A 57,671-nucleotide genomic window follows, 5' to 3' on the forward strand; every position below is an offset into this window, starting at 1 on the left:
ATGCTCATGAAGTGGCTTGATTGCTCTGTTGGGCTAACCGCAGCATGACCTTGGCTTGTTTGCCAAAACCTTGACTAAAAGCATTTTGGATTTCTGTGTTGTCAAAAATTTCTTTGAGTCTTGCTCTGAGGCTAGGAATATCTCTAATTTCAATAGAAATATTGACAAACTTCGGTGTAGTTTCGACATGAAATAATCCGGCATTGTTGCTCAAAAAATCACCAGTTAACATTGAACAGTGAGCCAAGGATTCTTTCCATTGGGATGCATATTTATTCTGAAAATAGGAATTCCCTAATTTTTTGATGAACGTAGGTGATGTGTGAGGTTGTGTTTGTGGAGAGGAGATTTGATTGGATGTCTTCGAGGGTGGTTCAGGAGACGCCCCTTTGAGCAACGAGGAGCTAGTTTGATTCTTTAACTTTCGTTGTTCAATAAAAGAGAGAGCGAGTATGCGATTTTTATGTCTATCTAAACCTTCAATGTATAATTCCCAGGCTTTTTTCGTAACCAGAGGTAATGAAGGCTCAATCATTTTGACAATCTCGCGCCAATCTCCCAAAGTAAATTCAGCAATTGTTTCAATGAAGGTCATGAAAATAGCTTTGTAGATTTTAGCAGGAGGGGAATGTTTTAAGTGTTGTTTGTAAAGGAGGTCGTCAACCATTTCTAGCTTCTGCCCAGACACAGACAAGTCAATTTCAGTGATGTCAAGACTGAGACTGTGTTTGAGCCGAATTCTTGTAAGGCTTGGGTTTTGCGCTCTTGTTTCTTTAGTCGTAAACTCAATACAATCACCACAGCTAGGACAAGTGCAGGAGTGATGTTGAATTAGTAAACCATCTTCGCCAATTTCTGCATAAATAATCGCAAGTTCATCTCGCAGCGGTTGAAAAACATGGGTGCAACTAGAACATTGGATTAAACCAAAAGTTGGGGATTCAATTCGGCTTTGTGGTTCTAAGCTCCATTGACGTGGTTCATCAGGAAGTCCGTGTTTCTTCCAGTTATCGGTAACATCAATGATTACCGCAGTTGGTTTGAGGGGGTGAGTCCTAAGAACACGTCCAGTCATTTGAAGCCAGAGGGTAGAACTTTCAGTAGGGCGTACACAGTAGATACACTCGATGTTAGGACAGTCATAACCTTCAGTAATGATTTCATAATTAGTGATGACTTGAGTAGTTCCGCTACGGAAGCGTTGGAGAATTTGAAACCTAGTTTCACTTGGTGTAGAACCATCTAAATGTTCAGCATTAACGCCCTGACGACAAAATTCTTTTGCCAAGGCACGAGAGTGTTCAAGGCTAGAAGCAAAGATGACTGTGCGGAGATTAGAAGCATACTTGAGAAAGTTTTGAAAGATTTGGCTAACACCAATCTGGCTAGTAACAGCAACAGCTAATTGTGAAGCTTTAAAATCGCCGCCGTATTTCTCAACTCCAACAGTAGAAATAGTTTGATTAGTCGCAAATAAGCGAAATTTACTTAAATAACCAGCTTTAATTAATTGGGCGGTAGTTTCACCAATGACTAAATCATCAAATAAATCAATAAAGCCTTGACCATCAATTCTTTGGGGAGTAGCAGTAACACCTAATATTTGTGCAGTTTCATAATGCTCAATCAACCGTCTATATGAAGAGGCACTCGCATGATGTGCTTCATCAAAGATCACGACGCCAACATTTAAAGGAAACTCTAATACTTTTCGTCTAGCTAAGGTTTGAACGCTAGCAACTTGAATTCTACGTTCTGGGTGAGATGGGATACCTGATTTAATAATCCCCACGCTTTCACCAACAATTTGTGAGAGCTTTTCGGCAGCTTGAGAAATTAACTCTTGGCGGTGAGCGACGACTAAGACTTGTTGCTGCTCTTGAAAGAATTTATGACAGATATGAGCAAAACAGACTGTTTTCCCTGCACCTGTAGGGAGTTGGGCAAGTACCCGCCTATTACCATTAGCCCAAGAATGACGAATATCTTTTATCCATTTATGCTGATAATCTCTAAGTTCATAGGTAAGAGACATTTGGGCCATAACTTCAGAAATTAGTTATTATTACTGTTATGGGCATTATATAATTACTTGGTATCTATTAATAGTAATGAATAAAAATATTTTGCAATTATCAATAGTAATAAGTCTGGGCTAGATAGCAACTTGATATAAGCCAATGTTGTCCTTAAGAATATCTATCTCGACAGGAGAAAGGACTTTAGCTTTCATTTCTTGTAGCTCATGTAGGGCAGCGTTAGCATCGGCAGCACCAAATTTGAAGTACTCGGTTAAACTGCCGATGCGATAATTGAAATTCTGATAACGATGCTTAAAATATAATTCAACATTACCCCTGTGTGACCAAGTTCCAAGTAGTTGAATAGTAATAGTTTTATAATGTGCAAGTAAATCCGTTTCTATTTCTGCCAATCGCTGTTGTATGGGTCTAGCGGTAACGCCTATTTTGTGCAGAGTACGTTTAGGCGTTTGAATCTCTAAAAAATACAGTTTACAAGATAAAATGCGCTGAAGTTGAGCGCGGTAAAGTGTTAAGTCAGTGAGGCGATATGACTTATCTGGCGTATTTTTGTATAAGGCGTGAGCTCAGTCTTGCCACTACCAACATCTTCAACACAGACTAATTTTCCATCTGAGGCTATACCAAATTTGAGCCACATTGTCACGCTTACTCATTAACAGAAAACCAATCGAAGCAGATAGCCGAAAGTTAAAGCAAGCTTTAAATAATTTGCAGAGGGAGCAGAATTTAGCTCAAACTAGTGCTAGTGTACTATAAGATTTCTAGTTTAGGATTTAATTTGCTTGGAAATGGCGTGAAAAGCGAGACTGCTTGTGGTGGAGCTACCTTTGGGACAAGAACCTGTCGCTACAACTAGAAAGATAGTTCACGTTGATATGGACGCCTTCTACGCATCAGTGGAACAGCGGGACAACCCTAGCTACCGAGGTAAACCGTTAGTAGTTGGTGGCAGTCCGAATCAACGAGGCGTAGTTGCAGCAGCTAGTTATGAAGCTCGGAAGTTTGGTATTCACTCAGCAATGCCTTCTCCTGTCGGAGACCAAGGCGAACAATAACTGCGATAAGCAAAGCTTAAGCCTTCTCCAAAGGAGACGCTAGCGCGAACGGCTATCGCTAAATGTCCTGGACTAATCCTTGTAAGGTCGAAATTCGATGTCTAAGGTCGCAAAATTTTCTCCCACCAGTCTAGCATTGCTTGTTATCTTTAGCACCCGATTTCAATTACTGTACTGTATTTGCTGTGCTGCTTCTTAAACCCTTTGCAGCAAGTCTTTCAAGGCTTAACGGTAAAAGTCAGAATCAGGTAGAATTTCCATGTATTACTACATGAAATTGTGATTATTCTCAAAAATCAGACAAATTTTCAGCTTATCTTGGAATGAAAATCTGATTCCGGATTGTGGCTCATAAAGTTGAGCAGACTTGACCAACTATCAAAATAAAGATAACGAGTTGAAGCTCATTTATCAAGTAAAAATTCAGAGCCAAAATTGCCATAAATACCTCTGAGGATTCATGAAAATTGTAATAAGCTTGCCATAAATTGAGGGATAAATTCTCCTCTAGACTTGTGGTATAAATTTTAAACGGATAAAATCATTATGAATAATGTAATTAACTACAATAATGATAAAGGACTCCTCGCCTACATAGAATTTTTAACTGCTAGTAGCCTAAAACCCATAAATGGTAATACTGATCTAGTATTTGAGTTTGAGGATGCTCTTGATCAAACAGAAATGGCACAGTTAGCAGTTGATGAACTAAAAAAAATTCCAGAAGTAAACGCTTTATTTCAAGAACGCTGGCTGCCTGCACCTTTGAATTTAGATGATTTAGCCAAACTCCCAGAAGGAACTTTAGGGCAGATTTACGCCACAGAGATGAAAGCTAGAGGTTTCGATCCTTATTTTTACAAACAAGTTCCGGTAGTTGATGATATTTCCTATCTCAAAATGCTGTGGCGTTCTACCCATGATATTTATCATGTAGTCACTGGATTAGATACTGATGGTATTGGAGAAATTGGACTACAAGCATTTGTCTTAGCTCAGACTCGAATTCCAATTAGTGTGATGTTAGTAAGTTTTAGTATGGTCAAAATCAGTCTCTATCAACCAACAAAGTTCAATGATTTAATGATAGAAATAGCTCGTGGCTATAAGCTTGGTTCTCAGACTCCTGGTAAACTAATAGCCCAAAAGTGGGATCAATTTTGGAATGTACAGATGAGCGAAGTTCGTGCGAGTTTAGGAATGAGAGCCATAGACCATGATTTAGCTGCAATTGCCTAGCAAATACTTCACCACAGCGAAAATGCTGTTTGAGTCAGTTGGGCTATGAAAATCGTAGTATCAGGTTGTAAGGAATTGCCCAGATTTAATAATGCAAAACAAGCGAGGCGCTTCTCTACGAGACGCTTCTCTACGAGACGCTTCTCTACGAGACGCTTCGCGAACGCGAACGCGAACGCGAACGCGAACGCGAATGCGAATGCGAATGGCATCGCGCTGTCTAGGCAGTGAAAGCATATTTCTGTTTTTAGTAATTATTTATACTATATTAAGTATAAATAATTACTAAAAATTTAAGGCGCACCTTCATTGGAACTTACTACATTTTTGCTACAGAAAACCGCCAGTAAGGTTGCAGTATATACATAAAAACTTACTACAGATTTTTATTCTACATAAGAATAATAAAAATCATAGCTCTACTGTTTGTTAGAGCTAATTACCTTATTTAAAGGTATAACTTAATTCTAGCTTACCCACAGAAGTCATCCACGCGTATATCACGCCACACATCAGACACTTGCCAGCCAGAGTTGCCCACGGAGCGCAGAGGACGATATTCGGGGATGTATGCAGCAGATTCAGGTATTTCGATGTATGCGGGTAGTGTGGGTTCTTCAACTACTGGTTCTGACTCAACTAGGGGTTGAGGAAATTGGATCTCAAGTTGAACAATTTCGTCTCCTGCTGGTGGGGTTGGTTCTGTTCTCTTACGAACTGGCTTTTCAATTTTTTTGATGAGTCGGCGCATTTCTATAGGATTCATTCGGGTTACACAGAGTAGGGTAAGATATCCCAGAATACAGTAAGTTAGAACCAAATAAAGAGCACATCTTGCCGTTTGTTGTATGGGTGCAGATTGCTGGAAAACGTGTAGGTGTAGCCTCGCTGCTGCTATAAAATGTGTTTTCCTTGCTGGATTGTTATCGATTGTGTTAGGTACAATCAACTTTGATCAACCAACGATGTAAAATTACCATTACAACTACTAAAGGAATCATCAAAACTGGAATAATTTCCAAACCCGTATGATTTGCAACAGCACCAATGACTGCTGGAATGAAGGCAGCCCCCAAACTTGCAACGCAAGTCATAAAACCAATTCCGACTGGCACGAGTGCAATAGGTATTCGCTGCGGCATTAACCAGATTGTTAGCGGGAAGATGGGAGCCAAAGCAAAGCCGATTATCGGTAAATTGAGTAATTGTGTTGGTAGCAACCACCAAGCAATTAAACTGACTGCTAACAAAGTTAAAGCACTATCTAATGTACGAGTTGCACCAAGATATTTAACTACACGTCCGGTAACTAAACGTCCTAAAGTTAGTCCCAACCAATAAGCACTGATACTATAGCCTGCAAGAACTTCTGGCGTACCTCGGCTGACTGTCTGGACACTATAAGCCCAATTACCTATTGAAGCTTCCGTACCTACGTAAACTAGCAATAATAAGCCTGCTATTAATACCGCAGGTGTTTTTAAAACTACAGGTAGATTTGATGTTGCATTTGAATTTTGAGACTTAGTAGGCTTAGTAAGTGGTCTGTAGTTAGATAGAACTGCCCAAAGCATCCCTAGCACTGTTAAAGCAACAATAGAAGCGAACACCAAGTAAACAGCTCGCCAATTGAGGTTCATTGCTAATAGCGTTGTGGCAAGCGTCGGGCCTAAAAACGCACCAAGTCCGTAAAAAGCGTGGAGTAAACCGATTAAATCAGCATTACCTTGGTGGTTAGCAATATAACTGTTGATGCCAGCATCAATTAAGCCAATTCCTAAACCAAGGAATGTACCTGCAACAATCATTAATAACCAGTAAGGAGAAACAGCGTAAGTCACAAGAGCGCAGGTAAGGCTAATAGATGCTAGCAATAACATCCGTGCTAATCCAATATGGTTGCCCAGAGAACCACTAGCCAATGCAGCGAACATATAACCAGAAACCTGTCCTAGGAAAAGTAAAGTAATAGTTGCATTATTCAAGTTAAATGTTGCTTGAATCGAGGGGATTAAAACACCTAAGCCGCCCTCAGCAATGCCAATTGCAATAAAAGCATAAAAAGATAGAGCGATACCAATCCAGGCTTGATTGTTTAAGCATCCCCGCTGGAATAAATTGAACAAACCTTCGATACCTCACGAGTAATAGTGTTGACTTCACAGATACCCCAAAAAAGTTTGTTCAATTTATTTTTGCTCAACTCCTAAAGGTGAGCGTGAAGATGACATAATTATTACTCCTATAGCCAACCATAGCAAAAGTTTCATGTTTAAAAGCGTGCCATTCCCTTTCACAGCCTAAGATTGCCAACTTGGGATAAAATGGCGCAGCGTTGAAGGAGCGAAGGGCAAACACTGGGCAAAGACTCATTAATGGAGGTCAAAAGCTCGTTCACGAGTATTAAAAGCTCATTTACAAGTCAACAATGTCGTGTGAGCGCTAAATTTTCCTGTAAAAGGCTTGAGCCACCTTGATTTACAATACACTCATGATAATAAGCTGCCTTTTATAACAAACCAAGCTGTTGATGGTAAGCGTAGCCATGCCGTCAGGCTTATCGCCTCTGTTCACTCTTGCACTGTGTATCTAATTTGCATATCCTTGGGCAGGTGAGAGATATATCTCCTTAGATTCCCTGCTTTACTCCTGACGTTAAAATCTATGCGCGATCGCAAACTTAGTTTAACCGCATTGATCACTCTCATCTTAACTATTTCACAACCCATCGCAAATTTGCCTCCACTATTCCAGGTGTCGCAGGTATTGGCGCAAACCCCAGCAGACCGCAAAGCTGAGGCAGACCGACTGTTTCAGCAAGGTATTGAGCAGTTTCAAATTAGTCAATTTGGAGCGGCATTACAATCTTGGCAACAAGCGCTGATTATTTATCGAGAAATTAAAGACCGTTTAGGCGAGGGTCAATCTCTGGGCAATCTGGGAGTTGCTTACAAGAACCTGGGAGACTACGCTAAAGCAATTGAGTACCAGCAGCAAAGATTAGCGATCACCAGGGAAATCAAAGACCGCCAAGGGGAGGGTACTACTCTCGGTAATCTGGGAATTGCTTACAAAAACCTGGGAGATTACGCCAAAGCCATTGAGTACCAGCAGCAGAGATTGGCGATCACCAAGGAAATCAAAGACCGTTTAGGCGAAGGACAATCTCTAGCCAATCTGGGAATTGCTTACTCTGCTCTAGGAGACTACGCCAAAGCGATTGAGTATGAGCAGCAAGGTTTGACGATCATCAGGGAAATCAAAAACCGTTTAGGGGAGGAACAATCTCTGGGCAATCTCGGAGCAGATTACTTTGCTCTAGGAGACTACAGCAAAGCCATTGAGTACCAGCAGCAGAGATTGGTGATCGCTCGTGAAATCGAAGACCGTCAAGGAGAGGGTGCTGCTCTAGGCAATCTGGGAACAGTTTACTTTGCTCTAGGAGACTACGCCAAAGCGATTGAGTACGAGCAGCAAAGTTTGGCGATCGCTCGTAAAATTAAAGCCCGTTTAGGTGAGGGTCAATCTCTGAGTAATTTGGGAAATGCTTACTATGCTCTGGGAGACTACGCTAAAGCGATTGAGTACGAGCAGCAGAGTTTGGTGATCGCCCGAGAGATCAAAGACCTTGATGGAGAAGGAACAAATCTGAATAATTTGGGATTAACTTTCTACAAATCTGGCAATCTCAAAGAAGCAGAAAAAATACTCCGTGCTGGCATTGAAGTACTAGAATCTCTCAGGGGAAGATTGGGTAAGAATGATAGCTACAAAGTCTCAATTTTTGAAGAACAAGCTCGCACTTACCTCATATTACAAGAAGTTCTAATTGCTCAGAATAAAACCAAAGAAGCGTTAGAAATTTCTGAACGAGGACGTTCTAGGGCATTTGTAGAGTTATTAACTTCACGGTCGTCTAGCAAAAGTGCAGGTCAAACCTCAGAACGTCCTGTTGATAAACCGAAAATATCGCTGTTGCAACAAATTGCCAAACAACAAAATTCCACTCTCGTTGAATATTCTATTATTTATGATGACTTCAATATTCAGGGTAAACAAGAAACTCATGAATCAGAACTCTATATTTGGGTAATTAAACCCACAGGTGAAGTCACCTTTTTTCGCAATGTTGACCTGAAACCCCTGTGGCAAAAAGAAAACACAACTTTTGCAAAACTCGTTACTACCAGCCGTAACTCCATTGGTGCAAGAGGTACAGCTTTTCGTGGCATCAATGTCAGTTACAACCCCAATGCACCTAAAGCCAAAAACAATTTAAAACGTCTACACGAATTATTAATCAACCCTATCGCTGACTTATTACCCAAAAATTCTAATGACAGAGTTATTTTTATTCCTCAAAGTTCTCTATTCCTCGTCCCCTTCGCCGCATTACAAGACGCAGACGGTAAATACCTGATTGAAAAACACACTATTCTCACATCACCATCAATTCAAGTTTTAGACTTAACCCACAAACAGAAACAACGGATTGGCACAAAACCCATAGAAGGGAAAGATACGCTGATTGTTGGTAATCCAACAATGCCTTTTATCGCACCAAAAATCGGCGAAACTCCGCAACAATTAATTCCTTTACCTGGTGCAGAACTTGAAGCGATCGCTATTAGCAAATTACTCAAAACTCAACCTCTCGTTGGCAACAAAGCAACAGTTTCAACTGTAGTGCAGCGTTTACCCCAAGCGCGATTTGTTCATTTAGCAACCCACGGTTTATTTGATGATATCCAAGGATTAAATAGCGGTATTGCTTTGACTCCATCCGGTAAAGATGATGGTTTATTAACAGCCTCAGAAATCCTTGACCTGAAGCTAAATGCCGAGTTAGTTGTTTTAAGCGCTTGCGACACCGGACGCGGACGCCTAACTGGGGATGGAGTAATTGGTTTATCTCGTTCCTTAATTAGTGCTGGTGTACCCAGTGTCTTAGTATCGCTTTGGTCGGTTCCAGATGCGCCCACAGCACTATTAATGACGGAATTTTATCAAAATCTTCAAAAAAATCCTGATAAAGCGCAAGCACTGCGGCAGGCAATGTTGACGACGATGAAAAAGAGTCCAAATCCTGTTAATTGGGCGGCTTTTACTCTTATTGGGGAAGCAGAATAAGTTTAACTAATTCGTAATTGTTAGAGATTCCTAAAAGATAAATTACATAACGCTAATATGACCAAACTACATCCTCTAAGATTAATCCTGTTGCTGTGCCTATCCTTGTGTTCAGAAACAGTCAGCGCCTATCCCAAACCAATACCCTCAACCTCTCAACTAATAACCCAAACCAACACCCCAGATAGCAATCGTGCTGCGGCCCAAAAAGCAGAAGCAGAAGCCTATCAATTAGGCAAACAGAAAGCACCCTTCTTAACCCAAGTCATTCCTAAATTTGAAGAAGCCCTAAAATATTGGCGTTTAGCAAAAGACCGCAAAAAAGAAGCCACAACTCTTGATCAAATTGCTAAATTCTACTGGGTTCGAGGTGAATATCCCAAAGCTTTGGAATATGCTCAGAAAGCCCTACTTATTTGTCAAGCTTTAGGGGATAAGGAATGTGAGGGTGGAGCCACTACTTCACTTAGCTTGATCTACGACCAAATGGGAGAATATCAAAAAGCGATTGATATCCGTCTGCAAATTCCATTACTCTCTCCTAAGAATGTTGATTTACCATCTATCGTTTACACCACGGTTGGACAGATTTACAGTGACAAATTAGGCGAAAAAAAGAAAGCACTTGAGTATTACAACAAAGCTTTGGAATACTGGAAAGAAAAAGGTGATGTCCTCAAACAAGCTGAAATACTCGATTATATTGCTTTTTTTTACATCAGTTTAGGTGAAACAAACAAAGGCTTTGATTCCCTAAATCAGGCTAATAATCTCGATCCAGAATTGAAGAGAGATACAGGCAATTACGATGTAATATACCTCGTGTTAAATGGCTCAATTTGTGCCGATAAATTAGCATCAATAAAAAAGACTCCCAATATTGAGAAATTAGAGAATTCGTCGAAGCAATCAGCAACTCCAAATTCTGACGCAGCTACCAATAATAGTATCGAATACTACAAACAACTAGTTCAAAAATATCACACACAAGAACTTCTTAGGGCTGAAGCGGAGTTTCTATCAAATCTTGGTAATTTGGTATATACAAGAATTGGAGAATATCAAAAAGCCCTAGAAGTTCATCGACAAGCACTAAAACTGAGGCAAATAATGGGCGGTAAGCCAGAAGAAGCAGAGACACTTAAGCATATTGCTAATATTTTAAATAAGCAAGGTAAAAAACAAGAAGCGATTGATAAACTCAATCAAGCCTTAGAGATTCAACGTCAGATAAAAAATCGTCCAGAAGAAGCTAAGACTTTAGAGACTCTTGGTGATCTTTATTTGTCTTTAGGCGCATATCCTGAGAGTTTAAATGTTTATGAAAAAGCATTATCCCTAGATCAAATTATCGGGGATCATAGCGATGAAAGCCGTACTCTGAGCAACATTGGAGATGTCTATCGCAAGTCGCAAAATTACCCACGAGCTCTGAATTATTATCAGAAATCATTAGAAATATCCAAAAAAGCTGGAGATTGTAACTATGAAGCCCAATCACTAGAGCGTATTGGTCGAACTTACCTTGCTGCGGGCAATTCTCAACAAGCAATTAATTTTGCTAACCAGACTCTAAATTTATCTCGTAATTTAGGGGTTAATGAGTATAAATCAGCCACAGAAGCAGCTACATTTAATATCCGCGCTCAAGTTGAGCTTAAACAAGGAAATTATTCCCAGGCTCTAGAATCCTCTCAAAAAGCCAGAAAAGCAGCACGAGAATCTCGCTATAGGGACTTAGAGGCAAGAGCGATCGCCCCAACTGCTGAAGCTTACGTAGCCCTTAAACAACCAGATAAAGCTATACAAGCCTATCAAGAACAACTTGCTCTGTATAAGGAAATAGGCTTTAGTGCTGAACAAGCCCAAAGTCTCTACAATATCGCCAAACTTCAACGCCAAAACAACCAATTACCAGAATCCTTCACAGAAATAGATAAAGCAATCAAAATCATCGAAAACATTCGCAAAGAAGTCGTTAGTGAAGATTTAAAAACTTCCTTTTTTGCCACAGTACAAGATTATTATCAACTGAAAATCGACATTTTGATGGAACTGCACAAACAAGACCCATCAAAAGGATACAACGCTCTTGCTCTCAACACCAGCGAACGCTCCCGCGCCCGCAGTCTGCTAGAACTTCTGACAGAAGCCCATGCAGATATCCGTAAAGGAGTAGATCCAAAACTCTTAGAAGAGGAACGTAGTTTACAACAACAAATTGATGCCAGAAGGAAAATCCGGATTGAACTCTTATCAAGTAAAAAACCCCCAGAACAAGTAGATGAATTAAATAAAGAAATTGAGGAACTTTCAGAGAAATATCAGCAAATCCTAGCTTCTATCCGCGCTAAAAGTCCGGGTTATGCAGCAATTACTCAACCCCAACCCCTGACACTCGCAGAAATTCAATCCTTAGTTCTTGATGACAACACAATTCTTTTACAATATTCCCTCGGACAGGAACACAGTTATCTTTGGTTAGTGACAAAGACAGAAATAAAAAGTTATGAATTACCCAAAGGTGAAGATATTGAAACGGCAGCTAAGAAGTTTGCTCAAAATATCAAAGGCGGTGGGGAATTATATTCACGAGGTGGAATTACAGTTCAACCTGGAAAAAATGCTGAAAATCCTGAAAAAGTTGCTACTAAATTAAGTCAAATGTTGCTTCAGCCTGTGGCGGAGGAATTAGGAAATAAGCGATTGTTGATTGTGGGTGATGGAATTTTACAATATATACCCTTTGCAGCGTTGCCAAATCCAACACCAACAAAATTACAACCGTTGTTAGTAGAACATGAAATTGTGAATGCGCCTTCGGCTTCTACAATTGCGGTGGTGAGGAATGAAATTAAAAACCGCAATATTGCTGTAAAAAAATTAGCTGTGTTGGCAGATCCAGTATTTAGTAAAGATGATAATCGCTTAAAGCCAAACGTAGCTCCAGGTGGTCAAAATAGAGGTAAAAATCCCAACTCTACTGAGTTAAATGCTTCAGCACTGAAGCGTTATAGCTGTGATTCAAATCTTAGCTTTCCTCGCCTTGAAGGCACATACACAGAAGCCACAAATATTTTGAGTTTAGTTCCCAAATCATCAAGCAAATCAGCTTTTGATTTTGATGCTAATCGCACTACCGTAACGAATCCAGAAATGAGTCAATACCAAATTGTACACTTTGCAACTCACGGATTTTTCGATACTAACAATCCTAAGTGTTCTAGTGTAGTGCTATCTTTGGTAGATTCAAAAGGAAATGCTGAAGATGGTTTTCTTCAACTTCAAGATATTTTTAACCTCAACCTTCCAGCAGAATTAGTGGTGCTAAGCGCTTGTGAAACCGGACTTGGAGAACAAGTAAAAGGTGAAGGTTTGGTAGGATTGACAAGAGGATTTATGTATGCCGGTAGTCCACGAGTTGCTGTCAGTTTGTGGAGTGTAGACGATAAAGGAACAGCAGAATTAATGACAAAATTTTACACAAAAATGCTCAAAGATAATTTACGACCTGTAGCAGCGCTGAGAGCTGCACAATTAGAAATGTGGCGCAGTCCCAATCCCAATTATTCTCGGACTAATGTCTGGGCGGCTTTTACTTTACAAGGTGAGTGGCGATGATATGAGGTGATACTGCGAAAATTTTGAGCCGGGAAATAAATTTATAGCACCAACGCACTGTTAATAATTCAAGGTGCAATTTTGCCCTTTGGTGGTGCAACGCTTGACTGGCGAATAGAAAGCAACGGCTAACAAAATATAACTGATGTTATCTAGTTACGCTGCTTGGGACTGGTTCAACTGTTGCAGCCAAAGAATAATTCTCTCCCTCTGGCTAGCATCAACCTTAGTACTAGAACACCGATTCAGTAATCGGGGAACAGAAGAGAAATCAACTGAGAGTGAAGTAAATAATGGAGGATAAAATAGAGTAAACGGTTGCCAGCCAATGCTTACAACGGCAATGAAGGCTTGAGCGATATTTAACAAAGTCTCAAGGAGAGGTGAGGACTGAATTAGGGTAAATTCGTGTAATAAATGTGCAATGAGCAACCACGAATATACGTATGCGACCAGGAAATTGGCATCCACCGATAGAGTTATCAGTATCAGAGCAAAATATCGTTAAGCGCATTAAACGAGCAAAGCTGTTTACATTTTTACGGCAATATCGCCATCAATTATTTGATGAGGAATTCCAAAAAGAACTGAGCAAGCTGTATGCAGATTCTCCAAAAGGGCATCCACCAGTACCACCAGCACAGTTAGCATTAGTAACCATTTTGCAAGCGTATACAGGTGCTTCAGATGCCGAAGCAATTGAAGCATTGAGCATGGACAGGCGTTGGCAGTTAGTACTTGATTGCATAGATTGTGAAAATGCCCCTTTTTCTCAAGCAACACTGGTCAGATTTCGTATGGCGCTGATTATCCAGGGTCTTGACCGTAGACTCATTGAAAAAACAGTCGAACTAGCGGAGCAAACCAAGGGTTTTGGCTCAAAACAGTTACGCGCAGCGCTGGATTCCAGCCCTTTGTGGGGAGCATCAAAGGTCGAAGACACATATAATTTACTGGGTCACGCGCTCAAAAAAGCGATTGGCGTGATATCTCGTCAACAGGGGAGGAAGTTGGCGGAAGTGGCTCAGGATATTGGGGCAGAGATCGTTGTTGGTTCAAGCTTAAAAGCTGCTTTAGACTTAAATTGGGATGACCCAGACCAAAAAAATTTAGCCTTGGGGATTGTACTGGACGTTCTAGAACGATTTGACGCTTTTGTACAAGCACAGCCTGAAAATATTGAACACCCTCAAGTTCGTTCGGCAATTGATTCCGCAAGGCTTATTGAAGCTCAAGATGTAGAAGTCGATGAACATGGTGAAGTCAAACTACTAAATGGTGTTGCCAAAGAACGACGTATCACAATTGAAGATGAAGAAATGAGACATGGACGTAAAACTAAAAGTCAACGATTTGATGGTTATAAGCGTCATGTCTTACGAGATTTAGACAACGGGCTGGTTAGAGCCGTTGGAATTCCCTTGAGCAAATATCCCTGAAGCATCTGTTACTGATGCAATTGCAACCGACTTAAAATGCCAGAAAGTGAATTTGGTTGAGTTACATATCGACCGTGCTTACTTGAGCAGTTCTTTAGTCCAAAACAGAACTGATGAACTGACTGTTTACTGTAAAGCTTGGCAAGTAAGACAGGGCAGGGGCAAGCAGTTTACTAAAACTGCTTTTATTTTGGATTGGGAGAATGAAACTATACGTTGTCCCAATCAGATCATCCTACCTTTTAAAGTTGGCGGTAAAGTCCAGTTTCCCAAGGATATTTGTGCAACTTGTCCGCTTCGTGAGCGTTGTACTACTTCCAAAACTGGCCGTAGCGTTTCTATTCATCCTGATGAGCCTTTATTTAGGGAATTACAACAACGTCAATTAACTCCTGCTGGTCGTGCCAAGCTCCGAGAACGCGTTGCTGTCGAGCATTCCTTATCTCACATCGGTCGATGGCAAGGAGATCAAGCTCGTTATGTTGGTTCTCGCAAAAATCTCTTTGACCTTCGCCGTACAGCTGTCGTTCATAATCTTCATATTCTTGCCAAAATTTTTACCTATCCTACTGACCAGCCTGCTACTTAATTCTGATTACTGAATCGGTGTTCTAGCAACCTTCAGCGTCTGCCTGGGAAATATCTCTCGCAAATCCGCCAGCATCTCGAAGCTTTCACACGCCTCCAGGCACTCAGCGATGTAATCGATTGAGTCAAGGGCTAACCATTCTTTTGTCGCTTCTTGGTCACAGATATAGTACTGCATAGCTTCGCATTAGCTCTGCCCATTATTTTAATACAGTACTCATTCACCTGGAGGGTTTGAGCCATTGCCACCTTGCCTGAAAGCTTTGGAAATCATCTGCTCCATGTGGTCAATTGCGTAATCGATAGTGCCTATAAGGTCAGATACACTTTCTCCTAACTGCTGACGCAACTCGCCAATTGCAGCATTATTTTGAGCGATCGCTTGGGGTATTTTGCTGAATTCATTACCTTTGTGTTGTAGCCTTAAATAAGCTTAATATCTAGACTCTAAGTAAATACCAGGGAGAAGGAAAGTGGTAAAGGCTCAACAAGAATTGTTAAAAAATCAAGGTTATTTTAAGCCACCCAAAGTAGGCTCTCCTGATAATCGACAAGGAGGGGCAACCCGTCAAGTAAAAGCACCTGAGATCAAACTGGAATAATAACTATCTTATTTTCTGTCTTTCCGGAAAGCCCAAAGTTTTAGCTGTATGTCATTACATACCGAATCTACTATATGTAAAGTCAGGGACGACAGCCTAAAAGTCCCTTATATAAATTCCACTGCTTAAAACTGCTCTGGTTCTACTCCTGGGCAGTTTTTCATTGTACTGGTGGCCTCAAGAGAGCCTGTACCCATTGTCAGCAATTGTAATTCTCGTGCAGTGCGTTGTTTACTCGCCGTAACCGTGAGATTGCGCTAGAAACCGTAAAAGCGGATACTCAAGGTGTAGCAAGCATAAACCCTGATCAGCAGTAAAACTCCTAGCAGAGGAATTTAAGCAATGGCAAATATTCAGCAGATTTGGCAACGTTGGATTCCTGGACTGCTTGAGAAAGTAGCAAAGCGTGGAGAAACAGTGGAGTCGGGAGCAGAAGTTACTAAAGCTACTTTGGAATTTGCAATCGCTCTGGGATTGCTAGCGAGTGTACCATCAGCACCAGTCTTCGCAGCGGGGTTAGCATTTGTAGGAATTGGACGGCAAGGCTTGGCATTGTTACATGAGAGAACAAATCAAAAATTTGAGATAGAAGAATGGGTAGCTTTTGCTTGTCCATTAGCTTATATAAATAGTTTTAATGCTTTAGTTGAGAGAAACGTTTGGTTGCAGGAAAAACTGAATGCAGAGTTAAAAGCGCAGGAAGTTAAGCCTCAGTTTCACCAACTGGGACATTTGGAATTAGACAATAGTAAAGCCGAAGAAGCATTGAAGCAGTTTCCAAATTCAACATTAGGACAAGCTTTAAATCAAGAATTATTTACTTACTTAGAAACAAAAGGGATTAAACCAGAGATTGCATCTTTAGTTACAGGATGGGTTGCCTGGGATACATATAATTATATCAAGCAGCTTTTCTCCTACGAATCAGAAGAAGTGCGCCAAACCTTAAGTTTGATGATAACAGCAGCACAAGAAGTAAGAGCAGATGATAAATACGCCAGCATAGAGTCATACCTGAAAGAACAAATATCACCATCACCAAGCGACCCGTTACTAATTGAACGATGGAAGGTAATAGGTGAAGAATTTAAAATACCGGAAATCTATGTGCCACTGAAAGCTCAATTGTTAGATAGTAATGGCAAACCTAAAGAAGAAGATACTGTTGATTTAGAGAATTGGGTAACAGAGCAACTGAATAAATCCCAAACAAATAGGCAAGTTATTTTTATTCAAGCAGGGCCAGGGCGAGGCAAAAGCGTCTCTTGTAAAATGTTTGCAGAGCGGGTAAGGAAAGAACTTCACCCAATTTGGACACCAATACTAATTAGGCTGAGAGACATAGATACTTTTGAGCCAAATATCGAAAATACTCTTCGTGCGGCTGTTAGAGAGAATTTTGCTAACCGAGATGATTGGTTGAGTCATCGCAATACTCGATATTTATTTATATTAGATGGTTTTGATGAATTACGTTTTGAAGGAAGAACAGCAAAAGGAATAGAAGATTTTCTTGGGCAAGTAGGAAACTATCAAGCACAAAGAGTATGTAGGCATCAATTCATAGTGACTGGTAGAGAATCAGCGTTGTATGGAATTGAAAATCGGCTACCAGCTAACTTAGTTAGGTTAGAAATAGCGTTAATAGATGACCAAATCCAGATCCAATGGTTAGAAAAGTGGGGTAGATTAGTTGGACAAGATAAAGTATCAGAATTTCAAAAGTTTCTCAAAGCAGATAATTGCCCTGAGCGTGTTAAAGAATTAGCACGGGAACCACTTTTACTATATCTTTTAGGGGCTATGCACCGAGATGATGAGTTAAATATCCAAATGTTTGGAGGTGCTAATGATGCTCAAGCTAAAATAATAATTTATCAAAAAACACTAGATTGGGTTTTAACGAAACAACGTCCTGAAAAACTTAATCAAGAGCTTACAGAATTTGATACAGAAGACTTGCGCCTGATTTTAATTGAAGCGGGATTGTGTGTTACTCAGTCTGGAAGAGAATGGACTTCAATCAAAGCAATTGAAGAACGGCTTAAGAATGATAAATCAGCTAGAGATTTACTGGAATCAGCACAAAATAAGCTTAGTGGTGAAAATCCTTTAAGAAATGCGTTAGCAGCATTTTATCTACGCCCAGCAAAAGCATCCTCCTCAACAGAAGGTGCTGTCGAGTTTATTCACAAGAGTTTTGGTGAATTTCTCTGCGCTCAGAAAATAAAAGAGAGCTTGAAACATTGGACAGAAATATCTTCTAAAAGTAGACGTGAGAGATATGTTATTGATGATGAGAAGCTAGCAGAAGAAATCTATGATTTATTTGGCTACGGTGGATTGACACAAGAGATTTTAGAGTACTTAATGGCTCTACTTTATTCTGAAGATAAATTTCAACACTTAAAATTATTTGAACGATTAGAAGATTTCTATATTTATTGGTGTCAAGGAAAATTTATAGATATAGATGACAAAACGACATTACCTCAAGAGAAAGCAAAAAATTTAGAAATACGGAAATTAGGCCAGCGACAAGTTGATATATTTACTGGGCTAAATGTAATGATTCTTCTCTTAGAGTTACACCGTTATGCTCAGACTCAAGATGGACTAAAGGATAATATTGTCTTTTATCCTTGCGGTAAAGAAGACAGCGATAATTTTGATGAGGATCGATTGTTTCGGATTATTGGATATAGCAACAGTGTTACCGTAGGTACTTTCTCAGAAACTGTCGGTTATTTCCTCTCTGGCGCTAACCTCAGAGGCGCTAACCTCAGAGGCGCTAACCTCGATGGCGCTAACCTCGATGGCGCTAACCTTGATGGCGCTAACCTTGATGGCGCTAACCTCAGAAGCGCTTACCTTTATGGCGCTAACCTCAGAGGCGCTTACCTTTATGGCGCTAACCTCAGAGGCGCTTACCTCTCCGGCGCTTACCTCGATGGTGCTAACCTCGATGGCGCTATCCTCTCTGGCGCTTACCTCTCTGGCGCTTACCTCTCTGGCGCTTACCTTTATGGCGCTATCCTCTCTGGCGCTTACCTTAATGGCGCTAACCTCTCTGGTGCTTACCTCAATGGCGCTAACCTCGATGGCGCTAACCTTCTCAATATTACTTGGGATAAGCATACAAACTGGAACGGCGTGAGAGAATTAGATAAAGCACGAAACGTACCTGAAAAATTACTTTCCCAATTAAACTCAACCGCCCACCTTTCGCCCCTAAAAGACACTCCACCGTCAGCCTGACATCGCCACCACCAACTCCGGCAGTAGCCGTCCCCGATAGAACTCCTGCTGTAACCCAGACAGCACCCCCAGTACCCCAAGCTCCGACCAATCACCCAAATCCTCGTTATGCAGAAATACCCGGTAGTACCCACAAGCTAGGCGATTTTCTCTTGACAAGCCGCTTGCGCGTCTACACACTTGCTCAAATTTGGTAATTTACGGAATATTACCCTTGAGAGTACTACTGGGGAAAACCCATGACTGCAAGTATTTGAGTATTCACGTTAAAGCATAAACACTTAAAATATAGGAGTAAACATAAGTGTAGTGTTATTTAGTTAAGTCTAATAATTATTCTTTTTCTAAAAAATATTAAAAATCAGTATATTACTTATTTATGACCATAGATTTACTAGAGTTTTTCCAGCGAACAGACCCCAGCCGGACTTTACAGGTCAATCAAGGTTTAGATAAGAAGTACTACATTGATTTTTCCTCTGTGCGGGGTGGCGATATTATTGGCAAGCTGAAGCAGAAAATTACGTTTTTCAAAGCGAATGAACCGACCTGCACTTTATTCACTGGTCATATCGGCTGCGGGAAATCAACAGAACTAATAAAGTTACAGGTGGAACTCGAAGCGCTGGACTTTCATGTGGTGTATTTTGAATCCAGTGAAGACTTAGAAATGACCGACGTAGACATTGCAGATGTACTACTCGCGATCGCGCATCGTGTAAGCCAAAGCCTGGAGAAAATCACGCTCTCTGAACCGAACAAATTCCACGAACTGCTGCAAGGGGCATTGAGGGCGCTAGACTCCGAAGTAACGGGGTTCAAGGTAAAAACACCAGTTGGTGACGTTGGTTTCTCTGGGGAGAAAGAAAAATTCTCCCTCGCTCTAGGAATTGGAGAAATCACGTCTAAGACGAAAAGTAACCCGATACTGTGGGAGAAACTCAACCAATACCTGGGGCCACAGAAAACCAGACTCCTCGAAGCGATTAACCGAGAACTGCTAGAGCCTGCGATCGCTAAACTGAAGCAGCAGGGGAAAAGAGGATTGGTGGTGATAGTCGATAACCTCGACCGCATAGACAACCGGATTAAGCCGTGGGGTCGTCCGCAGCAGGAATATATCTTCGTGGATCAGGGGGAGTTCTTGACAAAGCTCAATTGCCACTTGGTTTTCACAATGCCCCTGGCGCTGAAGTTCTCGAACGATTACGGAACGCTGACCCAAAGATTCCCGGAAGACCCGAAGGTACTGCCGATGGTTCCAGTGCAATGGCCAGACGGTAGCATACATGAGCAGGGGATGGCGCTGATGCAGCAGATGGTACTGGCTAGGGCATTCCCTGAATTGCAACCAGACGAGCGGTTAAACTACATAAGTGAAGTCTTCGATAATACAGAAACGCTAGAACATCTGTGCAGATTGAGTGGTGGTCATGTACGAGATTTGCTGAGGTTGCTCAATACCTGGATTCAGGAGGAAATGACACTTCCACTTTCCCGTAATACCCTGGAGCAAGTGATTCGCTCTCGTCGCAATGAGATGACGATGCCGATTTCAGATTCGGAGTGGGAGTTACTACGTTATGTTAAGCAAAAGAAGAAAGTCAGTGATGACCAAGGATACCAAAAGCTAATCCGTAGTAGATTTGTGTTTGAATACCGAGATGGGGGCGAATCCTGGTTTGATTTAAACCCGATTTTGGCAGAAGCGGCAGACTTAAACAATTGAGGGAGCAGTTCACGGTTACCAAAATTCTATGGATATACAGCGCCAATCAGATGAACCCATAGACAACGAGCGTTCGCTACAGCAGTTAGCTTGGACACTTCAAGCTTCGGTGGGACAATTTAAGCTGATTTGGGCGCGGTGTAATTACAGCGATTTAAGGACTCGTTTGATAGCAAGGTTAAGCGAAATCTGTAAAATTAAAATTCAGATATTGCAACTTAAGGAATCGGAAAAAACGCTATTTACTGCAATCCGTTCAGAATTACAGCCAGATACCCAAGCTTTGATGATTGTCGGCTGGGAATCATTGCAAGATTTACCGCAGATGTTAACAAGTGCTAATCAGGTACGCGAAGAATTTCGTAAAAACTTGTCTATTCCCGTAGTTGTGTGGATTAGCGAAGAAATCCACCACACCATCATGGAGATTGCCCCTGATCTGGAAAGCTGGGGAACTAGCAGAAGTTTTGCGATCGCACCTGATGATTTAACCCAATTCATTAAACAACTGGCTGATGAATATTTTGGGGGAAGTTTAAGTATAAATGATTACTCTATACTAGAGTTAGAATTAGAGGCAGCACAGAGAGAATTGCGATCTAATGACCAGGAAACAGAAGCTAATTTAGCCTCTGTGCTAGGTTTTGTAAAACAGACTAATAAGAAAATAGACGAAGCTTTAGAGTATTACCAAAAAGCTAGAGCTATATGGCAACAACTGAATAATACCCAAAGGCAAGGAAAGATTCTCGGTGAGATAGCTTACTGTTATTATCTCAAAGCTTCTAAAATTAAAGATACTGCTCATCCAGACTGGCAAGCTACTCGGCAATATACGCAAGAATACATTGCCTTTATTAACGAAGCTAATAGTCAAGAATTAACTGCTAGCTCTATTACCAAATTTGGTTACATCCTGTGTGATTTGAAAGAGTGGGAGAAACTCAAAAAATTAGCTCAGCAGGCTTTACAAGTACACCAAGCTAACATTCAGCTTATAGAATTAGCTCTAGATTACAGTTTTTTAGCCCAGGTTGCACTAGCTCAGTCGCATTGGAGTGAAGCTAAAGAATTAGCACTTCAAGCATTAGATGTCTTACCAAGAAATTCTGGTACAGAGGTTGTACCTGACCTCTCCCAAGAATCTATAAAATTACATGATTCGAGTTTTTATAAATATATTTTGGCACAGGCTGAATATAAATTAGGTTTAACTCAAGAGGCAATTGTCAACTTAGAAGCTGCAAGAGATGCTAGCAGCCCTATTAAAGATTTACAGCTTCACTTGGATATTCTCAATTACTTGCAGCGTCTCTACTTCGAGAAAAAAGAATATCTCAAAGCTTATGAAACCAAACAGCAGCAGCGGTCTGTTGAGCAGCAGTTTGGGTTACGAGCTTTTATTGGTGCAGGTCGATTACAGTCAACAAAGCTTGCTCAAATATCCCTGAACAAAACTGACATTCAAGAAAGCATTGCTCCTGAAATCGCTGCATCAGGTCGCTTATTGGATGTAGAGCGATTAGTAGAACGTCTGGGACGGCATGATCACAAACTCATAGTCATTCATGGGCAATCAGGGGTTGGTAAAAGTTCATTATTAAATGCGGGATTAGTTCCAGCTTTAAAAAATAAAAGTGTAGGTATTCAAGACTATTTACCTGTAGCAATGCGAGTTTACACCAATTGGGTGGAAGAACTAGCAAGGCTAATGCAGGAAGCATTGCAACAGAAAGGTAGAGCTAGGAGTGAGGAATCAAAAGAGCTTGAGGTTCCTGGCTTAGAAATTCAAGCATCTGCCACTGACCCGACCTTATTAATTTCTCAACTGCAAGAGAACGAAAAGCGCAATCTCAAAACAGTACTGATTTTTGACCAGTTTGAGGAATTTTTCTTTACTTACACACAAGAAACCCAAAGGCAGCAGTTCTTTGAGTTTTTAGGAGAATGTCTCAATATTCTCTCAGTAAAAGTAATTCTGTCACTACGGGTAGATTATTTGCATTATTTACTAGAATGCAACCGTTTAGAGAGCATGACGATTATTGGTAAGGATATTCTCAGTAGTAATGTTCTTTATGAGTTAGGAAATTTTTCGCTTGATGATACCAAGTCAATTATCCAGCGTTTGACTCAGACTGCTAATTTTGAGTTAGAACCTGCTTTAATTGAGCAACTGGTGCAAGATTTAGCAAAAGAATTAGGCAAGGTGCGTCCCATTGAATTGCAGATAGTGGGAGCGCAACTGCAAACAGATAACATCACAACTCTGGGAGAATATCAGCAGCATGGGCCAAAAGAAGAACTGGTAAAACGCTATTTGGCAGAGGTAGTGAATGATTGCGGTATTGAAAATCAGCAAATAGCAGAGATATTGTTGTATTTGCTGACAGATGAAAAAGGGACTCGCCCTTTAAAAACTCGTGTGGAATTAGAACGAGAGCTGCAAGCATTAGCCGCAAATGCCACGACAGACAGTAATAGATTAGATTTGGTATTAGAGATTTTTGTCAAGTCTGGTGTGGCAGTTCTGATACCAGAAAACCCATTTGACCATTATCAGTTGGTACATGACTATTTAGCAGCTTTTATTCGCCAGCAGCAAGAGCCGAAGCTCAATGAGTTGATGGCAGAATTGGAAAGAGAAAGAAAGAAAAGTCTTTTAGCACAAGAGCAACGTCTACTAGCCCAAGAGCAACTTCAGCAATCTGAGCAAGCAAAGCAAATCTTAGCAGCAGCGAACACCAAAGCAGGACAGCGCATTCGTCTTGGTTCAGGGGTCTTAGGTATCTCCCTTGTGTTGGCTGCTGGAATTACTGCCTTTTTTACCAACCAAGCATATCGCACCAGCCAAGAAGCGCAGACAGGCACAAGACTAGAACGGCAGGGGATTACGGCGTGGCAGAACTTTCAGTTACAAGAAATCGAACCTCTAATGTTAGCAATGCAGGCTGGACAAGAGTTGCAAAGGCTAGTCAAAGACAAACGCCCTCTAGAAGAGTATCCAGCAGCCAGTCCTAATTTAGCTTTACAAACAATTTTAAATGATATTCATGAGCGCAATCAACTCAAAGGGCATACTGGTTGGGTTAACAACGCAAGTTTTAGCGCAGATGGAAAACACATTGTCACGGCATCAAATGACAATACAGCCAGAGTTTGGGAGTTGTCTGGCAAACAAATAGCTGAGCTTAAAGGGCATACAAGTTATGTCAACAACGCCAGTTTTAGCGCAGATGGAAAACACATTGTCACGGCATCAAATGACAATACAGCCAGAGTTTGGGAGTTGTCTGGCAAACAAATAGCTGAGCTTAAAGGGCATACAAGTTATGTCAACAACGCCAGTTTTAGCGCAGATGGAAAACACATTGTCACGGCATCAAACGACAATACAGCCAGAGTGTGGGAGTTGTCTGGCAAACAAATAGCCGAACTTAAAGGGCATACAAGTTATGTCAACAACGCCAGTTTTAGCGCAGATGGAAAACACATTGTCACGGCATCAGGTGACAATACAGCCAGAGTTTGGGACTTGGCGGGCAGACAAATAGCCGAACTTAAAGGGCATACAAGTTATGTCAGAAACGCCAGTTTTAGCGCAGATGGGAAACGCATTGTCACGGCATCTTTTGACAATACAGCCAGAGTTTGGGAGTTGTCTGGCAAACAAATAGCCCTTCTTAATGGGCATACTGATAGAGTCAACAACGCCAGTTTTAGCGCAGATGGAAAACAGATTGTCACGGCATCTTTTGACAATACAGCCAGAGTTTGGGACTTGGCGGGCAGACAAATAGCCGAACTCAAAGGGCATACTAGTATTGTCTACAACGCTAGTTTTAGCGCAGATGGAAAACAGATTGTCACGGCATCTTTTGACAATACAGCCAGAGTGTGGGACTTGTCAGGCAAACCAATAGCCGAACTTAAAGGGCATACCAGTAGTGTCTTAAACGCCAGTTTTAGCGCAGATGGAAAACAGATTGTCACGGCATCTTTTGACAATACAGCCAGAGTTTGGGAGTTGTCTGGCAAACCAATAGCTGAGCTTAAAGGGCATACTAGTAGTGTCTTAAACGCCAGTTTTAGCGCAGATGGAAAACACATTGTCACGGCATCAGAGGACAGGACAGCCAGAGTGTGGGAGTTGTCTGGCAAACCAATAGCCCTTCTTAATGGGCATACTAGTAGTGTCAACAACGCCAGTTTTAGCGCAGATGGAAAACACATTGTCACGGCATCAGAGGACAGGACAGCCAGAGTGTGGGAGTTGTCTGGCAAACCAATAGCCCTTCTTAATGGGCATACTAGTAGTGTCAACAACGCCAGTTTTAGCGCAGATGGAAAACACATTGTCACGGCATCAGGTGACAATACAGCCAGAGTATGGGACTTGTCAGGCAAACAAATAGCCCTTCTTAATGGGCATACTGGTATTGTCTTCAACGCCAGTTTTAGCGCAGATGGAAAACACATTGTCACGACATCAGGTGACAATACAGCCAGAGTATGGGACTTGTCAGGCAAACAAATAGCCCTTCTTAATGGGCATACTGGTATTGTCTTCAACGCCAGTTTTAGCGCAGATGGAAAACACATTGTCACGGCATCAGGTGACAATACAGCCAGAGTATGGGACTTGTCAGGCAAACAAATAGCCCTTCTTAATGGGCATACTGGTATTGTCTTCAACGCCAGTTTTAGCGCAGATGGAAAACACATTGTCACGGCATCAAATGACAATACAGCCAGAGTGTGGGACTTAGCGGGCAAACAAATAGCCGAACTTAAAGGGCATACTAGTACTGTCTACAACGCCAGTTTTAGCGCAGATGGGAAACGCATTGTCACGGCATCCTGGGACAATACAGCCAGAGTGTGGGACTTGGCGGGCAAACAAATAGCCGAACTTAAAGGGCATACTAGTACTGTCAGAAACGCCAGTTTTAGCGCAGATGGAAAACACATTGTCACTGCATCCACAGACGGTACAGCCAGAGTGTGGCGTGTGGATAGCCTTAATGAACTGTTGTCTCGCGGTTGTCAATGGTTGAACGATTATCTAGTAATTAATCCAAAAGACCTACAAACATTAACTGTTTGTCAAAATAAATCAAACTTAATGGCAGCAGCACCGTTTTTGGTTAAAGAAGGAGAACAAGAAGCTAAATCTGGGAATATTGAGAATGCGATCGCTACGTTCCAAACAGCCTTGAAATGGAGTCCTAACCTAAAATTTGACCCTAAAGTAAAAGCAACTGTGTTAGCTAATAGAAGTAAAGCTGAAAGGTTGATACAAGAAGCGAAAAAGATTGTGGACGAGGGCAAGGTTAAAGAAGCATTAGTAGCTTACAATGAAGCTCAAAAGTTAGATCCACAAGTTGAAATTTCTGCGGACTCTTGGAACTTACTTTGTTGGCAAGGTAGTTTATACAAACAAGCTGCTGATGTCATGCCTGCCTGCAACAAAGCCGTAGCTCTTTCCCCTAACGATCGCAATATCCAAGACAGCCGTGGGTTAGCCAGAGCATTGACAGGGGACTTCAAAGGAGCAATTGCAGACTTTGAGGCATACATTGTTCAGGCTGATGGAGATAGTAAAGCACAACGGCAGCGTTGGGTGAAAGAGTTACGCGCTGGTAAGAATCCGTTTACAGATGCAGAACTCAAGAAACTGCGTGACGAGTAGATGATTTTTATAATTACACAGTAGAGTTTGCCACAGCCTTCCCCACAAACACCGCCACACACTCCCCACTGAACACCTTCTGCCCTCGCCTCCCACAGCGCACCTCCAGAAACCCCCCTGGTTCCCAGTAGTCCTTTACTACTCCCGGTTGCCACTGGCGAGAGACGAGGTTGTAAACCTGTACTGGAGTTCCAATCGGTACATCTGCAATAACCTCCACGTTCTCCCAGCCGGAAGGCAGATGGTCGTAGCTCTTGACTCCACCAAGCAGTTCGGGAATGGTCAGATGTTCGGTAGTAGATTTGACTGGGGTAAGGATACTCTCATTGTGAGTACCCAAGGATTCATCTGTAGGTTGTTCTGTTGCCAGGACGATGGTTTGGGCTACTGTACCATTGTCACTATTGAATGGTGATGTGTTTGACTTGGAAACAAAGTTGTAATATTCTTTACTTTGTTTTTTGTGAGGAGTCTGGGTATCGGTTAATCCGCTACCCTTATTTAACTCAGTGGCAGTTTCAAGGGTAAGAACTGTATTCGTATCCTTTGGATAATTTACAATTTTACTAATTTCTCCACCCCATAGATGCGGCAGCGATCGCAGTACACTTCCCGCCCAACGATATGCCTGTGGCAGAAATCCTCTGTCTTCTCGAAACACAACAAGGTAATATCTGCACTCGCCTGCTGCTGCTTCCTCACCCAAAGTTCAATCAACTGTTGCCGCTCCTGAAGAACCAACAGAAACCGACGCTCGTACTCAAGTTCAGCTTCAGCATTTTGGGCTGATGACTTCCACCACTTCAGGAGTTCTGGAGTTGGTGCGAACAGGGGAAGGTGTTTGCCTTTCCAGTTTTTGGGAGGGTACAGCGAGATTGAGATGCTCTCGCCTCGGATTTCGCCACGATAGAATGAGGTGAAGACTGTCATAATCGCACTTTCTGCAAATCGTAGTCAGTCACCCGCGCGATGGAATCTCTGGATGTGAAAACCTCGTCGCCTTTTTCCGATATGCCAGGGGACATCCATTCGATGCTGTAGAACCACGCATCGGTAATCAAATGTATGCCCTGGACAATCCGAATCGGTGGCCCATCGCCATGAAACCGAAACTTGACCAACTCGCCCAATCGAAACACAGGTTTTTCTTTAGTAATCGGTTGTAAATTACCAGTACCGATGATTTGGTCACTATAGACAGTAATATTGTCATTACCAGTAACAACTTCATACTTCCAACCCTGTGGCGACCATTCGACACCGCAGCAGTAACCGAATGCTTTGGCAGGCTTCACGTACACTCGCTCAAGCAGACTTATCAGTAACGGCGGGATTCGTTGACCCCACGGTGGGGAGATGTACCAGCACTGTTCTAAGTCGTGGACAAGATTAGTCATACAGATGCCTCCTGCTTTGATACTAAACCCGACAAGTAATCAATTCGTTTCCATGCAACAGCAGCCTGACGTGGAGAACAACTCAACCCATAAGCGCGACGTGCATCGTAATTACCTTTGATACCCTTGGCTACTCCAATGGGAATCCCAAAAGCCACCTCACGAATACCGGGTTCAAAGCTTCGGTCTTCATGAGAGAACCGTACTTGCGTAATCTGATTTCTAATTTGGTCTGCCCAGGGGGTTGGCTGTTGACGGTAGAATAAGCCATCGGCGTAGGTAATGATAAAGACTCTTTCTCTTTGATGTGGCAAGCCGAGGCAGGACGCGGGTATAGTTTCCCATTCACATACGTACCGGATTTGGGAAAGGTCTTCGAGGACTGTTGCCATCCCTCTAGCGAGTAGCCCTGTGGGGTTTTCGATGAGAGCGATTGCTGGTCTACACTGGTTGATGATACGAAACATTTCGCGCCACAGTCCAGACCTGGGGTCGTTGAGTCCTTTTTTGTCTCCAGCGTTACTGGTGCCACTACAGGGAAATCCGCCGCACAAAATGTCGAATTGTCGTCGGTGGCAGTGGTAGTTGGTAATATCTGCGTGGATTGGAATTCCTGGTTGTTCATGGCGCAATTGGGATTGAGAATAAGGGGAGATTTCAACAAATTGCTGGACTCGAAATTTGTGGGATAGACGAGCGGCTAATATTCCGTGATGGCAGAGTCCGCCGATGCCGGAGAAAAGAGAAAGGACTGATTTCATAAGGCGATCGCACTCCTGACCAAATCGTCTGGTACTTCAAAAATCCCCAACTGCCCAATGTAGGGAATCGGTGTAATCTCTCGCGGGTTCTCTAGCTGCCAATGGTACTGCCCAGGCATCCCCCAGCCATCAGCAACTTGTGAAAACTGACAGTCAACTATTGTGACTACGCCGATGACTTGACCACGACGGAGACTTTTTAGTTCTGGTATAAACACGCCCATACTTTGACAAAAGATGGAGGCGCTTTCGTATTCCTTCTTGGTACACTTTTTTGCAGCATGGATGAGAATATCACCTCGGTAGTTGATGGGCCAGCCACGATTTTCTATGTCTTTGGTGGAGTAAATGATTCCCCATGCCCAAGGCTGACGAACGGATATCGCTTTCATGTACCACCCTCTAGAAATTCAGTAGTTGAACATAAGCATCTAAAGCTGCAAGTGCCGGATGTGGATGTATTTGCGACTTCAGCCCGTTACAGATTGTGGCGATAGTTCCAAGCTCTATGAAAGTGAAGTTGATATTAGTCTGACGGACAGAACAGCGATGTAGAACTGTCAGAAGAACGAAATTTAACTGTCTAAGAATTACATCTTCAGCTACATGAAGCCGCCAAGTAAGGTTTTCGGAAGTAACCGAGCGCCAGGGGTTGTCAAAAGAACATTTTTCAAATTCGGGCAGCACTTTTACTTTAAACCTGTAATCCCGGTCAGTGGTAGAGCATTCATCTGGAGCAAGAGTTGCCCATTGCTGTAGAAGTTGTTGATAGGTTTCAATCATTCTCAGTTTCTTGCCTTGCGTAGAAAACGATTTTTACTTCGTCAGAGCTTCTTTCAACTTGAAATGTGATCATCTCAATTTCATGGTCAGAATTGGTCAGATCCTTAAATGCTTTGGCAATAGCGGATTCAATTTGTAAGCCGGAAAAGTTTTGGAGATGCCCTGGTTTAGATTGGTTGTGCATATTGTTGTATTTATTTAGTGGTGTTTCTTACTTGTTGGAGAAAATTAGGTAGTAAAGATTTCAAAGAGTTATCTATCACAAGTTCCTTATTCCTGACTTGACGAAAGATAATTTTTGTAACTTCACAAGCTTCATTGAATGAACAATCAAGCTGGTCTTGAATTATTAAAGTTAGCTTGGTGGTTTCGTTCAAAAGTTCGATGCTGTATTTCATCAATTATAACTTTCCTTGTTCCTTCAAATTTCTGGTAATTGACCCAATATTCTCCTATTCTAAATAGTATTTTCCTCAACTTTTTGGAGATTATTTTTCAGATTGTTAGGCTCTAACTGATTAGTTAAATGTGTGATTTCTCGCTAAGTTCTTAAACTGTCCAAATCGTTCATCGAATAAGAGATTAACAGTTGTCTCGCTGCTAAAGCGACTCTTGAGAACTGAAACTTCAAAAATGCCTTTTTGGGTAGATTGTTTATCGTAGTAATCTTCACGGTACAATCCCAACATGACAGCAGCTTCTTGTTCAAATCCTCCAGATTCTCGAAAATCTGCTTTTGTTGGACGTTTTTCGGAGCGAGAATCAACTTCTCTTTTTAACTGTGCTAATCCCAAGACAGCGCAATTGAATTGTTTAGCGATCGCTCTTAATTGTTTCAAAATAGAGTCGATTTCTTGTACACGATTTTCTCCACGTTCACGGCGCATTGGTTCAATTAACTGCACGTAATCAATAATTACCAAACTGACTTCTCCACACTGGGAAGCAACATCTTGCAAATGAGCTTTAATTTGGGAAGTGGTAATAACTGGATCATCATTTAACCAGAAAGGTAATCCCATCGCTTCGGCACAAGATTGAGCTAAAGGATTCCAATGAGATTGATGAAGTGCGTTACGTTTAAAAAGCAAGTCACAAGGAATGTGGGGTGCTGCAAGCCTTGAGAGGGTCTTTTTGACCATTTGTGAGGCGGACATCTCTAAAGCGAAATAAGCGGTTGTTAATCCGCTAGCAGCAGCCCTCAATCCGATATCTAATGCCCAGGTAGATTTACCAATTCCCCCACGACCACCAACAACGGTTAGGCTACCAAAGGGTAAACCACCAATCACCTCATCCAAATCATAGAACCCTGTGGGGATACTGACTTCAATCGCATCCTCACCACTATTAGCCAATTCTATCTCGGCGTAAACTTGGGGGATAATGTCAGCCAGAGGTCTAATGCGTTGGTCTTGAGTTGATTGCCGCAGTACTAGCAGCTTCTGCTGTCCCATTTCGATAACATCAGATGCTCTTAACTCCATAACTGGGGCATCCATCGCTGCTCGGATCATTTCGTTGGCAGTTTTGATCACTGCTCGGAGGCGTGCTTTTTCTCGAACTAGTTCTGCAAGAGCATCAATGTTGACAGCACTCACGCAGGAATTAACCAAAGAGGCAAGCTTGTTTCTACCTCCAACGCGAGCTAAAAGGTCATGAGATTCTAACCAGTTGGCTACGAATAACAAATCTGTGGGTTGCCCAGCGTTGTGCAATCGCACTGCTGAAGAGTAAATATCCTTGTGGGAAGAAACGTAAAAATCATCTGGCTGTAAAATCTTGATCACACGAGCGATCGCTTCATTGTCGAATAAGATACCACCTAGCACAGCTTCTTCCGCTTCTATCGCCTGGGGTGGTAAACGGTCAGGCATTGAAATTACGTTATCTGGGGCAAAATCTGGTGAAAACATCGCTTTTTCTCCTATGCGGTTTTGGGAAATCGAATCAGAATTCAGAAGTCAGAATTCAGGAGTCAGAATAAACAAGCAGAAAAATTTATTTCGAGGATTGAAATAGCTTGGTCTAAGCTATGATTCGTCCACTTGTCACACAATCTCTCATTCTGAATTCTGACTCCTTGCTCCTGAATTCTGTTTTTGCAAATCTCCGGGCTTGTCTGATTTCTGGTAGTACTGCCCTCAACTCATTAGGAGCAGCATGAGCCGTAGCAAGAGCTTGTTGTTGGGCAAGGCGTTGAGTTTCGGCACTATGAGCTTTCTGATAGCGCTGCATCAAATTTGTCCACCCACCCTTGGTTTTCTCCCAGGTGTTGATTACAGCGATCGCATGGTCTATTTCCTGTTGTGCGGAGCGTTTAGACTTCGTGGCTAATTCTTGTGCCAGGAAGTCCACAACTATCGGGTTGAAGTTTTGGTACAAGTTATTCAGCTTTCGCTGCCCACTGTGCCAAGGTAAAACCCAGCGATTCCACTTGATTTTTTCTCTGACAACCAGTGGGACAAAATCATCACTCATAGCAGTCGGATCTGTTAGCCACGCATCAATCAGTTCTTTCACGTTCTGGGCTTGATTGTAAGGGCAGGTCTGGGCTTGATTCGATTGTTCGATTTTATCGAACGACCCCGCCGCAATAGTTGATCCTCTTGAGGGATTATCGGTTTGTTGCAAAGACTCAGAATTTTTTGACAACAAAGTGGGTTGTTGTGGGGTTGATTTTTCTAAGCTTGGTTTTTCAAGGTTTAGTTGTTCAGTTTCACACACACACGATTCTTGGGTGGGAAATGCGTTTTGAGTTGGGGGTGCTGCATTAAGTGTAAATTCCTTAGATGGGATTACCTTATTGGGATATACTTCGTCTACCAAATCAGGTACCACTACTCCTACCAGATTTGGTACCACTACCCCTACCAAATCAGGAACCACACCCCTACCAGATTTGGTACTACTACCCCCTCCTGATTTGGTACCACTGCCATTATTGCCAGGGGTATTACCATTGTGTGACAAGTTTTGATTAACACTATTTGTCGTGAATTCTTGCCTAATCGCTGGTAAAGATTGCGAGTCAAGCCACTCACTTGGTTGAGTAAGTTCGTAAATGGATGTTCTACCTTTGCGTTCTTGTACAACTTTTATTAATCTGGCAGCAACTAAAACCCGCAATGATTTTCGGACAGTTTTTTCATTCATCAAGCAGCTTCGAGCCATGTTAGGGATAGATTCAAAACAGCTGTTTTTACCAGCACGTCTAACGATGTGAGAATATAAGCGATATTCCATTGGCTCCAGCCCGTACTCATCAAAGTAAGATGGAACAACGGGTAAAAAGTCTTTGCGATCACTTGTTGTATTCATACGTTTTACCTCCGTTTCATGCCTAAACTTAGTTATTCAACATCCGCATTAGAAAAAGAAAACCATTCGCCAATTAAGCGTTGATACTGGTATTGTTCATACTATTTATGAATTGGCTCATCTGTTACCCCCAACGTGCGGTCGAAAAGTTAGATTAATCCGTGTGCTAACGACCTTATTAGTCTTCGGAACTTGATGCAGATGAGTACTCTGACAGCCTGGAAGCATCACCAGCAAACTTCCATGCTCCAGCCAAAAGTCAATAGGCTTGCCCCCGATGGCCTTAATTTGGAATTTCCTCACTGAACCCAAACTGATTGATGCAATCGCTGGGTCAAGTCCCATCGAAGCCTCGCTATCGTTGTGCCACCCGATACTGTCTTGGCCGCTTCTGTACTGATTGCCAATCACAATTCGGAAGCTGTAGCCAGTGATGGCGGTGATAGAATCACGTAAGTTAGCTAAAGGTTCTGTCCAAGGCGATGGTTTGAGTAAGACGCTCTTGGAGTAGAGGTAATCACAGCCCTCATCCCCGTAAATACACTCTAGACGCGGAACGGGCAACGTTTTACCAAGCATACGTATTTGATTCTGTTGCCATTGCAGTTGTTGGCAATGTTGGTAAAGTTCCGAGGCTTCTTGCTTAGAAAGAAAATTTGGATAGTAATTGACTGGTAAAACTGTTGTCGGTTCATCAAAAAATTTATCTGTTTCATAAATACTTCCCTTGAGCAATCGTCCGAACAATTTCTTCTGCCCGTTCTTGAGTTATGGCCTGTTCTGGATTCTTGTAAAAACCCAGGATTTGAGACTTGGGGCGAATAATAATTTGTTGTTCCGTTGCGCGTTTATCCCACACAAAACATGAGATGGTGATATTATCCGTCGCCCAACGAGTACCCTTTTTGTCCTTACGAAAACAAAAGCGGGGCATGATGATTACAAGTGACGGCGGGTGCTGCTGCAAGAAATCCGCTCGGTCATCACAGGGTTCGAGAAAGCTGGTCAACAAGAATGCTGCAACACCAACACGGGCTTTACGGTACGCATTTTTGATAATTGGTGCAACGAGGTCAGAATATGGGGGATTAGTTACTATAAAATCCGATTCTGGGAATTTCTCCCATGACTGGGATAGCGTTGCGTCTAGGTTAAAATGAGCCTCTTTGTTAGGGTCAATATCGTTAGTCCAGATTCTTTCTGTATCGGGCCAAGCTGAAAGTAATGATGCGATCGCCCCCATCCCAACACAAGGCTCACCAATCACACCAGACAGCGGAACATGGCGTAGTAGTTCAGTTGTGAACCACGATGGAGATTCGTAGAAGTTCAGAGGATGCCTACCAATAGTTTGTGGTAGTGGTGTCAACAGTTGTGCAACAGTCATAAATTCTCTCCCGTTTGCTTAACAATTTTGGCGCTGATTGATTCAAAATCAACGTGGAAAATATTCAAATCAGTCAGCATCTCGCCACTGTTATAGCGGTCTACAATGTGCTGCTTAATACCTGCTTCTGTTAGACCGTCAGGAACGTCTATGTGAGCTTCACTAGTAATTTTTTCGACAAGTGTAACAATGACTCTCATGTTGGTTATGCTGAAGTAAAGGAGTGTCTAACGTGGCGATTGCTACTTGTCTAATAGTGATCGCTTTTATTTTGACCCTCAAAGATACTGTTAACAAACGCTATGTTGCTAATTACTAGCTTTTTATTCAAGTAATTTTTAGCACTTACAGGTAAACTTAAGAGTTTTAGGCTTTTTGGATTAAGATTCAGACGGGAAATCATAGATGATGACCTATACAATCGTGAGAAAAAACATGAGGTTTCTATGAGGTTTATAGCTTGATTAGCTAGTTAAAAGTTGGTAATTTAACCGTGAATACTTTCCACATTTAATTAAGCGTGATCGTATTACATGGGTGTGTGCGTTCACGAAGTGTGCCGAAGGTATCACTCTCTCTTACCTCCAAGGCGTAAAATTATTCCACACAAACCAATTTGAGCCAGCCTTCGAATAGCTAGCGGTGCGATGGACTGCCAAAGGATTGCCCCAGCAACAGCAAGCGTTGATGGCAAAAGTGGGTTTGTCCTGCAATGTTCCATCTGGGAGAAGGATCTGGTAGACTTCATCCTCAGTCCAAATCTCCACCCACTCCCCATGCAAGTATTCGGCGTAAAACTGACTCCAGCGAGAGGAAAGCCAACGCGATTCAACAGAGCGGTCATAACGCCACAGCTTGAAGGCAATGTTCCAATGTGCGAGGAATTTTAACGCCATCGGCTTAGACTGCATCAATATTTCCTTATCCCCAGGAACAAGTGTCAATTCTTCACACAGCCGGGGAAGCTCTACAGCCATACCGCCGTACTCGACGGTGTACCACTCGATACCGCTGATATTTTGGTTTACTTGCTCTGTCCACAGTGCTTGTCGCTTATCGGCTGTGTCTTGCGCTTTTGTAAGGAACATATCGAAACGCAATACTGCTTCTACTGGCGATAATCCGCCTTTTGCTGTGTGCTGTTGTAGTGCCATATCACAAGCTCCTTCCCAACCGATTGCATTGATTTGGTCTATCTGTTGGGCAAGTGCAGCAGCTCTTGGATCTTGAAATCGTGTCATTAACCTCTCCTTATCTGTTACTTATTCTTTGTTTCATCAGCAAGCTTTAAAATCAATTTGGAATGGGCGAATCAAAAGATATCGGTTTAATAGCCAGCATTTAGCAAAAGAAAACTCAAGTTAGTGATAACTTCTGGCAGATGGTTACTAAACCGATACCTTTTCTTTCTTGCTAGCGAAAGCCCCTGCCTGTCTAAGGGCAAAACTGGGATGAGGATGGGCGAAGAATTCTTCAATCGCTTTTGTTAGACCTGCTGCAACTTCTGGATCATGGCAGGCGTAGACGTAGACATCTTGCTGAGTACCATTAACCAATCGTGTTTCCTGGCGATCGCCCAGATGTGGGTAGAATGTTCTCACCCATGTGCCGAGGTGACCACGGTAGTGAGTGCCTTTGAGAGGGACTTTTTTACCCAGTTCAATCTCAGCAAAATTCACCACGCCAAGCTACTTTTCTTGTGTGCCGGTTAGAGTTTGTCTGTTGTAGTCAGCTATCAGATTAGCGGCGAAGTCTTTGCAATGCTGTTCGATGTATGGGTTGAGCCTGCCACCTGTGAGTTCGGCGAGAGTCTTCATGGCTTGTACGAAAGTTTGCAAACGCTGTTCCACTGGGGGAAGCGCTGGTGCAGGGGACTGGACTGATTGGTTATGTTTTTCAGACTTGCTCCAACCTTTAATGTCTTGCATCCAAGCTCGAATACCAATCCTGTTGAACGCTTTGCATACTAAGCGGGCTTGCTTTTTGCAGTACCTGCCAGCATCGTAAGCGTAGTATTCAATGATTGCGGCAAGTCCCATATCTGGAATCCCTTGCTCACTCCATAATTCTAGTACCGCACTATCAAACCCTGACTGCATAATACTTTGAGCTAATGCAGATGGTTCTAGTGCCGCACTTAAAAACGCCCGACGAAGGGAAGAATCTTGCACATCTGCTAGTCTTGCTGCGGCTCTGATGCTGGCTTTTCCTTGACCACTTGAGTCTACCTGAATCTCTTCTTTAATCTGCTCAATTATCTGGGCGATTTCAATCTGTGACATATTCTCTGCTCCAGTTAGGGTAAATGGCTACTTTATTAAGGGGCTTTCCTTAGACAAGGGAATTGGCTCAAGTCCTAATGAATGGCTTAAATATCGATAGGTTAAATATTGCTAAAGGCTCTAGACTTTAGCTAGTAATTATCCCTAATTCTTTATTTACAGCCTACACCTTATGTCTAGCATAAGTCAAGGCTAAACTTTACATATAGTATTTACAAAAGTAAAGGCATTAAAAAACCCCATGACGGGGTTACGGTTCTTTTTCTGGATTTAAAGCTAAAACACGATCACGCCATTGCCTGAGAGTTTCGTTTTCCCCTCTCAGGCGGCTGATTCCCCCATAACTAAATCTTCCAATCTAGATAGTCTTTCTCTTACTTCTGCCAAGTCAGCTTGTTCTTTAGTAGGCACAATTCCCAAACAGCTGTCAATGAACTCTAGTATCAACTTACTGGCTGAAGTGTTGTGTTCTTCTGCATATTTTTTAAATGCCTCTTTTTTGTCGGCAGAAATACGAAAATTCATTTGACTCTCACCTTCAGCTAAAAACTTCGGCATTTTTACCTCTTAAATAATCTTTCTTTAACACTATATCCAATCTTAAGTTCTTGTCTATACTTTGCCTAGATAACTGGAATATGAGCAGTATAAGGATTCTAGCTTTTGCATAGACTTTTGCTTTACATTTTCTTGACAAATGCACAGGCAGTGGTCTATGCTTATATTAGAGTCAAGGAAAGCGAATCACCTGCGCTTAAACGCAAAAGAGTTGCAAACCAGAACTACTGAACCATTACAAGAGAGTCGGAAGTACCGATTGAGGGGTAGCTGATGCACTGGCATAACCAGAGAAAGCGAGAGGTACACATTGGGAAAACGGATTCGGTTAATAAAATTGCCAAACAGGATGACTTATGGCTTTTAAAACTATTACAGCCGCGTGTCATTTGACTGCTGTGTATCTTGCTCGGTAGCTCCAGTCACTGGCTAGGAGCAAGAAATATAATATTAGGCTTCGCCAATTCTAGATTGAGAGTGTTGTGCTGAAGGCACAACAAGCTGACTAATAAATAGGACGATCGCTGCGTCCGGAAAACTACGCGATCGCCCCTATGCCCCAACACACTAAAGAAGAGGCAATTTATAATGATGACACAAATTTCAGTCTCTGCACCAACAAAAGATCCGCTAACTACACAGGATCGCCAAATCATTGCAACCATCGTTAATGAGTCAGACTACAGCCACGAATGCAAGCCAGAAGATGTGGTGACCATTTGGATTAATGAAGATGATATCGTGTGGGTGAAGATGACTCACGGCTATGCTAGATACCATAAAGAGCCATTCAAACGCGCAGTAGCAGAAATAAAAATAAGCCTTTCTGCTCCAGTAGAACGCAATCAACAGTTAGACGACGAGTTGGAACAAGCTAGTCAGAAAATTAGCTTGTTGGGTGAATATGATTGGCTATCTTTGAACGTCAAATTCTTCACTGACAAAGTGATTGGCAATGCAGGCTGCTACATTGAACACAGCCTTCTTCAAGCATTTAGTCCGCTATCAGATTGGGACTTCTCACCGCCCGTTTACGTTTGTCTGCCTGCTGCCATCTGCCCTGACTGCGATGGTCACGGTTGTGCTAACTGTTCTTATCGCGGGACTCGTTCAGAGGACTTGTGTAAGCCAGTGGACGACTATCGGCTGACTTATGTGGGTAAGACTGATATGCGGACGGCTCACAACCTCTACAAAGGTCGTGAGTTTATCGGCATTCTCTTCAGGGTTAGAAACTCTGAATGCTTTTGGCTCAACGACCCAGAAACATACTACTGGCAGTGCGGCGATGGCATCCAGTACTGGAGCGTGAGGGAGGCTGTTGAGGCACTATCACGGGTTACGACTGTGGTTGTGTCGGGAGTGAGTCGGGAGTTGGTAGCGGTGTAGAGAAAATGGTGGGTTTTGATACCCACCATCATGTTATTAGACATCTTATGTAGCATAACGATTGTAAGGTCAAAAACCTTGATCAGGTCAGAGTTAACCGCTTAAAATAAAACAGGGGAGGAAAAACAAATGACCGACGATGCCAGAATTGATGATATTTATCTACGCCTCAGCGAATTAACAGAGGATGTAGCCACACTAAAGATTCAAGCCGGAACCATTGGAACTTCACAGATGGCGATCGCTCGGACAATTACCTTGGCTACAGGTCTAGCTTCAGATATGAGGGAAGTAAAAGCCGACATCAGGCAAGTGAAAGCTGATATTCGTAATATCGATGCAAGTATAGAAGAAATATTGCGATTATTGCGAGATAGGAACAATCCATCAGCATAGTTCTAAATTAATTATTAACCAGTTTGTGGCGCTTTTGTGAAATCAAGAGCGCTGTTTTATTAGTTTTACGCTTCATACATCACGACTAAACGGCTCCGCCAAGCATCAATGAAAATGTATTGGTATCAAACACATGACTCCTCAAGAAACATCAGAATTACTTGCTGCTTTAATGCGTCAGGAAGAATTGCTTAAGCAGTTGGTCGCTTCAATAAATAAGCCAAAACTGGGATTGCACTCTGATGCTGGCAGTTGCAAAATCTATTGCAATCGCCATAACAAATCGTTGTGGTATATGCTATCGAATAATGAACCAGTTGCGATTACCCAAACTGCTTTAACTGGATATCTGCGAGAACTGAAATTTGAAAAGAGCGACAGGAATGGGGAAGAAAAGTGCAAATTGTTGATTTCAATTCAAGCAGATAAACTTTACATTTTAGAAAGCGGTTATGATACGCACTTTTCAAAAAGCATATTAGCAGCCGTTGCCTTGTTGACTCCACAACAGCTTTATTCCCCAGTGACAATTCAACCGCAGGCAGGGGATAAGGGAACTGTGCTGTTCTGTCGTGTGTGGATCGGCAGTGAGCTAATCATGGCTAACTACAACGAGCAAACTGACTGGAAAGTGATTGCGCGTCAAGCCTTGGATGTAGTCAAGGCTGCGAATGAAATGGTGTTTTAGTTAGTTGCAAATAGGGCTTGAGCTAAGGTAGCTCATCAGTTACTCAAGCCTTATCTACAGCTTACTATGCTGTATATTCACTACTCCAAATAATCTAATGACAACAACAATTGTTCATCCAACTATCGAAAACCTACAGCAGTTTTCTGACTCATTCGACTTGTCCAAGCTGTTGAAATCTGAGGGAGTTCTGCCGTGGCTTTTGGCTAACGGATGGGATTACGACGACAAGACCCGTTTAATTGCAGATATTGTTGACGAGTCCACGAGTCTTGATGAAGTTTGGGATTCATCAGAGTTCGATTTTAACGCATTGCCTGATGAAGAGAAGGAAAAATTAAACCTAATCTTCGAGCATTTCTATCTGTAATCCTCTGTCACTTTCAACTGCTAATTAATCAAAAGGTAACAAAAATGCAAGCCACAATCACACTGACATGCTCTCTATCTCAACCTCTTTTTACTATAGGTCAGCGTACCCAACAAGGGAAAATTATTGGCATCAATTACTCGGCTCAAAAGAATCGTCAAGGTTGGTACTATACAGTATTAGTCAATGAAACTACTGGTCAAGCACTAAATTTACTGGAAACACAAATTCATCTCCTAGCAGAGCAAGAAAAAGAAGCCCAAATCCTAGCTGAAATTGACTCACACTTGAAGCGGCTAATGGTTCTTCAAGAAGAGTTGAATACGGATTTAGAAATCCGTACTCCATTTGGTACAATTCCTGCGCCTATCTCTCTGACCCCTCGCTCAGCTAACGGCACATCCAGATTATCCGAGCCAAGGAAAAAGAAACTTACTGCTTAACAAGAGTTGCTCATATTTGTCAAAAAAGTGGGAACTGAAATCTCTATAAAGTTCCCACATAATTACCAGATGATAGCAATAAACTATAGCACACTCTACAACAATTGCCGCAAATGAGTAAAGTACAACAACACGAATCAGCTTGGAATGCACTGATGGGTTTAGATAAGAAACAATTCGCAATTCGCAATTCGCAATTCGCAATTCGCAATTGAAAATGAGAATTGTTAATTGCCTAAAAATGGGTACAAGCCCTACCACACGACGAAAGTTGGTGGTCTTAAATCAGTGGTGAGTACAAGCTCCTACTGATTTAATTGCGAACTGCGAATTGCGAATTGCGAATTGGTATGGCGCTTATTTAATTAGTGGAAAAGACCCCAAGTACAGAAACACTATTGTTCTTGTAGAACATCGGCAGAAAACGCAAATTAATCATTGGGAATACCAGTGCAAGAGATCCGAATGTTCTCAGCAGCCGACAATAGAAACTAACGGTAACGATGGTAACGGGAATTTGAAACGCAAAGCCCCATCGCTTAAGGTTTACAGCTAAACAAGAGAGCGCAACTTTTGAAAGCATTTCCAGGCAATCGCTACGCTGCTTAGAAATTGAAAGTATCTACTAAATCAGGAGAACGAAAATGGAACTTCATCCTATTTACGATCCAAGGCTATTAAATCCATCAAAAGTTTACCAAATTGATGGAGGGTTATACCAGTATTTGCGTCAATCAGGTACTAGTACTAATCCCCGATATGTCTTCGGTCATTTACCAACTCCAGGGCATAAGAGGAAGTCGGATATAGTTTTGAACCGTACTAAATTAGCAATCCGTTGTTCTGAAGTAGTAGGGATGTCTGCCTCGACTTCTGCACCTGAAGATAACTCTGAACAACTTAAATTATTTTGAAACAGAATACAGAACACAGAATTCAGAATTCAGAATTTAGTTAGGATAAGCATTTCAAGCTGTTTTAATAATTCCTGAATTCTGATTCAATTTGTTGACTTATCTCTGTTGCAGAATTCAGTTCATTCTGAATTCTGACTCCAGAAGGACTGAATTCTTCATTTAAGAGCTATGTCAATTTATAAACCACCTGTTGTCAAAAGACCCATTAAGCTACAAAAAAATGGTTCTACGAAAATAGTTTACCGAGCTATCAGGAATATTCAACACCTCAAAGATAGCCACGAGTTAGGAACTGCAACTATTAATCGTACATCCTGTATGGTTCGGAAATCAGGGATTTATTGGGTTGTGGTCTAGTTTCCAACTATGGCTTTGTAAGAGAGCTTCGCTACATCTGGAATGAAAAGTAAGGAAAAAGAATTCAGAAGTCAGAATTCAGGAGCCAGAATCAATTAGTAGAGAATTTAAACCTGTTTATTCATGTGCCAGCCGTACAAAATTCATTCTTATTTCTGACTCCTGACTCCTGGATTCTATTTAATAATTGGAGAATTGACAGAAATGGTACAAGCAATTGATCACACTGCTACTGCAACCTTTCTAACTGATGCAGTAGTTGAACGTCACAATTTCTCACAGTTGAATAAAACCCGTATTCGGTTTCGTATTCAGTTAAAGAAAAGCACAAAATCTGCTGCGCCTAAATGGGCAGATGTTTTAAAAGCTGAAGTCTCTGAAATTGAATCAGACCTTGTTAAGGTTACAAATTCCGAAGTTGGTTTGCGAGGTATCAAGGTATTTAAGAAGTTGGACGAAGCTGCCACCCAACTTAGACAAGAGATTGCTTCAGTCCAGGAGTGGATGTCATCTGATACTGGTGATTGGGTTTGTCCAATTGATTTGGCTCCCCTGGTGTGGAATCAACTACTTAATATTAGAGATGCGATCGCTCCGGCTCTCCGCACACAACTTCAGGATGATTACTCTTCTGGACTACTTGATTACCAAGAGCGAATTGATAAATTCCTATCTCTCAATGCTTGGGAATTACCCCAGGATAAGCAAGAATCTGTAAAAACCAACTTGCTTCGAGCTTTCCCTACTCTGACTGATTTGGAGGATTATCTCCAGGTAGTCATCGGTCGTCCGGTGATTATCCCTGCGCTGTCCGAACAACTCAACCAGCAGCAAGCCGAATGTCTAGACCAGATTACGAAGTTCATTCAACAGTATGACAAAAATCTAGAGCAACGGTTACGTGAATCAGCACTCGCTGGTGGTGAACAACTCGCTGCTCAGTTGTTGGAGGAGCTGGCTGATTGGGAGCCGGGACGGAAACCAGTTCTCTTTAAGAAAAAGATGCAACGACATCTGATGAAGGTTCAGGTGCTATTGGCAAACGCTGACCCGGAGGCAGGCAGCAGCTTGGAGGCGATGATGGCGCACTTGGATTCTATCGTTAATGATCCGGCGATTGAGTCCAAGAATCTAGGTTCAGATACGTGCTCGCAGTTACAACAAAAGATGGATTCTATCCGCACCAAGTTGTTAGATGAACAACGCAATCTGCAACAACTTGCGACTGGCGACGTGGGCTTGTCCAAAGCTACCGTCATGTCTTTCAAGTTTAGGTAAGAAATGGTCAAGAGCGAATGCACGCTCGCTCTTGACTTTACCGATGTCTTAAAAGTGCGATGTCCACAATAGCTCACATATGGCATTGCACTTGTACGTTAATCACATTTCTTCAATTTCAACTCCACAGGAGATAAATTATGTCGCATTTCTCAACAGTAAAAACCAAACTCACTAACCGTGAATGTCTGGTACAAGCTTTACAAGATTTGAAACTGAATCCGCAAGTACATGAAACAGCACAACCACTCCGAGGTTATTACGGTAGCTCCCAGGGAAGGAGCGCACAAATTATCGTGTCTGGTCGCACAATTAAAGCCCGTGCAGACATCGGATTCAAGTGGAATCAAGATAGTGAGGTGTATGAAGTGATACACGATGCCTACGAGACAGACCCGCGTTTAGGGCAAGACTTCTTTAGCAATAAACTGATGCTGGCTTATGGACAGCGGATGGTTCGCGCTAAAGCCGCCGAGCTTCAGCAGCAATTTGGAGAGTGCGCGATCGCTGAACAAACCAACGGGGCTGTGCAAACCCTACGTCTTACCTTCAGTGGACATCAGCAACAACAGCAATATATAAGGAGATAACGCATGGAACGTTCAATATTGATTCATTTCGACAATGCTACAGGTGAAGTTCGAGTAGAGGCAGAAGGATTTGAGGGGCTGAGTTGTTTATCAGCTACGCAACCGTTTGAAGAAGCTTTGGGAGTTGTAGGCGAACGGGAGTTTAAGGACGAAGCCCAAACCCAACAACTTCGGACTACGAACAGTAGTCAAACACGCCTGCGTCAGTAATCAATATGGGGGAATCAACAAGTTTCCCCCTCAAAACCAATCATGAACGAATTAGTTAAAGAATACCCTTTTATCCATGTATACGCACAGCAAAAACCACGCCAGCCCGTGATCATCAAAGCTAATACTGAGGGATTGTGTGTGCTGTTGAATGCAATTGTTTCTGCCATTGCTCAACTAGAGCGCAATGGTATGGCGGAAGTATTTTGCGGCGATGCCGAAGTCTATGAGGTAATCGTCAAACTCGTAAATCTTGAGGGGGTACAAAATACCCTGAAATAGATATAGGGCAACGAGTGTAGCAATTTGTGGTAAAACAGAAAGAGCATTCATTCGCAATAAGCTCTATTTAATGATAATATTACCGGAATTCTACGAGACACACCTCAAGCGATCACTTGGACGTACTGAATACTTATTACTAAAACTCCTCATTTATTTATTACAATCTATTAAAACTGTTAGCCTTGAGGCGCTAGCAACTGCTTTACCAATACCAATACTATTTGAAAGTAGGAGGAAAAGAATTCAGCGGTTTTTATCTTTAAACTACATCAATATTGAAGAGATTTGGTTTCCCATAGTTAGAAGTTGGCTAGAAATAAATTTTCCTTTCAATGAAGTTGTTTATGTAGTTATAGATCGGACTAATTGGGGATGCATTAATTTATTAATGATTAGCGTAGTTTGGGACAAGAGGTCTATCCCAATATATTTTGAGCTATTAAATAAGTTGGGTTCAAGCAATTTTGATGAACAAGAGGCAGTATTTAAGAAAGCATTACCGATTTTCAAGGATTATAAAACTGTAGTATTAGGAGACCGAGAATTTTGTTCAATAAAGCGCCGCTTTCTGGCTCACAGAGCAGAAAGTATATTTTTGCTTACGCTTAAAAAAAGATGCTTTTATAGAAATAGAACCAGAAATTTGGCTGCAATTAAGAGATTTGGGTTTAGCACCTGGTCTTTCCTTCTTTTACCAAGGTATTAAATATACAAAATCTCAAGGGTTTGTTAGCTTTAATCTCGCTACTAAATGGAAACGGAAACGTTTTGGAATTACGCCGGAGGAAGGCTGGTTTATCCTGACTAATTTAGATGATTTAGATTCAGCTATTAAGGCTTATAAACAACGTTTTGATATTGAAGAAATGTTTAGAGATTTTAAGAGTGGTGGCTATAATTTAGAAGATACTAACGTATCAGGTCAACGCTTAATTTCCCTAATATTATTAATCTCACTTGCATACACGGCTGCAACTATATCTGGTCAAAAAATTAAACGTATGGGTGTCCAAAAATATGTTGGACGAATTAAGGAATTCTTGAGGACAGTTCGCCGTCATAGCAGGGCGAACGCATCTAAATATTGATGGAGATTAAAATAACACGATGAAAGCAGACAAGAACGGCATTTAGAGGGTAGAGAGCGAAAAAGAAAACAGTTGCGATCGCCCAGGATGAAAGATATGGCAGCAAGGATAGGCAAATGTGGTATCCTAACCTGGATTTAGGTGTGCTGTCATAGAAATAGATATTAAATAAACATGAAACTGAAGCCCAAAATTACAATAGCTGACCACTTTTTGGGAATAGAAGATCCAAGAATAGAGCGGACAAAAAGACACAAATTAATTGATATTCTAACGATAGCGATTTGTGCAGTGATATGCGGAGCAGAGGGTTGGATAGAAATAGAAATGTATGGATGTGCAAAACATGGTTGGCTAAAAACTTTTTTAGAATTGCCAAATGGGATTCCGTCTCCTGACGGAGACGCTACGCGAACACATGATACCTTTGCGAGAGTATTTGCCAGAATAAAACCAGAACAATTTCAACAGTGTTTTGTGAATTGGATGAAATCAATACAAAAGATAATAGAGAAAGATATAGTAGCAATAGATGGAAAAACATTGCGTGGTTCTTATGATAAGGGCAGTGATAAAGCAGCAATACATATGGTAAATGCTTGGGCTGTACATAATAGATTAGTACTAGGACAAGTCAAAACCGATGCCAAATCAAATGAAATTACAGCTATACCAGAATTACTAAAAGTATTAGAAATATCTGGATGTATAGTCACAATAGATGCAATGGGTTGTCAAAAAGAAATAGTGAAAGAAATAGTTAGGCAAGATGCAGATTATGTAATTACATTAAAAGAAAACCAAGGTCATCTATATTCGTATGTAGAAAGCTTATTTAAAATCGGTATACAGACAGGATTTGAGGGATTAGAGGAGGGAAGATACACAACAGAAGAGAAAGGGCATGGACGAAAAGAAATTCGTCATTATGTAATGATATCATCAGAAAAAGCACAGTTAAATTCTAATACAGACTGGGTACAATTAAATAGTGTTGGTATGGTGGAGCATATTCGTCAAGAGAAAGGAAAAACAACAGTAGAAATTCGTTATTTTATTAGTAGCCTTCCGAATAATATTGAAAGGTTTGCTAAGGCAGTTCGTGGTCATTGGGGAGTAGAGAATTCTTTGCATTGGGGAGGCAGCGCGTTGCGGGGGTTCCCCCCGTTGTAGCGACTGCCGTTATTAGATGTAGCATTAAAAGAAGATGAATGTCGCATCAGAAAAGATAATGCACTCTTATAATTTTGCAGTATTACGTCAAATAGCAGTAAATCTTTTAGGTAAAGAAAAACGGATGAAAGTTGGGATAAAAAACAAAGGATTTTTAGCAGCAATGGATAACGAATATTTAGTCAGAGTATTAGCGCAACTTTAAGTAAAATAATTACTTAAAAGTTGAAACATCAATAAAATATTTATACTTAGTAGTAGTGATGGTATAAATTATCTACTTATATTGTAATATTTAGTTTTATCTAGTTATTATTTAAAATTATTTCGAGTATCCGATAATATAACTGTTAGTTACTATAAGTAGAGATTGATTAAAGTTTACTATTTTATTAATAAAAAAATGGTTTCTAATTAATAGTTTCAATGTAGCTTGCTAAACTGTTAACAAATAAGATGCGTTTGCCCTGGCCGTCATAGCAGTTTTTATATTGGATTATATGGGTCTAACTGGGTCAATTTTATGGAAAATTCTTATGAACTAGTGGCCGAGTTAATGAGACTAGCTCCTAATAAGCGTAAGTATTATCAACAAGGAGAAAGGGCTATGAGGCTTATTTTATCTGCATCCTAGCCATTTTTGTCCCCCCTCAAGCCACACAAGTCATCCACGCGGATATCGCGCCACACGTCAGACGGCTGCCAACCGGAGTTCCCAACGGAGCGTAATGGGCGATAGTATTCGGGAACGTAGTCGGATTGGGATACTTCGATATATGCGGGTGGTGTGGGTTCAACCACTGGTTCTCTCATGTCTTGACTTTCAGGTATCTCAGTAGCTTCGGCAGGTGATGGGGTTGGGTCTATTTTCTTGCGAATGGGTTTTTCAGTTTTTTTGATCAGTTGGCGCAAATCCATAGGGAATGTTGGGGTCAACATAGGTCAGGAACTCCCAGATTAACAAAATTTGGGGAAATACGGCAAATAAACGTATTTTTTGCAACTATATATTTCTGCAATGTGCTGCGCTTAATCGCATGATCCAGTTAGGCAAACCAGACAGTTATAGAGTGGAAGATTAATTACCAGTTCTTGACGAAGTTAGTGTATCTTTTTTTTGTTCCATGCAACAAAGCCGCTACTATTTACAGTATCAAGCTGATCGCTTATTGAGAAGACAAAATTATTGTTGCACTAGAATTGCATTTAACTAGCAATTATCTTGAAGTTAGCATAAAGTAGCTATTAATCAAATTATTCATGCAATGAAACTTGATGGTTTGGGAATTTTAGTAATGCATGCGAAAAAGTTTATAAAAGCAAGGATGTAAGCAATGTCGGTTCTTCCGGTAGTTTTATGGTGTTAATTAAAAATTACTAGATTTTAGCGGCTGTAATTTAGTGTTATTGATACTTAAAACCTTTGCAGTGCGAGCATTTAAGAAATATTAAGCATACTTAAAAAGGCGTGGAAATTTAGTTTAGATTAAAACACGGTAAAGTTTTAGGCAAACGCTATGAAATTTCCTGTAGAACAAATCCTGAACCTTCCCGAAATGCAAGTATTAGATTTTCAAGAACTTGAAGGGGAAGAAATAATTATAACCATAGAAAAAGGAGTGAATTATTCAACTTGTCCTGACTGTGGACAAATTACTCGCAGCATACATCAAAATCATTGGCGGATGATTCATGATTTACCGTGGAATAAAAAACCAGTACTCTTAAAAATAAATCGCCGCCAATTTAAATGTCATAAGTGTAAAAAAGTATTTAGTGAACAACTAAATTTTGTAGATAAAAGTAAGGGATATACTAAAAGATTAGCATCCGACATAGTTCAGCAAGTATTAAATAGTAATATCCATAGTGTTGCTCAGAGAAATGGTTTGAGTGATGAACAAGTAGAATCGATGTTAAATAATCTGGTGTCACAAATATTAAATATTAACTTAAGTCAGGTAAGAAAGTTAGGGATAGATGAGATTGCATTGGTGAAAGGACAAGGAAACTACTTAGCAGTATTAGTGGATTTAGATAGTCATAAACCAATAGAGATAGTGCAGTCGAGAAGAATAGAAGATATCCGTGAAGTTATTGTCAGTTGGGGAGTTGATGTACTTAATCAGATCGAAGAAGTGAGTATTGATCCTTGAGGGGGGACAAAAAGGGCTAGAATGCAGATAAAATAAGCCTCATAGCCCTTTCTCCTTGTTGATAATACTTACGCTTATTAGGAGCTAGTGTCATTAACTCAGCCACCAATTCATAAGAATTTTCCATGAAATCGACCCAGTTAGACCCATATAATCCAATATAAAAACTGCTATGACGGCGAACTGTCCGCCCAGATTCTTTAATTCTGCCTACATATTTTTGAACACCCATGCGTTTAATTTTTTGACCAGATATAGTTGCAGCCGTGTATGCAAGTGAGATTAATAATATTAGGGAAATTAGCCTTTGACCTGATACATTAGTATCTTCTAAATTATAACCACCGCTTTTAAAATCTCTAAACATTTCCTCAATATCAAAACGTTGTTTATAAGCCTTAATAGCCGAATCTAAATCATCTAAATTAGTCAGAATAAACCAGCCCTCTTCCGGCGCAACTCCAAAACGTTTCCGTTTCCATTTAGTAGCGAGATTAAAGCTAACAAACCCTTGAGATTTCGTATATTTAATACCTTGGTAAAAGAAGGAAAGACCAGGTGCTAAACCCAAATCTCTTAATTGCAGCCAAATTTCTGGTTCTATTTCTATAAATGCGTCCTTTTTTAAGCGTAAGCAGAAATATACTTTCTGCTCTGTGAGCCAGTTAGCCAACTTTATTGAACAAAATTCTCGGTCTCCTAACACTACAATTTTATAATCCTTGAAAATCGGTAATGCTTTTTTAAATACTGCTTCTTGTTCATCAAAATTACTTGAGCCTAACTTGTCTAATAGCTCAAAATATATTGGGATAGACCTTTTGTCCCAAACCACGCTAATCATTAATAGATTAATGCATCCCCAATTAGTCCGATCTATAACTACATAAATAACTTCATTTAAAGGAAAATTTATTTCTAGCCAGCTTTTGATAATTGGAAACCAAATTTCTTCAACATTGATGTAATTTAAAGATAAAAATCGCTGAAGTTTTTTCCTTCTACTTTCAAATAGTATTGGTATTGGTAAAGCAGTCGCTAGCGCCTCAAGGCTAACAGTTTTAATAGATTGTAATAAACAGATAAGGAGTTTTAGTAATAAGTATTCAGTACGTCCAAGCTCTCGCTTGAGGTGTGTCTCGTAGAATTCTGGTAATATTATCATTAAATAGAGCTTATTGCGAATGAATGCTCTTTTTGTTTTACCACAAATTGCTACACTCGTTGCCCTATATCTATTTCAGGGTATTTCGTATCCCCTCAAGGTATTGATCTCTGGTCACCTTATAAAAAATTAGTAGAAGATTTAATGCCAAATGCCAACATAACTGCTGACAGGTTTCATGTGATGAAACAAATTACGGATGAATTAGATACTATGCGTAAAAATGAAAAAGAAGCTGCAATGTCGTTAGATGATGAATTAGAAAAAGCCAGAAAATTAGAAGCATTAAACAAGAGCAAATATAGCTTACTGAAAAATGAGAACTCTTTAAATGAAAAGCAAAAATCGAAATTACAATCTGTGTTAGAAGTTTCGCCTCATCTCGCTAAAATGCACGCACTTAAAGAACAATTTCGCCAGATATTTGACACGACTAAATCTTGGGGAGATAGCATCACGCAATTATTAGATTGGATGTATGATGCTCGTTCATATTTTCCGAAAAGTCTAGGGACAATGGTGAGATGGTTTGGGGAAATAGTTGGTTATTTTGACGGCAGAACTACCAGTGGTACTGTAGAAGGGATTAATAATAAACTCAAGTTAATTAAACGACTTGGATATGGCTTTCGTAACTTCAATAATTTTCGTATACGCAGTTTATTAAACTGGCACTTTAGTATTAATTTTTCATAAAACGGACGCAAGAACCGCAATGTCTTTTGATAAGCATATTCATCTAAATTTTTTTTGTTTAATAGTTATATAGAGTTTAATAGCAAATTTAAACTTTTGGCTCTCCCAGAGTAACTATGGTAAAATAATATAATATGAAAATTAGCAACTTTAAGACATATACAAAAGACAATTTTGCAAGGGTGGCAGCGACTATAACTTGGGAAGACCGCAATCGCCCCTCCGAAGAAATCTACGTAGCTACTACTCAAGAATTTGCCAAAGACTTATCCTGCAACCCCAATACTTTTTTACTGGCTTGTACAATAGTAGCTTTTCACTATGGAGAAAAAAGGATTTTTATAGATGCAGAAGATGCAGAAATTTGCCCAGAATTACGTGACGGTCTAATTACGTCAATGCATTGGATGCGCTCTTGGTATAAAATAAAACGTAATATTGTCCAAATAGAGGCAAAAACTAATTTGAAAGTATCAAATACAGCTAAACCTGAGAGAGCAGGTATGTTTTTTTCAGGGGGCATAGATACTTTCTCAACTTTACGAAATAATCGTCTTAAATTTAGTCTAGAACATCCAGCTTCTATTAAAGATGGTCTAATAGTTCACGGTATATCAGATACTAATCTAGAGGAGTTTGAAAACGCAGTTATTTCACTAACGCCAGTGGCTAAAGATGCAGGTATAAACTTGATTCCAGTTTATACAAATATGTATAAACATATTAAAGATTTAGAATATAAAAATTTTGAATTTTGGCGATTCTATTTCGGAGGCTCGGCCTTATCAGCCATTGCCCATGCTTTTACCCCCCGGTTGAATTTAGTTTATATTGCCTCTAGTAGTGAAATCGAAAATATTGAGCCTTGGGGGTCACATCCTTTAACAGATCCAAACTACAGTAGTTATGATTTGCAGATTAAGTACGATAGTGTATACTTATCTAGGTTAGAGAAAACTAAATTAGTAGTTGATTGGGATATAGCTTTTAAGAAACTCAGAGTTTGTGACATATTAGTTTTGCCTCCTGGTTACCTTAATTGCGGTAAATGTGGCAAATGTATAATCACAATGGCAACTCTTACAGCTTTAGATACACTACATAAAACAGATGTTTTTCCAATTAAAGAATTTTCTAAAGACCTGCTACTAAAAGCAAATCTGCAGACTGTTTTAGAGAAAGCAAAATATCGCAGTTTAATACCTTTATTTGCATCTATAGGTCGCCAAGACTTAGTATTTTGGACTAAATACATACTTGCTAGATCTCGTGTCAAATCAGTGCTCAAAAAATTAGCCAAATCTTTTTAAATAGAAAAATATTCAGAAAATAATTGCGATGTGTAACCCATCTTCCGCACTTCGAAATGTATTATTTGACGTTGCAAAAATAATTACCAAGAATGCTCATAGCTATAAGTGTTAATGCGGATAATGATTGGTGACTGGGCAATGTTTGTCGTGAGATAGCGTAGGCGCAGCCCGCACTTCGACAAAGCTCAGTGACCACCGTAGGCATCGCTATATTTGGTAATATTTGGATGTTACGAAATGGAGTACAGAAAGTCGGATGATAAGTATTTTCGCTGGTTAAGAAATAGAGATGATCAAAAAAAGTGAGATAATTAGGAATTAAACTTCCATAAAAAATCTCACAAAAAAATGGATTATCAAAAAGAAGAGATTGAGATTAAGAACTTAGATCACTTAGGAATAGTAGCTGGGCTGATTGATGAAATAGGAATAGTTGAAACAATTAATTCTCAATTAGGAATAGACCCTCGTGAAAAGATGACAGCGGGAATATTGGTAAAAGCTATTTTACTCAATGGATTAGGATTTGTTTCAAGACCTTTATATTTATTCAGTCAGTTTTTTGACGATAAAGGAATAAAAATATTATTGGGAGAGGATGTAAAAAGTGATTACCTAAATGATGATAAAATTGGCAGGGTCACACCAATTCGCAATTCGCAATTCGCAATTCGCAATTATTACCCCACGCCTTAAGGCGGGGGCTTGAGTATTGATACTACGTATTTTTATTTTTTTCTCAATGAATTGAGGAGCCACTGCGATCTTGGGGTCTCCCCAAGTAGAGCAAGTGGCGTGGGCTTGTATCCCTGAATGAATTAATTTACAATTACGTCCGCAATTGCGAATTGCGAATTGCGAATTGCGAATTGTTCGGTCATGGATAAATTATATAAATATGGATTGAACAATCTGTTTATAAAAATTGGATTATCAGTAATCAAAAAGTTTAAGATAGATACAAAATATTCCCATTTGGATGCAACATCATTTCATCTACATGGAGAATATAAAGGTGAAGATAATAAGGATAAAGAATCAGAGATAATTAGAGAAAGACCAATAATTATTACAAAAGGGTATTCTCGTGACCATAGACCAGACTTAAAACAATGTGTATTAGATTTAATAACAAGTAGTGATGGGGACAGGGCGAACGCACGGGATTTCTGAAACCCCTGCTGGATAAGGATCTTGACTAAAAAATAGGATAAATTAAAAAACGCCGAAACCCTTGCTATTAAAGGATTCTTATACTTTAGATGCGTTTGCCCTGGTGATGGGGACATTCCATTATTAATGAGAGTTGGAGATGGGAATGAGGCGGATAAAGCAGTATTTGGTCAAATATTAGTAGAGTTTAAAAAACAAATAAATTTTGATAGTATTATGGTCTGCGATAGCGCATTATATAGCCAAGAAAATCTTAAATTAATTGAGCATTTAAAATGGATAAGTCGGGTACCAATGACAATTAAGAAAGCACAAAAGTTAGTTCAGTCTGTAGAGATAGAAGAGATAGATGCAAACGAAAGAAAAAAAAGAGCTGCCCTAAATCTATCCGGATATAGGTGGAAGGAAGAAATAGTAAATTATGGTGGTATTAAACAAACTTGGCTAATAGTAGAAAGTCAAAAAAGGAAAGATAGCGATTTAAAAAAACTAGATAAAAAGCTGACAAAAGAAAAAGAGAAAGTTGAAAAGTTACTTAAACAATTAAAAAAAGAAGATTTTGAAAGTCCAGAACAAGCTCGATACAAACTAAAAGGAATTAATAAAAATCTGAAAATGTTTGAAATTAAAAAAATTGAACTTATTGAAAGTAAATCAAAAGAAAATAAACCTATTTATAAAATGTTAGGAGTAGGTGATGAAAAATCATCAGAGATAGAAATAGAAAGAAAATCAGCTGGAAGATTTATTTTAGCGACTAATTTAGTTGACGACGAGAAGTTAGAACCATCAGAAATTTTGACAAATTATAAAAATCAACAGTCCTGTGTTCGCGAAGCGTGCCAAAGGCAAAGAGGATTTAGATTTTTGAAAGACCCTTTATTCTTTGCTGATAGTTTCTTTGTGAAAAACCCTGAAAGAATAGAGACGATGCTATTTTTAATGTCTCTGTGCTTGTTAGTTTATAATCTCGGTCAAAGGGAAATGAGAAACAACTTAAAAAGAGCAAAAGTCGGCATTAAAAATCAACTAGGAAAGTTAACAGATAGTCCGACACTAAGATGGGTATTTCAGTGTTTTCAGGGGATTCATGCTTTGACTTTAAATGGTGTTAATCAAATTATTAATTTAACAGAATCACGTCATTTTATTTTGAATTATCTGCCATCATCTTGCCAAAAATATTATCTGCTTTCTTAATCTAAATAACCTTTAGAGAGCGAATAAAGATTTATCAATATCTGAAGGAACAGTTATTGCTCCTCCAACTTTTAGTGCTTAAATAACCTATGATTATGAATCAAATCTTTTATGTTTGATTACTTTTCATCCTTCGTCATATTAATTCAGTATTATCTTCTTAATTATCCTGACTTTTCGCTTTTATCTTGACTGTAATCTCTTTATATTTCAAGTTGAAGTGCGGAAGATCAGGTAGAACATACGTGCCAGCTTGTGGGCAGTAGCAGTAATTGCTTTTGGGGTACCCAAGCGCGATGGGCAAAGCCCCGCCAAGGGCGATCGCAATCGTCGATAAAAAGCTCCAACAGCAGAACGACTTTGAGTCAAAGAAAACGCAGCCATGCGAAAAGCATTTGCAGCACGATTGACAACAGTACGAGTTTTAGAACTTTTAACCTGACCCCCAGTGACTTTTTGTCCTGGACACAAACCAAGCCAAGAGGTAAAGTGCTTAACTGTGGGAAAGCGTTTTGGGTCTAATCCCACTTCTGATAAAATGGTTCGTACAGTTAAAGCATCAAGACCATTGATCAGTGTAAAATCTACCCCTGCCATGCGATAAAGATAATTGTGTAAATCAAAAGTTGGGTGATTTGCAGTTGGTTTTTTCCGGCGTTTTCTCCCGGTTGTCGGCGGTTGAAGTAAAGTCTTGGGTTCAAAAGATGCTAAACATTTTTCAATTTGTGCGTCAACAGCAGTGATCTGTTGTTGATAAACCTCATACAAAGTTAATTCTTGCTGGAGGACAAATAAATGTTCACAGAGGTAGTCGCCAGTTAATGCTTTACTAATATCTGCTGTGCTGCTTTTAATGCGTGGGTCTTTGAGAGATGCTAAAACTTGTGGGTCTTGCTCACCTGCAACGATAGCTTTGATAATCTTCATTCCTGTTAGACCAGTCACATCGCTTATGACTTTGTGGAGATGTACATTCATCTGAATAAGTGCTTTTTGCATTCGTTGTACATGGACACTAGCACTTTTAATTAAAGTATCTCGTTGACGGATATAACTGCGTAGCACACAGGTTTGGTCTTCCGGGCGGCGTTGTTGCGTGAATGGGGAAAAATGGTAAATTTTACTTATTCCTTCCTACCTCTAGTAATCCCCTCCTAGTTTCCTAGTTTGACTATGAAGACAAAAGCCAAAGACAACTACAGAGTCCGTAACTGGCAGGAATACGGTGCGGCACTCAAGCAGCGAGGCAGTCTGACTTTCTGGGTTAGTGAGGAAGTAATTGAACAATGGCGGAACGAAAAAAAGACAGGACAGAAGGGAGCCTCTAATTATTACAGTGATATAGCGATACCTTCGGTAAGCTTCGCTAACGCTACGATGGGAACTGTACAATCGGTATTTCACTTAGCAGGGCGGCAAACGGAAGGATTTTTGGAATCACTGTTTATCTTAATGGGAATTGAGTTGAAGGTGCCAGATCACTCCACCTTATGCCGTCGTTTGAGCAAACTATCGGTGGGACTGCCCGTAATCCCAAAGAATGAGGCAATCCATGTTGTAGTGGATTCAACTGGTGTAAAAGTGTATGGCGAGGGAGAATGGAAAGTTCGCACACACGGGGCAGGTAAACGACGAACGTGGCGGAAGTTGCATCTTGGCTGTGATGAAGGAACCGGAGAGATTTTGGCCGCGATGGTGACTACTAATGACGTAGCAGATTGTGAAGTATTGCCTGACTTACTAGAGCAGATTGATACCCCTATTGAACAAATATCTGGTGATGGCGGTTATGACACATTCGGCTGTTACAACACAATCACCTCACGCGATGCCAAAGCAGTAATTCCACCTCGCAGTAGCGCCAAGATTCAGCAACACGCTAACTCTAAAGAACTGCCTCATCCACGTGATGAAAATATACGCAGGGTGCGCCAAGTTGGATCTAAGCAATGGAAACAGGAAAGCGCTTATCATAGACGTTCTTTGTCTGAAACTGCTATGTTCCGACTAAAAAGTATTTTTGGGGGCAAGTTAAGACGACGCTTTTTTGAAAACCAAGCCGTCGAGTTATTGCTGCAATGTGCTGCTCTCAATCGCATGATCCAGTTGGGTAAACCAGACAGCTATAAAGTGCAAGACTAATTACTAACTCTTTTGAGAGAAGTGTGTCTTTTTTTTGTTTCATGCAACAAAGCCCATTGTCCAGCTAAAATTAGTGCCTGAACTCTAATTTCTTCTTCTCGCTCTTTGAGGTTTTTTCCATCCAATTCTGGGATATTAGCGAAATCCAAAAGTTTTGTAACATTCAATTGAAAAGTTCTTATTGATTTATTTAAATCAAGAGTCGCACATATATTTTTTGTCATAAAAGGCAGATATTCCCTATCTGAAAACATTATTTCAAAGGAATCTTACCTTTTTTCGTCGTCATTACAGAGCAGGCAAGAAAATTTTATGTATTTATACGCAGTATCAAGTAACAAATATTTTTTGTACTAAAAAGAAGTTATTAGCGATCGCTGGTTTTTGATCCGACCTCACAAAATCGCGTTGCTCCCGGTGCTATTTCAGACACCTTATATTCTGAGGATTTCTTATTTTCCTTTGCTTAGAGTGATGGAAGAGCGCTAACTTTGATACAAAACTGCTGGCATAACTACGTTTCTACCAGACCAGCCCTAGTTTTTGCAACACAACCATGATCAGCGCTACTATTAGATGAGTCGGTAGCATTCGATTCCTCTGTCGTTGGCTTTGTGTACTCTAAATCGTTGCTTCAATCGTTTCACTAGGTATGCCCATTGCGATCGCTTGAAGGATTTCCTCAGGAGATATCTTTGGGGTCGTCAAGCTCAATTCTTTTAGTTGCACTGGCTTCTGGCGTTTAACAAACAACTCCTAATTTACCCTAATACGGCCTTAACCGAACAGTATCAGCTCTATCCTCTTTTATCAAACCTTCAGCAGTAAAGTATTCTTTGGCATGAGAAAAATAACTGCTAGGTTCATTTTTCTCACTTATTCCATTAACTACTAAACCTAAGATGTTTTGACCAGATCGCTCTAACATCTCTTGAGCAAGACTAGCACTGCTAGAATCAATTACTCCAGGTCGAGCTACTAACAAAAGCCCATCACTCATGTGGCTTAAAGTAAGAGCATCAGCAGCAAAGAGGAGAGGAGGAGCATCGATAATTACAAAGTCATATTTATCTGAACAATCTTCAATTAGTGATACCATCCGCTTAGAATCAAGTAAAGCTAATGGATTGAGAGGTTTAACTCCGGCATTTAACACATCAAGATTATTCATTACCTTACAGACAGCATTGTTAAATTTTGCCTGACCGACAAGTACCTCGCTTAAACCTGCTGTATTGCTTAGTTGCCAAAGATGATGCTGAGAAGGAACTCGCATATCTGCATCAATAAGTAAAACTTGACGTCCTAGTTGAGCGATTGCTACCGCTAAATTAGCTGAAACTAAAGACTTGCCTTCTTTGGGAACTGCACTAGTTACCACTATAGTTTTCAGCATATTATCTGAACTCAGAAATTTCAGATTTGCTTGCATCACCCGATACATTTCGCTAGTTAAAGAGCGAGGTAAATCTCTGACAGCAATTTCTTGAGTTCTTAATCCTACATGAGCACCACTAGGAAAAAGCTTTTTAGAAGACAGGGGAACAGTTCCTACTAAAGAATATTTGAATATCTCTCTGACTTCCTGTAATGTTTTAAGGGATCTATCTCTTCTTTCTATAAAAAGAACAGTCGTAGTTGATAAAAAGGCACCGAACATTACGCCCAGGAATAAAACGATATTTTTTTCTCTTAAGACTGGCTTTTTAGGGACTAAAGCCTGATCAATTATTCTGGAGTTGGATGTATTATTAT

Annotated in this window: 51 protein-coding genes and 10 pseudogenes (1 of these 61 running past the window's edge); 31 read left to right on the plus strand and 30 right to left on the minus strand. The window is 40.7% G+C overall.

The features are described 5' to 3' along the window. Positions 1-4: 4 nt before the first annotated feature. A complete protein-coding gene (locus WKK05_RS36335; protein ID WP_341531473.1) occupies positions 5-2,035 on the minus strand; it encodes a DEAD/DEAH box helicase in 2,031 nt (676 codons plus the stop codon). Positions 2,036-2,155: 120 nt separating this feature from the next. Next, entirely contained in the window at positions 2,156-2,527 is a 372-nt protein-coding gene (locus WKK05_RS36340) for a GIY-YIG nuclease family protein (protein ID WP_341531641.1), read from the minus strand. Between the two features lie 393 nt (positions 2,528-2,920). On the opposite strand from WKK05_RS36340, the pseudogene WKK05_RS36345 reads away from it, so the two are divergent. Both WKK05_RS36345 and WKK05_RS36350 read left to right on the plus strand, forming a co-directional pair. Continuing rightward, positions 2,921-3,073 (plus strand): annotated as a pseudogene (locus WKK05_RS36345) (DNA polymerase IV); the annotation flags it as partial. 573 nt (positions 3,074-3,646) lie between these two features. Next, on the plus strand, positions 3,647-4,339 hold the full coding sequence (locus WKK05_RS36350; protein WP_341531474.1) for a Coq4 family protein: 693 nt from the start codon (positions 3,647-3,649) through the stop codon (positions 4,337-4,339). 60 nt (positions 4,340-4,399) lie between these two features. On the opposite strand, the gene WKK05_RS36355 is transcribed toward WKK05_RS36350, so the two are convergent. The 3 genes from WKK05_RS36355 to WKK05_RS36365 form a co-directional block, all read right to left on the minus strand. Beyond that, positions 4,400-4,576: a hypothetical protein gene (locus WKK05_RS36355; RefSeq protein ID WP_341531475.1), complete on the minus strand. Its 177-nt coding sequence runs from the start codon at positions 4,574-4,576 to the stop codon at positions 4,400-4,402. Between the two features lie 235 nt (positions 4,577-4,811). Further along, complete coding sequence (locus WKK05_RS36360) at positions 4,812-5,105, minus strand: hypothetical protein (protein WP_341531476.1); 294 nt, start codon at positions 5,103-5,105, stop codon at positions 4,812-4,814. A gap of 169 nt (positions 5,106-5,274) precedes the next feature. Continuing rightward, the gene (locus tag WKK05_RS36365) at positions 5,275-6,465 is read right to left on the minus strand and encodes an MFS transporter (RefSeq protein ID WP_341531477.1); all 1,191 of its coding nucleotides are present in this window, start codon (positions 6,463-6,465) and stop codon (positions 5,275-5,277) included. A 538-nt stretch (positions 6,466-7,003) separates the two neighbouring features. On the opposite strand from WKK05_RS36365, the gene WKK05_RS36370 reads away from it, so the two are divergent. Together WKK05_RS36370 and WKK05_RS36375 are read left to right on the plus strand one after the other, a co-directional pair. Continuing rightward, complete coding sequence (locus WKK05_RS36370; protein ID WP_341531478.1) at positions 7,004-9,469, plus strand: CHAT domain-containing protein; 2,466 nt, start codon at positions 7,004-7,006, stop codon at positions 9,467-9,469. 57 nt (positions 9,470-9,526) lie between these two features. After that, complete coding sequence (locus tag WKK05_RS36375) at positions 9,527-13,090, plus strand: CHAT domain-containing protein (RefSeq protein ID WP_341531479.1); 3,564 nt, start codon at positions 9,527-9,529, stop codon at positions 13,088-13,090. Between the two features lie 156 nt (positions 13,091-13,246). Here WKK05_RS36375 and WKK05_RS36380 read toward each other — a convergent pair whose 3' ends face one another. Next, positions 13,247-13,459, minus strand: a complete 213-nt coding sequence (locus WKK05_RS36380; protein ID WP_341531480.1) for a hypothetical protein — start codon at positions 13,457-13,459, stop codon at positions 13,247-13,249. 77 nt (positions 13,460-13,536) lie between these two features. Here WKK05_RS36380 and WKK05_RS36385 point away from each other — a divergent pair. Then, a pseudogene (locus WKK05_RS36385) lies at positions 13,537-15,118 on the plus strand (IS1182 family transposase). 6 nt (positions 15,119-15,124) lie between these two features. On the opposite strand, the gene WKK05_RS36390 reads toward WKK05_RS36385, so the two are convergent. Then, positions 15,125-15,295: a hypothetical protein gene (locus WKK05_RS36390; protein ID WP_341531481.1), complete on the minus strand. Its 171-nt coding sequence runs from the start codon at positions 15,293-15,295 to the stop codon at positions 15,125-15,127. A gap of 295 nt (positions 15,296-15,590) precedes the next feature. On the opposite strand from WKK05_RS36390, the gene WKK05_RS36395 reads away from it, so the two are divergent. Continuing rightward, positions 15,591-15,719, plus strand: coding sequence for a hypothetical protein (locus WKK05_RS36395; RefSeq protein WP_341531482.1), 129 nt, complete (start codon positions 15,591-15,593; stop codon positions 15,717-15,719). Between the two features lie 342 nt (positions 15,720-16,061). Further along, entirely contained in the window at positions 16,062-18,977 is a 2,916-nt protein-coding gene (locus tag WKK05_RS36400; protein WP_341531483.1) for a pentapeptide repeat-containing protein, read from the plus strand. Here the strand turns inward: WKK05_RS36400 and WKK05_RS36405 are convergent. Further along, complete coding sequence (locus WKK05_RS36405) at positions 18,969-19,157, minus strand: hypothetical protein (RefSeq protein WP_341531484.1); 189 nt, start codon at positions 19,155-19,157, stop codon at positions 18,969-18,971. The genes WKK05_RS36400 and WKK05_RS36405 overlap by 9 nt on opposite strands. Positions 19,158-19,356: 199 nt before the next feature. Here WKK05_RS36405 and WKK05_RS36410 point away from each other — a divergent pair, with 199 nt between their 5' ends. Next, positions 19,357-20,706 carry an ATP-binding protein gene (locus tag WKK05_RS36410; RefSeq protein ID WP_341531485.1) on the plus strand — a complete coding sequence of 450 codons (1,350 nt, stop codon included), beginning with the start codon at positions 19,357-19,359 and terminating at the stop codon, positions 20,704-20,706. A 28-nt stretch (positions 20,707-20,734) separates the two neighbouring features. Beyond that, positions 20,735-26,398 carry a WD40 repeat domain-containing protein gene (locus WKK05_RS36415; protein WP_341531486.1) on the plus strand — a complete coding sequence of 1,888 codons (5,664 nt, stop codon included), beginning with the start codon at positions 20,735-20,737 and terminating at the stop codon, positions 26,396-26,398. Positions 26,399-26,411: 13 nt separating this feature from the next. Here the strand turns inward: WKK05_RS36415 and WKK05_RS36420 are convergent, their stop codons facing one another. The 17 genes from WKK05_RS36420 to WKK05_RS36500 form a co-directional block, all read right to left on the minus strand. Beyond that, positions 26,412-27,059 carry a hypothetical protein gene (locus tag WKK05_RS36420; protein WP_341531487.1) on the minus strand — a complete coding sequence of 216 codons (648 nt, stop codon included), beginning with the start codon at positions 27,057-27,059 and terminating at the stop codon, positions 26,412-26,414. Then, positions 26,954-27,328, minus strand: a complete 375-nt coding sequence (locus WKK05_RS36425) for a DUF488 domain-containing protein (RefSeq protein WP_341531488.1) — start codon at positions 27,326-27,328, stop codon at positions 26,954-26,956. The genes WKK05_RS36420 and WKK05_RS36425 overlap by 106 nt, the downstream gene beginning before the upstream one ends. Further along, entirely contained in the window at positions 27,325-27,795 is a 471-nt protein-coding gene (locus WKK05_RS36430; RefSeq protein ID WP_341531489.1) for a DUF1392 family protein, read from the minus strand. The genes WKK05_RS36425 and WKK05_RS36430 overlap by 4 nt, the downstream gene beginning before the upstream one ends. Then, positions 27,792-28,556 (minus strand): DNA cytosine methyltransferase, encoded by a 765-nt coding sequence (locus WKK05_RS36435; RefSeq protein ID WP_341531490.1) that lies wholly within the window; start codon positions 28,554-28,556, stop codon positions 27,792-27,794. Before WKK05_RS36435 ends, WKK05_RS36430 begins: the two co-directional genes overlap by 4 nt. After that, a complete protein-coding gene (locus tag WKK05_RS36440) occupies positions 28,553-28,948 on the minus strand; it encodes an ASCH domain-containing protein (protein WP_341531491.1) in 396 nt (131 codons plus the stop codon). The genes WKK05_RS36435 and WKK05_RS36440 overlap by 4 nt, the downstream gene beginning before the upstream one ends. A gap of 10 nt (positions 28,949-28,958) precedes the next feature. Next, the gene (locus WKK05_RS36445; protein ID WP_341531492.1) at positions 28,959-29,339 is read right to left on the minus strand and encodes a hypothetical protein; all 381 of its coding nucleotides are present in this window, start codon (positions 29,337-29,339) and stop codon (positions 28,959-28,961) included. Further along, the gene (locus tag WKK05_RS36450; protein ID WP_341531493.1) at positions 29,332-29,523 is read right to left on the minus strand and encodes a hypothetical protein; all 192 of its coding nucleotides are present in this window, start codon (positions 29,521-29,523) and stop codon (positions 29,332-29,334) included. The genes WKK05_RS36445 and WKK05_RS36450 overlap by 8 nt, the downstream gene beginning before the upstream one ends. Before the next feature lie 10 nt (positions 29,524-29,533). Then, positions 29,534-29,737 carry a hypothetical protein gene (locus WKK05_RS36455; protein ID WP_341531494.1) on the minus strand — a complete coding sequence of 68 codons (204 nt, stop codon included), beginning with the start codon at positions 29,735-29,737 and terminating at the stop codon, positions 29,534-29,536. 120 nt (positions 29,738-29,857) lie between these two features. Further along, a complete protein-coding gene (locus WKK05_RS36460; protein ID WP_341531495.1) occupies positions 29,858-31,255 on the minus strand; it encodes a replicative DNA helicase in 1,398 nt (465 codons plus the stop codon). A gap of 112 nt (positions 31,256-31,367) precedes the next feature. Then, positions 31,368-32,660 (minus strand): helix-turn-helix domain-containing protein, encoded by a 1,293-nt coding sequence (locus WKK05_RS36465; RefSeq protein WP_341531496.1) that lies wholly within the window; start codon positions 32,658-32,660, stop codon positions 31,368-31,370. Positions 32,661-32,777: 117 nt separating this feature from the next. Then, positions 32,778-33,407: an alpha-ketoglutarate-dependent dioxygenase AlkB gene (locus WKK05_RS36470; protein WP_341531497.1), complete on the minus strand. Its 630-nt coding sequence runs from the start codon at positions 33,405-33,407 to the stop codon at positions 32,778-32,780. Further along, positions 33,373-34,047, minus strand: a complete 675-nt coding sequence (locus WKK05_RS36475) for a hypothetical protein (protein ID WP_341531498.1) — start codon at positions 34,045-34,047, stop codon at positions 33,373-33,375. The genes WKK05_RS36470 and WKK05_RS36475 overlap by 35 nt, the downstream gene beginning before the upstream one ends. Further along, positions 34,044-34,247, minus strand: coding sequence for a hypothetical protein (locus tag WKK05_RS36480; RefSeq protein WP_341531499.1), 204 nt, complete (start codon positions 34,245-34,247; stop codon positions 34,044-34,046). The genes WKK05_RS36475 and WKK05_RS36480 overlap by 4 nt, the downstream gene beginning before the upstream one ends. 378 nt (positions 34,248-34,625) lie before the next feature. After that, positions 34,626-35,288: a hypothetical protein gene (locus tag WKK05_RS36485; protein WP_341531500.1), complete on the minus strand. Its 663-nt coding sequence runs from the start codon at positions 35,286-35,288 to the stop codon at positions 34,626-34,628. Positions 35,289-35,435: 147 nt separating this feature from the next. Next, positions 35,436-35,729, minus strand: a complete 294-nt coding sequence (locus WKK05_RS36490; protein ID WP_341531501.1) for a hypothetical protein — start codon at positions 35,727-35,729, stop codon at positions 35,436-35,438. Between the two features lie 6 nt (positions 35,730-35,735). Next, positions 35,736-36,329, minus strand: coding sequence for a hypothetical protein (locus WKK05_RS36495; protein ID WP_341531502.1), 594 nt, complete (start codon positions 36,327-36,329; stop codon positions 35,736-35,738). 321 nt (positions 36,330-36,650) lie between these two features. Then, the gene (locus WKK05_RS36500; protein ID WP_341531503.1) at positions 36,651-36,887 is read right to left on the minus strand and encodes a hypothetical protein; all 237 of its coding nucleotides are present in this window, start codon (positions 36,885-36,887) and stop codon (positions 36,651-36,653) included. Positions 36,888-37,475: 588 nt separating this feature from the next. Between WKK05_RS36500 and WKK05_RS36505 the strand changes: the two genes are divergently transcribed. The 15 genes and pseudogenes from WKK05_RS36505 to WKK05_RS36575 form a co-directional block, all read left to right on the plus strand. Then, a complete protein-coding gene (locus WKK05_RS36505) occupies positions 37,476-38,276 on the plus strand; it encodes a hypothetical protein (RefSeq protein ID WP_341531504.1) in 801 nt (266 codons plus the stop codon). Between the two features lie 129 nt (positions 38,277-38,405). Continuing rightward, complete coding sequence (locus WKK05_RS36510; RefSeq protein WP_341531505.1) at positions 38,406-38,672, plus strand: hypothetical protein; 267 nt, start codon at positions 38,406-38,408, stop codon at positions 38,670-38,672. Positions 38,673-38,805: 133 nt separating this feature from the next. Then, on the plus strand, positions 38,806-39,360 hold the full coding sequence (locus tag WKK05_RS36515; RefSeq protein ID WP_341531506.1) for a hypothetical protein: 555 nt from the start codon (positions 38,806-38,808) through the stop codon (positions 39,358-39,360). Positions 39,361-39,457: 97 nt separating this feature from the next. Then, positions 39,458-39,730 (plus strand): hypothetical protein, encoded by a 273-nt coding sequence (locus WKK05_RS36520; RefSeq protein ID WP_341531507.1) that lies wholly within the window; start codon positions 39,458-39,460, stop codon positions 39,728-39,730. 44 nt (positions 39,731-39,774) lie between these two features. Further along, positions 39,775-40,173, plus strand: coding sequence for a hypothetical protein (locus WKK05_RS36525; protein WP_341531508.1), 399 nt, complete (start codon positions 39,775-39,777; stop codon positions 40,171-40,173). Between the two features lie 331 nt (positions 40,174-40,504). Continuing rightward, a complete protein-coding gene (locus WKK05_RS36530) occupies positions 40,505-40,729 on the plus strand; it encodes a hypothetical protein (protein ID WP_341531509.1) in 225 nt (74 codons plus the stop codon). Positions 40,730-40,817: 88 nt separating this feature from the next. Beyond that, positions 40,818-41,087 (plus strand): hypothetical protein, encoded by a 270-nt coding sequence (locus WKK05_RS36535; RefSeq protein WP_341531510.1) that lies wholly within the window; start codon positions 40,818-40,820, stop codon positions 41,085-41,087. A gap of 171 nt (positions 41,088-41,258) precedes the next feature. After that, complete coding sequence (locus WKK05_RS36540) at positions 41,259-41,447, plus strand: hypothetical protein (RefSeq protein WP_341531511.1); 189 nt, start codon at positions 41,259-41,261, stop codon at positions 41,445-41,447. 204 nt (positions 41,448-41,651) lie between these two features. Continuing rightward, positions 41,652-42,725 carry a hypothetical protein gene (locus WKK05_RS36545; RefSeq protein WP_341531512.1) on the plus strand — a complete coding sequence of 358 codons (1,074 nt, stop codon included), beginning with the start codon at positions 41,652-41,654 and terminating at the stop codon, positions 42,723-42,725. Between the two features lie 140 nt (positions 42,726-42,865). Beyond that, positions 42,866-43,315 (plus strand): DUF1257 domain-containing protein, encoded by a 450-nt coding sequence (locus tag WKK05_RS36550; protein WP_341531513.1) that lies wholly within the window; start codon positions 42,866-42,868, stop codon positions 43,313-43,315. Between the two features lie 3 nt (positions 43,316-43,318). Continuing rightward, complete coding sequence (locus WKK05_RS36555) at positions 43,319-43,525, plus strand: DUF2997 domain-containing protein (RefSeq protein ID WP_341528472.1); 207 nt, start codon at positions 43,319-43,321, stop codon at positions 43,523-43,525. A 42-nt stretch (positions 43,526-43,567) separates the two neighbouring features. Further along, on the plus strand, positions 43,568-43,807 hold the full coding sequence (locus WKK05_RS36560; RefSeq protein ID WP_341531514.1) for a hypothetical protein: 240 nt from the start codon (positions 43,568-43,570) through the stop codon (positions 43,805-43,807). Between the two features lie 76 nt (positions 43,808-43,883). After that, positions 43,884-44,874: pseudogene (locus WKK05_RS36565) on the plus strand (IS4 family transposase); the annotation flags it as partial. A gap of 198 nt (positions 44,875-45,072) precedes the next feature. Continuing rightward, a pseudogene (locus WKK05_RS36570) lies at positions 45,073-46,276 on the plus strand (ISAs1 family transposase). A 267-nt stretch (positions 46,277-46,543) separates the two neighbouring features. Further along, positions 46,544-46,705 (plus strand): annotated as a pseudogene (locus WKK05_RS36575) (IS4 family transposase); the annotation flags it as partial. On the opposite strand, the gene WKK05_RS36580 reads toward WKK05_RS36575, so the two are convergent. After that, the gene (locus WKK05_RS36580) at positions 46,702-47,010 is read right to left on the minus strand and encodes a hypothetical protein (protein ID WP_341531515.1); all 309 of its coding nucleotides are present in this window, start codon (positions 47,008-47,010) and stop codon (positions 46,702-46,704) included. The pseudogene WKK05_RS36575 and the gene WKK05_RS36580 overlap by 4 nt on opposite strands. A gap of 578 nt (positions 47,011-47,588) precedes the next feature. On the opposite strand from WKK05_RS36580, the pseudogene WKK05_RS36585 reads away from it, so the two are divergent. Beyond that, a pseudogene (locus WKK05_RS36585) lies at positions 47,589-48,221 on the plus strand (transposase family protein); the annotation flags it as partial. Between the two features lie 22 nt (positions 48,222-48,243). Here the strand turns inward: WKK05_RS36585 and WKK05_RS36590 are convergent. Then, a complete protein-coding gene (locus WKK05_RS36590) occupies positions 48,244-49,386 on the minus strand; it encodes an IS4 family transposase (protein ID WP_341531013.1) in 1,143 nt (380 codons plus the stop codon). A gap of 108 nt (positions 49,387-49,494) precedes the next feature. Here WKK05_RS36590 and WKK05_RS36595 point away from each other — a divergent pair. From WKK05_RS36595 to WKK05_RS36615, 5 genes and pseudogenes are all read left to right on the plus strand, one after another. After that, positions 49,495-50,088 (plus strand): annotated as a pseudogene (locus tag WKK05_RS36595) (transposase); the annotation flags it as partial. A 134-nt stretch (positions 50,089-50,222) separates the two neighbouring features. Continuing rightward, entirely contained in the window at positions 50,223-51,398 is a 1,176-nt protein-coding gene (locus WKK05_RS36600) for a hypothetical protein (RefSeq protein ID WP_341531516.1), read from the plus strand. Positions 51,399-51,749: 351 nt separating this feature from the next. Then, positions 51,750-52,043, plus strand: a pseudogene (locus WKK05_RS36605) (DUF4277 domain-containing protein); the annotation flags it as partial. A gap of 234 nt (positions 52,044-52,277) precedes the next feature. Continuing rightward, positions 52,278-52,550, plus strand: a pseudogene (locus WKK05_RS36610) (IS1634 family transposase); the annotation flags it as partial. Between the two features lie 126 nt (positions 52,551-52,676). Then, a pseudogene (locus WKK05_RS36615) lies at positions 52,677-53,774 on the plus strand (IS1634 family transposase); the annotation flags it as partial. A 210-nt stretch (positions 53,775-53,984) separates the two neighbouring features. Here the strand turns inward: WKK05_RS36615 and WKK05_RS36620 are convergent. Next, positions 53,985-54,902, minus strand: coding sequence for a transposase (locus WKK05_RS36620; RefSeq protein WP_341531642.1), 918 nt, complete (start codon positions 54,900-54,902; stop codon positions 53,985-53,987). Positions 54,903-54,947: 45 nt separating this feature from the next. Between WKK05_RS36620 and WKK05_RS36625 the strand changes: the two genes are divergently transcribed. Then, positions 54,948-55,916, plus strand: coding sequence for an IS5 family transposase (locus WKK05_RS36625; protein WP_341531517.1), 969 nt, complete (start codon positions 54,948-54,950; stop codon positions 55,914-55,916). Here the strand turns inward: WKK05_RS36625 and WKK05_RS36630 are convergent. Further along, positions 55,913-56,140, minus strand: a complete 228-nt coding sequence (locus WKK05_RS36630) for a hypothetical protein (protein ID WP_341531518.1) — start codon at positions 56,138-56,140, stop codon at positions 55,913-55,915. The genes WKK05_RS36625 and WKK05_RS36630 overlap by 4 nt on opposite strands. 542 nt (positions 56,141-56,682) lie before the next feature. Then, positions 56,683-57,671: the final stretch of a polysaccharide biosynthesis tyrosine autokinase gene (locus WKK05_RS36635; protein WP_341531519.1), read on the minus strand. 1,231 nt of this gene lie beyond the right edge of the window; the window shows 989 of its 2,220 coding nt (coding positions 1,232-2,220); the start codon falls outside the window, past its right edge; the stop codon is at positions 56,683-56,685.

The organism is Nostoc sp. UHCC 0302, from assembly GCF_038096175.1.
In the GTDB taxonomy this organism is placed as follows: domain Bacteria; phylum Cyanobacteriota; class Cyanobacteriia; order Cyanobacteriales; family Nostocaceae; genus UHCC-0302.

What these genes read in the sequence shown, in the direction of transcription:
- WKK05_RS36535 (WP_341531510.1), top strand. Translation starts at nt 40,818, where the DNA reads ATGGAACTTCATCCTATTTACGATCCAAGGCTATTAAATCCATCAAAA.
- WKK05_RS36445 (WP_341531492.1), bottom strand. Translation starts at nt 29,339, where the DNA reads ATGATTGAAACCTATCAACAACTTCTACAGCAATGGGCAACTCTTGCT.
- WKK05_RS36375 (WP_341531479.1), top strand. Translation starts at nt 9,527, where the DNA reads ATGACCAAACTACATCCTCTAAGATTAATCCTGTTGCTGTGCCTATCC.
- WKK05_RS36370 (WP_341531478.1), top strand. Translation starts at nt 7,004, where the DNA reads ATGCGCGATCGCAAACTTAGTTTAACCGCATTGATCACTCTCATCTTA.
- WKK05_RS36415 (WP_341531486.1), top strand. Translation starts at nt 20,735, where the DNA reads ATGGATATACAGCGCCAATCAGATGAACCCATAGACAACGAGCGTTCG.
- WKK05_RS36430 (WP_341531489.1), bottom strand. Translation starts at nt 27,795, where the DNA reads ATGACTAATCTTGTCCACGACTTAGAACAGTGCTGGTACATCTCCCCA.
- WKK05_RS36355 (WP_341531475.1), bottom strand. Translation starts at nt 4,576, where the DNA reads ATGCTTTCACTGCCTAGACAGCGCGATGCCATTCGCATTCGCATTCGC.
- WKK05_RS36450 (WP_341531493.1), bottom strand. Translation starts at nt 29,523, where the DNA reads ATGCACAACCAATCTAAACCAGGGCATCTCCAAAACTTTTCCGGCTTA.
- WKK05_RS36410 (WP_341531485.1), top strand. Translation starts at nt 19,357, where the DNA reads ATGACCATAGATTTACTAGAGTTTTTCCAGCGAACAGACCCCAGCCGG.
- WKK05_RS36580 (WP_341531515.1), bottom strand. Translation starts at nt 47,010, where the DNA reads ATGTTGACCCCAACATTCCCTATGGATTTGCGCCAACTGATCAAAAAA.
- WKK05_RS36560 (WP_341531514.1), top strand. Translation starts at nt 43,568, where the DNA reads ATGAACGAATTAGTTAAAGAATACCCTTTTATCCATGTATACGCACAG.
- WKK05_RS36510 (WP_341531505.1), top strand. Translation starts at nt 38,406, where the DNA reads ATGACCGACGATGCCAGAATTGATGATATTTATCTACGCCTCAGCGAA.
- WKK05_RS36400 (WP_341531483.1), top strand. Translation starts at nt 16,062, where the DNA reads ATGGCAAATATTCAGCAGATTTGGCAACGTTGGATTCCTGGACTGCTT.
- WKK05_RS36600 (WP_341531516.1), top strand. Translation starts at nt 50,223, where the DNA reads ATGAAAATTAGCAACTTTAAGACATATACAAAAGACAATTTTGCAAGG.
- WKK05_RS36390 (WP_341531481.1), bottom strand. Translation starts at nt 15,295, where the DNA reads ATGCAGTACTATATCTGTGACCAAGAAGCGACAAAAGAATGGTTAGCC.
- WKK05_RS36440 (WP_341531491.1), bottom strand. Translation starts at nt 28,948, where the DNA reads ATGAAAGCGATATCCGTTCGTCAGCCTTGGGCATGGGGAATCATTTAC.
- WKK05_RS36630 (WP_341531518.1), bottom strand. Translation starts at nt 56,140, where the DNA reads ATGACAAAAAATATATGTGCGACTCTTGATTTAAATAAATCAATAAGA.
- WKK05_RS36505 (WP_341531504.1), top strand. Translation starts at nt 37,476, where the DNA reads ATGATGACACAAATTTCAGTCTCTGCACCAACAAAAGATCCGCTAACT.
- WKK05_RS36500 (WP_341531503.1), bottom strand. Translation starts at nt 36,887, where the DNA reads ATGCCGAAGTTTTTAGCTGAAGGTGAGAGTCAAATGAATTTTCGTATT.
- WKK05_RS36360 (WP_341531476.1), bottom strand. Translation starts at nt 5,105, where the DNA reads ATGAATCCTATAGAAATGCGCCGACTCATCAAAAAAATTGAAAAGCCA.
- WKK05_RS36540 (WP_341531511.1), top strand. Translation starts at nt 41,259, where the DNA reads ATGTCAATTTATAAACCACCTGTTGTCAAAAGACCCATTAAGCTACAA.
- WKK05_RS36475 (WP_341531498.1), bottom strand. Translation starts at nt 34,047, where the DNA reads ATGACTGTTGCACAACTGTTGACACCACTACCACAAACTATTGGTAGG.
- WKK05_RS36480 (WP_341531499.1), bottom strand. Translation starts at nt 34,247, where the DNA reads ATGAGAGTCATTGTTACACTTGTCGAAAAAATTACTAGTGAAGCTCAC.
- WKK05_RS36350 (WP_341531474.1), top strand. Translation starts at nt 3,647, where the DNA reads ATGAATAATGTAATTAACTACAATAATGATAAAGGACTCCTCGCCTAC.
- WKK05_RS36485 (WP_341531500.1), bottom strand. Translation starts at nt 35,288, where the DNA reads ATGACACGATTTCAAGATCCAAGAGCTGCTGCACTTGCCCAACAGATA.
- WKK05_RS36525 (WP_341531508.1), top strand. Translation starts at nt 39,775, where the DNA reads ATGCAAGCCACAATCACACTGACATGCTCTCTATCTCAACCTCTTTTT.
- WKK05_RS36550 (WP_341531513.1), top strand. Translation starts at nt 42,866, where the DNA reads ATGTCGCATTTCTCAACAGTAAAAACCAAACTCACTAACCGTGAATGT.
- WKK05_RS36625 (WP_341531517.1), top strand. Translation starts at nt 54,948, where the DNA reads ATGAAGACAAAAGCCAAAGACAACTACAGAGTCCGTAACTGGCAGGAA.
- WKK05_RS36520 (WP_341531507.1), top strand. Translation starts at nt 39,458, where the DNA reads ATGACAACAACAATTGTTCATCCAACTATCGAAAACCTACAGCAGTTT.
- WKK05_RS36495 (WP_341531502.1), bottom strand. Translation starts at nt 36,329, where the DNA reads ATGTCACAGATTGAAATCGCCCAGATAATTGAGCAGATTAAAGAAGAG.
- WKK05_RS36515 (WP_341531506.1), top strand. Translation starts at nt 38,806, where the DNA reads ATGACTCCTCAAGAAACATCAGAATTACTTGCTGCTTTAATGCGTCAG.
- WKK05_RS36545 (WP_341531512.1), top strand. Translation starts at nt 41,652, where the DNA reads ATGGTACAAGCAATTGATCACACTGCTACTGCAACCTTTCTAACTGAT.
- WKK05_RS36555 (WP_341528472.1), top strand. Translation starts at nt 43,319, where the DNA reads ATGGAACGTTCAATATTGATTCATTTCGACAATGCTACAGGTGAAGTT.
- WKK05_RS36435 (WP_341531490.1), bottom strand. Translation starts at nt 28,556, where the DNA reads ATGAAATCAGTCCTTTCTCTTTTCTCCGGCATCGGCGGACTCTGCCAT.
- WKK05_RS36425 (WP_341531488.1), bottom strand. Translation starts at nt 27,328, where the DNA reads ATGACAGTCTTCACCTCATTCTATCGTGGCGAAATCCGAGGCGAGAGC.
- WKK05_RS36465 (WP_341531496.1), bottom strand. Translation starts at nt 32,660, where the DNA reads ATGAATACAACAAGTGATCGCAAAGACTTTTTACCCGTTGTTCCATCT.
- WKK05_RS36455 (WP_341531494.1), bottom strand. Translation starts at nt 29,737, where the DNA reads ATGAAATACAGCATCGAACTTTTGAACGAAACCACCAAGCTAACTTTA.
- WKK05_RS36460 (WP_341531495.1), bottom strand. Translation starts at nt 31,255, where the DNA reads ATGTTTTCACCAGATTTTGCCCCAGATAACGTAATTTCAATGCCTGAC.
- WKK05_RS36335 (WP_341531473.1), bottom strand. Translation starts at nt 2,035, where the DNA reads ATGTCTCTTACCTATGAACTTAGAGATTATCAGCATAAATGGATAAAA.